The sequence below is a fragment of the Acetobacteroides hydrogenigenes genome, assembly GCF_004340205.1.
GTDB classification, from domain to species: domain Bacteria; phylum Bacteroidota; class Bacteroidia; order Bacteroidales; family ZOR0009; genus Acetobacteroides; species Acetobacteroides hydrogenigenes.
Genome location: NZ_SLWB01000008.1, coordinates 115,344 through 169,007 on the forward strand (window position 1 = coordinate 115,344; position 53,664 = coordinate 169,007).

Annotated in this window: 43 protein-coding genes, 4 tRNA genes and 2 rRNA genes; 29 read left to right on the forward strand and 20 right to left on the reverse strand. The window is 45.0% G+C overall.

The genetic code is table 11. The features are described 5' to 3' along the window. Positions 1 to 222 precede the first annotated feature (222 nt). The 6 genes from CLV25_RS09720 (at position 223) to CLV25_RS09745 (ending at position 7,150) form a co-directional block, all read left to right on the forward strand. Positions 223 to 963: a DUF6261 family protein gene (locus tag CLV25_RS09720; RefSeq protein WP_131839456.1), complete on the forward strand. Its 741-nt coding sequence runs from the start codon at positions 223 to 225 to the stop codon at positions 961 to 963. Between the two features lie 837 nt (positions 964 to 1,800). Next, positions 1,801 to 2,808 carry a hypothetical protein gene (locus tag CLV25_RS09725; RefSeq protein WP_131839457.1) on the forward strand — a complete coding sequence of 336 codons (1,008 nt, stop codon included), beginning with the start codon at positions 1,801 to 1,803 and terminating at the stop codon, positions 2,806 to 2,808. 481 nt (positions 2,809 to 3,289) lie between these two features. Continuing rightward, positions 3,290 to 3,784, forward strand: coding sequence for a CsgE family curli-type amyloid fiber assembly protein (locus tag CLV25_RS09730; protein WP_131839458.1), 495 nt, complete (start codon positions 3,290 to 3,292; stop codon positions 3,782 to 3,784). 11 nt (positions 3,785 to 3,795) lie between these two features. Further along, a complete protein-coding gene (locus CLV25_RS09735) occupies positions 3,796 to 4,215 on the forward strand; it encodes a curli production assembly/transport component CsgF (protein WP_131839459.1) in 420 nt (139 codons plus the stop codon). Between the two features lie 142 nt (positions 4,216 to 4,357). Next, positions 4,358 to 5,611, forward strand: coding sequence for a CsgG/HfaB family protein (locus tag CLV25_RS09740; RefSeq protein WP_165877055.1), 1,254 nt, complete (start codon positions 4,358 to 4,360; stop codon positions 5,609 to 5,611). A gap of 18 nt (positions 5,612 to 5,629) precedes the next feature. Next, positions 5,630 to 7,150, forward strand: a complete 1,521-nt coding sequence (locus CLV25_RS09745) for a carboxypeptidase regulatory-like domain-containing protein (protein WP_131839461.1) — start codon at positions 5,630 to 5,632, stop codon at positions 7,148 to 7,150. 83 nt (positions 7,151 to 7,233) lie between these two features. On the opposite strand, the gene CLV25_RS16000 is transcribed toward CLV25_RS09745, so the two are convergent. Then, positions 7,234 to 8,313 carry a LuxR C-terminal-related transcriptional regulator gene (locus CLV25_RS16000; RefSeq protein WP_207895622.1) on the reverse strand — a complete coding sequence of 360 codons (1,080 nt, stop codon included), beginning with the start codon at positions 8,311 to 8,313 and terminating at the stop codon, positions 7,234 to 7,236. Between the two features lie 290 nt (positions 8,314 to 8,603). On the opposite strand from CLV25_RS16000, the gene CLV25_RS09755 reads away from it, so the two are divergent. Both CLV25_RS09755 and gltA read left to right on the forward strand, forming a co-directional pair. Then, on the forward strand, positions 8,604 to 9,479 hold the full coding sequence (locus CLV25_RS09755) for a sulfide/dihydroorotate dehydrogenase-like FAD/NAD-binding protein (RefSeq protein ID WP_131839462.1): 876 nt from the start codon (positions 8,604 to 8,606) through the stop codon (positions 9,477 to 9,479). Positions 9,480 to 9,491: 12 nt separating this feature from the next. Then, positions 9,492 to 10,886, forward strand: a complete 1,395-nt coding sequence (gltA, locus tag CLV25_RS09760; protein WP_131839463.1) for an NADPH-dependent glutamate synthase — start codon at positions 9,492 to 9,494, stop codon at positions 10,884 to 10,886. Between the two features lie 31 nt (positions 10,887 to 10,917). Here gltA and CLV25_RS09765 read toward each other — a convergent pair whose 3' ends face one another. Together CLV25_RS09765 and CLV25_RS09770 are read right to left on the reverse strand one after the other, a co-directional pair. After that, complete coding sequence (locus CLV25_RS09765) at positions 10,918 to 11,721, reverse strand: CPBP family intramembrane glutamic endopeptidase (RefSeq protein WP_131839464.1); 804 nt, start codon at positions 11,719 to 11,721, stop codon at positions 10,918 to 10,920. 77 nt (positions 11,722 to 11,798) lie between these two features. After that, on the reverse strand, positions 11,799 to 12,995 hold the full coding sequence (locus CLV25_RS09770; RefSeq protein WP_131839465.1) for a uracil-xanthine permease family protein: 1,197 nt from the start codon (positions 12,993 to 12,995) through the stop codon (positions 11,799 to 11,801). A 174-nt stretch (positions 12,996 to 13,169) separates the two neighbouring features. On the opposite strand from CLV25_RS09770, the gene CLV25_RS09775 reads away from it, so the two are divergent. From CLV25_RS09775 to CLV25_RS09785, 3 genes are all read left to right on the forward strand, one after another. After that, positions 13,170 to 14,180, forward strand: coding sequence for a dihydroorotate dehydrogenase-like protein (locus CLV25_RS09775; protein ID WP_131839466.1), 1,011 nt, complete (start codon positions 13,170 to 13,172; stop codon positions 14,178 to 14,180). Between the two features lie 111 nt (positions 14,181 to 14,291). Further along, a complete protein-coding gene (locus CLV25_RS09780; RefSeq protein ID WP_131839467.1) occupies positions 14,292 to 15,035 on the forward strand; it encodes an FKBP-type peptidyl-prolyl cis-trans isomerase in 744 nt (247 codons plus the stop codon). A 180-nt stretch (positions 15,036 to 15,215) separates the two neighbouring features. Then, complete coding sequence (locus CLV25_RS09785) at positions 15,216 to 16,580, forward strand: deoxyribodipyrimidine photo-lyase (protein WP_131839468.1); 1,365 nt, start codon at positions 15,216 to 15,218, stop codon at positions 16,578 to 16,580. A gap of 60 nt (positions 16,581 to 16,640) precedes the next feature. Here CLV25_RS09785 and CLV25_RS15940 read toward each other — a convergent pair whose 3' ends face one another. After that, positions 16,641 to 16,790, reverse strand: coding sequence for a hypothetical protein (locus CLV25_RS15940; protein ID WP_165877056.1), 150 nt, complete (start codon positions 16,788 to 16,790; stop codon positions 16,641 to 16,643). A gap of 720 nt (positions 16,791 to 17,510) precedes the next feature. Here CLV25_RS15940 and CLV25_RS09790 point away from each other — a divergent pair. Continuing rightward, a complete protein-coding gene (locus CLV25_RS09790; protein ID WP_131839469.1) occupies positions 17,511 to 18,302 on the forward strand; it encodes a DUF6261 family protein in 792 nt (263 codons plus the stop codon). A 3-nt stretch (positions 18,303 to 18,305) separates the two neighbouring features. Here CLV25_RS09790 and CLV25_RS09795 read toward each other — a convergent pair whose 3' ends face one another. Further along, positions 18,306 to 19,067, reverse strand: a complete 762-nt coding sequence (locus CLV25_RS09795) for an MBL fold metallo-hydrolase (RefSeq protein ID WP_131839470.1) — start codon at positions 19,065 to 19,067, stop codon at positions 18,306 to 18,308. Positions 19,068 to 19,206: 139 nt separating this feature from the next. On the opposite strand from CLV25_RS09795, the gene CLV25_RS09800 reads away from it, so the two are divergent. Continuing rightward, complete coding sequence (locus CLV25_RS09800; protein ID WP_131839471.1) at positions 19,207 to 19,911, forward strand: SAM-dependent methyltransferase; 705 nt, start codon at positions 19,207 to 19,209, stop codon at positions 19,909 to 19,911. Here CLV25_RS09800 and CLV25_RS09805 read toward each other — a convergent pair. From CLV25_RS09805 to CLV25_RS09820, 4 genes are all read right to left on the reverse strand, one after another. Continuing rightward, positions 19,897 to 20,997 (reverse strand): FKBP-type peptidyl-prolyl cis-trans isomerase, encoded by a 1,101-nt coding sequence (locus tag CLV25_RS09805; RefSeq protein WP_131839472.1) that lies wholly within the window; start codon positions 20,995 to 20,997, stop codon positions 19,897 to 19,899. The two genes, CLV25_RS09800 and CLV25_RS09805, sit on opposite strands and share 15 nt — an antisense overlap. A gap of 33 nt (positions 20,998 to 21,030) precedes the next feature. Continuing rightward, positions 21,031 to 21,573 (reverse strand): FKBP-type peptidyl-prolyl cis-trans isomerase, encoded by a 543-nt coding sequence (locus CLV25_RS09810; RefSeq protein ID WP_207895624.1) that lies wholly within the window; start codon positions 21,571 to 21,573, stop codon positions 21,031 to 21,033. A 142-nt stretch (positions 21,574 to 21,715) separates the two neighbouring features. After that, complete coding sequence (locus tag CLV25_RS09815) at positions 21,716 to 22,210, reverse strand: FKBP-type peptidyl-prolyl cis-trans isomerase (RefSeq protein WP_165877057.1); 495 nt, start codon at positions 22,208 to 22,210, stop codon at positions 21,716 to 21,718. A gap of 10 nt (positions 22,211 to 22,220) precedes the next feature. Then, positions 22,221 to 23,246: a DHH family phosphoesterase gene (locus CLV25_RS09820; protein ID WP_131839475.1), complete on the reverse strand. Its 1,026-nt coding sequence runs from the start codon at positions 23,244 to 23,246 to the stop codon at positions 22,221 to 22,223. Between the two features lie 90 nt (positions 23,247 to 23,336). Between CLV25_RS09820 and ndk the strand changes: the two genes are divergently transcribed. Beyond that, positions 23,337 to 23,759: a nucleoside-diphosphate kinase gene (gene ndk / locus CLV25_RS09825; RefSeq protein WP_131839476.1), complete on the forward strand. Its 423-nt coding sequence runs from the start codon at positions 23,337 to 23,339 to the stop codon at positions 23,757 to 23,759. A gap of 24 nt (positions 23,760 to 23,783) precedes the next feature. Here ndk and CLV25_RS09830 read toward each other — a convergent pair whose 3' ends face one another. Both CLV25_RS09830 and recF read right to left on the reverse strand, forming a co-directional pair. Then, entirely contained in the window at positions 23,784 to 24,074 is a 291-nt protein-coding gene (locus CLV25_RS09830; RefSeq protein WP_131839477.1) for a DUF721 domain-containing protein, read from the reverse strand. Then, positions 24,071 to 25,189, reverse strand: a complete 1,119-nt coding sequence (gene recF, locus CLV25_RS09835) for a DNA replication/repair protein RecF (RefSeq protein WP_317129319.1) — start codon at positions 25,187 to 25,189, stop codon at positions 24,071 to 24,073. Before recF ends, CLV25_RS09830 begins: the two co-directional genes overlap by 4 nt. Positions 25,190 to 25,344: 155 nt before the next feature. On the opposite strand from recF, the gene CLV25_RS09840 reads away from it, so the two are divergent. The 7 genes from CLV25_RS09840 to CLV25_RS09870 all read left to right on the forward strand — a co-directional run bounded on the left by CLV25_RS09840 (position 25,345) and on the right by CLV25_RS09870 (position 28,019). Further along, on the forward strand, positions 25,345 to 26,037 hold the full coding sequence (locus CLV25_RS09840) for a tetratricopeptide repeat protein (protein ID WP_131839479.1): 693 nt from the start codon (positions 25,345 to 25,347) through the stop codon (positions 26,035 to 26,037). An 80-nt stretch (positions 26,038 to 26,117) separates the two neighbouring features. Next, positions 26,118 to 26,630, forward strand: coding sequence for a 6,7-dimethyl-8-ribityllumazine synthase (gene ribH, locus CLV25_RS09845; RefSeq protein WP_131839480.1), 513 nt, complete (start codon positions 26,118 to 26,120; stop codon positions 26,628 to 26,630). A gap of 161 nt (positions 26,631 to 26,791) precedes the next feature. Further along, positions 26,792 to 26,868: transfer RNA gene (locus CLV25_RS09850), tRNA-Thr, on the forward strand. Positions 26,869 to 26,892: 24 nt separating this feature from the next. After that, a tRNA-Tyr gene (locus CLV25_RS09855) sits at positions 26,893 to 26,975 on the forward strand. 13 nt (positions 26,976 to 26,988) lie between these two features. Then, positions 26,989 to 27,061: transfer RNA gene (locus CLV25_RS09860), tRNA-Gly, on the forward strand. Between the two features lie 41 nt (positions 27,062 to 27,102). Further along, positions 27,103 to 27,174: transfer RNA gene (locus CLV25_RS09865), tRNA-Thr, on the forward strand. A gap of 119 nt (positions 27,175 to 27,293) precedes the next feature. After that, positions 27,294 to 28,019 carry a YebC/PmpR family DNA-binding transcriptional regulator gene (locus CLV25_RS09870; protein WP_131839481.1) on the forward strand — a complete coding sequence of 242 codons (726 nt, stop codon included), beginning with the start codon at positions 27,294 to 27,296 and terminating at the stop codon, positions 28,017 to 28,019. Positions 28,020 to 28,093: 74 nt separating this feature from the next. Here CLV25_RS09870 and CLV25_RS09875 read toward each other — a convergent pair whose 3' ends face one another. Then, positions 28,094 to 29,068 carry an L-threonylcarbamoyladenylate synthase gene (locus tag CLV25_RS09875; RefSeq protein ID WP_131839482.1) on the reverse strand — a complete coding sequence of 325 codons (975 nt, stop codon included), beginning with the start codon at positions 29,066 to 29,068 and terminating at the stop codon, positions 28,094 to 28,096. A gap of 237 nt (positions 29,069 to 29,305) precedes the next feature. Between CLV25_RS09875 and CLV25_RS09880 the strand changes: the two genes are divergently transcribed. Then, entirely contained in the window at positions 29,306 to 31,318 is a 2,013-nt protein-coding gene (locus CLV25_RS09880) for a transglycosylase domain-containing protein (RefSeq protein ID WP_131839483.1), read from the forward strand. A 75-nt stretch (positions 31,319 to 31,393) separates the two neighbouring features. Beyond that, entirely contained in the window at positions 31,394 to 32,662 is a 1,269-nt protein-coding gene (locus tag CLV25_RS09885; RefSeq protein WP_131839484.1) for a BaiN/RdsA family NAD(P)/FAD-dependent oxidoreductase, read from the forward strand. A gap of 644 nt (positions 32,663 to 33,306) precedes the next feature. Here CLV25_RS09885 and CLV25_RS09890 read toward each other — a convergent pair. Beyond that, complete coding sequence (locus CLV25_RS09890; protein WP_243649622.1) at positions 33,307 to 35,406, reverse strand: biotin/lipoyl-containing protein; 2,100 nt, start codon at positions 35,404 to 35,406, stop codon at positions 33,307 to 33,309. A 158-nt stretch (positions 35,407 to 35,564) separates the two neighbouring features. Further along, positions 35,565 to 36,209 carry a carbohydrate-binding family 9-like protein gene (locus tag CLV25_RS09895; RefSeq protein ID WP_131839485.1) on the reverse strand — a complete coding sequence of 215 codons (645 nt, stop codon included), beginning with the start codon at positions 36,207 to 36,209 and terminating at the stop codon, positions 35,565 to 35,567. Positions 36,210 to 36,476: 267 nt separating this feature from the next. Between CLV25_RS09895 and CLV25_RS09900 the strand changes: the two genes are divergently transcribed. Then, positions 36,477 to 37,766 carry an MFS transporter gene (locus CLV25_RS09900; RefSeq protein ID WP_131839486.1) on the forward strand — a complete coding sequence of 430 codons (1,290 nt, stop codon included), beginning with the start codon at positions 36,477 to 36,479 and terminating at the stop codon, positions 37,764 to 37,766. Positions 37,767 to 37,892: 126 nt separating this feature from the next. On the opposite strand, the gene CLV25_RS09905 is transcribed toward CLV25_RS09900, so the two are convergent. Further along, entirely contained in the window at positions 37,893 to 39,710 is a 1,818-nt protein-coding gene (locus CLV25_RS09905) for a lysophospholipid acyltransferase family protein (protein WP_131839487.1), read from the reverse strand. 173 nt (positions 39,711 to 39,883) lie between these two features. On the opposite strand from CLV25_RS09905, the gene CLV25_RS09910 reads away from it, so the two are divergent. The 3 genes from CLV25_RS09910 to ettA all read left to right on the forward strand — a co-directional run bounded on the left by CLV25_RS09910 (position 39,884) and on the right by ettA (position 43,465). Then, the gene (locus CLV25_RS09910) at positions 39,884 to 40,732 is read left to right on the forward strand and encodes a hypothetical protein (RefSeq protein ID WP_131839488.1); all 849 of its coding nucleotides are present in this window, start codon (positions 39,884 to 39,886) and stop codon (positions 40,730 to 40,732) included. Positions 40,733 to 40,822: 90 nt separating this feature from the next. Beyond that, on the forward strand, positions 40,823 to 41,659 hold the full coding sequence (locus CLV25_RS09915; protein ID WP_131839489.1) for a hypothetical protein: 837 nt from the start codon (positions 40,823 to 40,825) through the stop codon (positions 41,657 to 41,659). Between the two features lie 123 nt (positions 41,660 to 41,782). Then, entirely contained in the window at positions 41,783 to 43,465 is a 1,683-nt protein-coding gene (gene ettA / locus CLV25_RS09920; RefSeq protein ID WP_131839490.1) for an energy-dependent translational throttle protein EttA, read from the forward strand. A 49-nt stretch (positions 43,466 to 43,514) separates the two neighbouring features. Here ettA and CLV25_RS09925 read toward each other — a convergent pair whose 3' ends face one another. From CLV25_RS09925 to CLV25_RS09935, 3 genes are all read right to left on the reverse strand, one after another. Continuing rightward, positions 43,515 to 45,923 carry a glycoside hydrolase family 3 N-terminal domain-containing protein gene (locus CLV25_RS09925; protein WP_131839491.1) on the reverse strand — a complete coding sequence of 803 codons (2,409 nt, stop codon included), beginning with the start codon at positions 45,921 to 45,923 and terminating at the stop codon, positions 43,515 to 43,517. A 639-nt stretch (positions 45,924 to 46,562) separates the two neighbouring features. Beyond that, positions 46,563 to 47,162 carry a hypothetical protein gene (locus tag CLV25_RS09930; RefSeq protein WP_131839492.1) on the reverse strand — a complete coding sequence of 200 codons (600 nt, stop codon included), beginning with the start codon at positions 47,160 to 47,162 and terminating at the stop codon, positions 46,563 to 46,565. Positions 47,163 to 47,469: 307 nt separating this feature from the next. Continuing rightward, on the reverse strand, positions 47,470 to 48,210 hold the full coding sequence (locus CLV25_RS09935) for a DUF6261 family protein (RefSeq protein WP_131839493.1): 741 nt from the start codon (positions 48,208 to 48,210) through the stop codon (positions 47,470 to 47,472). Positions 48,211 to 48,647: 437 nt separating this feature from the next. Here CLV25_RS09935 and CLV25_RS09940 point away from each other — a divergent pair, with 437 nt between their 5' ends. Both CLV25_RS09940 and CLV25_RS09945 read left to right on the forward strand, forming a co-directional pair. Then, positions 48,648 to 51,338, forward strand: a complete 2,691-nt coding sequence (locus tag CLV25_RS09940; protein WP_131839494.1) for a KAP family P-loop NTPase fold protein — start codon at positions 48,648 to 48,650, stop codon at positions 51,336 to 51,338. A gap of 32 nt (positions 51,339 to 51,370) precedes the next feature. Further along, complete coding sequence (locus CLV25_RS09945) at positions 51,371 to 52,909, forward strand: M28 family metallopeptidase (protein WP_131839495.1); 1,539 nt, start codon at positions 51,371 to 51,373, stop codon at positions 52,907 to 52,909. A gap of 114 nt (positions 52,910 to 53,023) precedes the next feature. Here CLV25_RS09945 and rrf (CLV25_RS09950) read toward each other — a convergent pair. After that, a 5S ribosomal RNA gene (gene rrf, locus CLV25_RS09950) occupies positions 53,024 to 53,135 on the reverse strand. Between the two features lie 220 nt (positions 53,136 to 53,355). Further along, a 5S ribosomal RNA gene (gene rrf / locus CLV25_RS09955) occupies positions 53,356 to 53,467 on the reverse strand. Positions 53,468 to 53,664 lie beyond the last annotated feature (197 nt).

Genomic DNA, 53,664 nt, shown 5'->3' on the forward strand with positions numbered 1-53,664 from the left:
AATAATTTACGCGAGCAGGACTTCTTAAAGGAGACCAGCAGCTGCACAATACCCAAAGGGCTAATCAACCTCCAAACTATGCGATACAGCTTACTGCAACCACTTTATGCCAAAAAAACCAAGCCATGCAGCATTGTTTTATGAATATTTTTTTTGCGTTAGCTGTTGGAATTACCCTGTTTTTTACATTTATTTAACATGTAATAAAAAAAACAAAAACGTATGAAAACAAATTCTGTTTACCTAACCAAGATGCAAGTTGGCGAAGTGTTCAACTTCATTAAGCTGATAATTTTTATCCTTAGCCCGGTTCCCAACCTCAACGCTAGGCTAAAGGAGCTGGTAACGGGCCTTGCAAAGACCATGGCCGACATGGAGGGGGTGATATCGAGCCCAACCTACATCGCCGAAACCAAGAATAAGAAGGCCAAGGATGCAAAGCGCGATAGCGAATACCTCTGCTTTAAGACTTTTATAGAAGCCTTCATTCACAGCTCCAACCCCACCACCTACGAGGCGGCCAACCTCATCTTCAAGGCGCTTAGGGATGCCGGGAACGTACAGAGCATGAAGCTCGACAAGGAAACAACGGCTCTATACGGGCTAAACGACCTATTTACCACCAACGAGCGCTACATAGCGGCCCTGCAAGCGCTTAGCGCCAAGCCAATGTGGGATGCCGTGATGGCCGCTCAGGCCGAGTTCGAAGAGGTGTACCACCTCCTCAGCAACGTAAAGGTTAAGGAATCGGAAGACGTTGCCGCCTACGAGCTGGCAAAGGTAGCCCGCAGGCAAAGCGCTGACATCCTGGAAATGCTCGATGCGCTTAACCTAGTAGATCCGAAACCCGAGTACGACGAGCTAATTGCCAAAATTAACCACGAAATTGACGTTGTAATGCAGCAGCTGCATGCGCGCCAAACGCTGGCAGCCAAGGCAAAAAAGGAGCAAAGCGAGCCTTAAAAAGACTAGAAACGCACACAAAGCAGAGGTAAAGGCCGAACCCATGGGTTCGGCCTTTTTTTTGTCACGGATTTAAGGGATTCCGTAGATTACACGAAAAAACTACTGAACACGTTTAGCAAGCCCTACTAGTGCGTAAAAAGCATCTCCGTGTAATCCTTCAATCCGATATAATCCACGATTCAAACGATGTACGGCTAGCCGCCACTGTCTGGATCACGGATTTGATGGTTTTATCTGATTACACGGGAAAGAATCTATGCGCAACGATTAGCGTAGTCGTTATGCAGAGAACGTCTCCGTGTAATCCTTCAATCCGATCAATCCGGGGTTCTGACGATGTACGGCTTCTTCGGCATTCCCCCACCATCAACAGCTAAAAGCAGCGTTCAAAAGACCCCAAAATCGAAAGGTTACGCTTTACCCCTTCCAATAGCTCAAATAGCCCTAAAAAAAATGCAAGCTTTTACTAAAACCTTACAAAGCATAAAAATCAGGGTTAACGTTTTTACTTAAAAAGTAGGGAATTCCCCCATAGACTTTTAAGGTATCCAAATTTTTAACGGTAAAGTAGCGGCAGTATGCGTTAAGGCTACTACAAGCTCAATAACAAAACAGGAGCTAAACCTTAACGTAACCTGTAAATAGAACTTAAACGAACGCTTAAGAACGTAAAATTAGCTGACCTAAAAGAAAATTAATACCGTGTTATAAAAGAAAATCTAACAAGCGTAAAAGAGTATGGAAAATCCTAATTGAGTCGGCGGAAGGGCGTGGGGTAACTTTGACCTGTCAGTTTGAAAAACTTTTTAAATGTCAAACCAAAAAACTAAAGTCATGAAAAAGTACGCGATTCTTTTAGTACTAGTAGTTATTGCAACAGCTGCAATGGCACAATTCCAAAATGCGACCTTAGGTCAATACGGAAACATGAACGCTGCCAAAATCGAACAAATTGGATTCTTTAACGGAGCTGATGTACTCCAAGTAGGCTTCTACAACGGAGCAAAAGTTGAGCAAAAAGGCGCTTTTGAATTTGCAAAAGTTGAACAATTTGGTTCTCTTAACTACGCTAGCCTTAAGCAAAATGGCATGTTTATATATGGAACCATTGGGCAGTACGGCTTCCACAACCTAGCAAAGGTTAAACAAGCATCTTTCAGCTATGCTAACGTACTACAAGCTGGTAGCTTCAACATTGCAGCAGAAGTTAACAACGTAAAATTCTCCTGCTGGCAGCCTGCCTACGTTAACTGGTGCTTCAACCGTTGCGACCTTACCCTTAAGGGAAGACCATACTACAATTCAATTAATCTTGGCGAAGGTACCTTCTTCACGCTTAAGCAAATTGGCGATGGCAACCGCTTATTCACAGATGGAACACTACATGGAGTACAAACTATTGCTCAACATGGATACTGGAATTTCATCTATCTACAACAAAAGAATGGGGTAAGCGACCTAAGACAAAAGGGTATCGGAAACATGATTTGGCTAAAAATGGGTATAAATGCAGACTATGCAAAGGTTTCTCAGTATGGCTATGCTAACCGTGTTGCCCTCGACCAACAAGACGGAAAATCGTGGATCTACCAACGTGGCGCATTCAACTCTGTTGCCTACTACGGACATGGCATCTGCGACAACTGCCCAACCGAACTTGCAAAATTTGAAGGTGATGATCTAAAGGTTGTTCAAATAGGCGTTAACAACAGATTGAGCCTAAAGAGCGAATCATTCGGAAGCAACGTAACTGTAACCCAATGGGGTAACAGCAACTACGGCACTGTAATTCAAGCAAACTATGGTTCAAACAACAATGGTCCTTGCAACGGTTGCCACTAATCTAATTAAATAACACTACATCATCCATTAATGGTTAGATGAAGTCAAACTGAGCCCTGGCCGTAACAGTACGGCCGGGGTTTCTAAGAGAATAAAGCAGATACCATAATTATATGTATAGCTATAAAACAACCACAAAGGCTTAGGCGGAGTAGTAAAAATATTTTTGCAGCAGAACAAACGGATCTCATATGATCTTTTAAACTAGAAAAATGGACATAGGGATACTGGTGCTTTAAATTTGCAGGAGAAGGCATAATGGCATCTCCGAAAATTATAGAACACCATAGAAGAAGCTAATACTACATCCCCTTAATAGGACTAATCATTGTCTTATTTCAGAATTGAGCCCTGGTTGTAGCGACTACTACCAGGGTTTTTTAGGTTCAAAAGCTATGATTTTGTTAAAACAGAGCTCATTTTAAACCTAATCGTTTAACCTGAGGTTAGTAAAAAGAAACATTTAAAAGACCATTAGCATATGAAGGGTATAGCATTCACGGTATTTCTGTTTCTGTCGGTGTTGAGCACCCCTCTACTTGCTCAAACCGATACTACCAAAAAAGATGCTAAGACACAAGCCATACTCGAAGAGCTAGTAAGTAAAATTGAAAATGGCAAAAAGAACAGTAAAACCTCATTCGAGGAGATAGCCGGAGGGATAGTTCTTGATCAAACAAAAACACGAGCAGGCAAAGACTTCTACGACTTGTTTATCCAAAACCTTGTACTACCCGACAATGTCATGGATTACACCATAGTTATCGACGAAACGCCTGGTCTTGGAACATCAACCATAGTAAAGGTAACGATTAACAATTTCGAGATATTTGGCAACTACCTACAGCCCAAACGCGATTTGATAGAAGAAACAGCCAATGAGGCTGTAGAGCTTGCCGCCGAGTTTATTGTAAACTACAACCAAATACAGCTGGAGTTGAGCAATAAGGAACAAACCGGAACCGGAATATTTTAAATTGACCAGATATGAAAGCACTAAGAGTTGTATTGCTACTTGTTTTTATTTCTTGGACAGGTAGCGCATTGTCCCAACAGCTGACGTTTTCGTTCGTCAATCCTTCTTTTGGAGGAAGCCCTCTAAATGCCAGCTGGCTTATGCAGTCTGCACAAGTTCAATCGGACTATAAGCAAAAAGAAACATCAGCACAAGAGAAATCACAGTCAGATCTTGATGATTTTGCCAGCAATCTCAACAACCAGATCCTCTACTCTCTATCCAACGCCATTATTCAAAAACAATTTGGAACTGAAGGCAAGCTAAAAGAAGGCGTGTATAACATAGGTAAGTACCGCATCAACATCGGCTCTGGAGCCGGAGGCGTTACGGTAACAATCTACGATAATTCTAATGGGAACCAAACTCAAGTAACAGTCCCTAATTACTAACTATCATCGAAAGATAATGCAAACCACAACAAAAATTAGGCTATTAGCAGGAGTTGCTGCCTTAGCATTTATAGCTAGCTGTGCCAACTACACGAGCCAGCCCTATAAGCCTGAGCGTGCTAGGTTAGGGCCCGAAACACCAATGAAAAAAACGCTAACCCAGCTACCTATACCAAAAGAGAAGGTAGTTGCAGCAGTATATAAATTTAGAGACCAAACAGGGCAGTACAAAATGTCGGAATCAGGAGGATCATGGTCTACTGCCGTAACGCAAGGGGCTACAACTATACTTATCCGTGCGTTAGAGCAGTCGGGCTGGTTCATCCCTATCGAGCGAGAAAACATCAACAATCTGCTAAACGAGCGCAAGATAATCCGGTCTAGTAGAGCTCAATTCGAAGGCAAAGAAACAGACCTTCCTCCTCTTTTATTTGCAGGAATCCTGCTAGAAGGCGGCATTATATCCTACGAAACCAACTTGCTTACGGGTGGTTTAGGGGTTCGCTATTTCGGCATTGGGGGTAACACCCAGTATCGAATGGACCGAGTAACCATTTACCTAAGAGCTGTATCCACCTCAAGTGGAGCCGTATTAAAAACGGTTTACACCTCTAAGACTATCTTGTCGCAGGAAATAAAGGCGAACGTTTACCGCTATGTAAGCCTAACTAAGCTGCTAGAAGCAGAAACTGGTTTTACCTACAACGAGCCCTCGGAACTATGTATTACCGAAGCCATAGAAAAGGCTGTACAGTCGCTTGTCATCGAAGGTGTCAAAGAAAAGTACTGGCAACTTCAAAATGCGAAGGATACGCTAAGTTCCCCAATAGTGAACTATGCAAAAGAAAGCTCCATGAATGACGACATAGATGTCTTTGGAAACACAACAGCCAATCCTCAGCAAGTTGCAGGACAGGTCAGTGTTGGAGCATCGTCTGGAGTAGAGCAGTACAACGGAGACTTTGCCTACAGTAACTATCAGCCATTTGCATTCATAAATACAGATATTACTTTGTCGAAGGTTCTTTCTTTTGGACAGAATCTTGGTTACCGCTACTCTTATAAAAAGAACTACTTTTCGCACCAATTCCTCGATGCATCTGTAGACTTAAAGTTCTCTATGTTCCCGTACCATAAAGGAACTCCAATTTTTGTACTAAAGGGTGGAACTTGCATTACAGTCAAATCTAAAGATGTCCGTAGCAACACCAACGTTTACCCCTATATTGGAGCAGAACTGGGCTTTAAGTATCGCCTCAACAAGAACTTCAGCCTTAACCTCACCGGGATGTACAGCTACATGCTTACCGATGAAATAGATGGAATTAAGAATGGAGATATGAACGACAAGTACTGGGGTGCAAAGTTGGGCTTTTTCTACCACATAAATTTTTAACCACTTAAGTAAAAGAACATGAGAACAAAGAACAAGATATTATCAGCAATACTACTGTTATCCTTCGCCGTTGCAGTGGCAATATCATGCGAAAAGGATCCATTTCCAGTAAGCGAATATGGACGCATTACAGGAATCGTTACAGATGGTAAAACACAAACACCGCTAAAAGGAGTAACGGTGTCAACTAACCCTGGGAGTTCTACTGCTGTTACCAACGATAATGGCGAGTATACGCTTAGCAACGTAAAAATAGGAACAGTAACAGTAAACGCTGAAAAGGCCAACTATACAACCTACTCAGCTCAAATTGAAATTCGCAAAAATGTAACTACCACGGCAAACATTTCAATGCAGCAATCTGCCAAAACTATTGGGGCTGTAACCCTAACTGGATCTATCCCCGACAGTAATGCCGTAGACATTAAGCCCAAAATAACCATATCGTGGAAAGTTAAACGCGAAGAACCTCTCGATGCTATATCCTACAAAGTAACGCTTAAGGAGATAGGAAGCAATATCGAAAAGGTATTCAACAACATCTCCGATACCGCCCTTGTAGTACAAGGGCTCAAGTTCTCCACCAAATATGCATGGAAAGTAGCGGCGGTGTACAACAACGCAGTTGTAGACACTAGCACAACTTGGACATTTAAAACAATGACAAGGCCCAACATGTCAGTTTTTTTTTCGAGGAGCTCGTCTAACGGGCTCTATCAAATTATTGCAACCGACCCTGACATGAGCTATGAGGAGGTTGTTACTGAGAAGTACGAAAAAACAGCATTTGCCCCCGTTGCTTACAAGAATCAAAACCTAATACTTTTTACCTCCTACCACGAAAACCTTCCATACGTATTTGGAATTTTTCGAGACGGAACCGGAGTTATGAAAATATCTCCGTTCCCAAACATGTCAGCATACTCTGTTGGCAATGGATACTCATTCTACAACCATGGGAATAGTATCCTTTACACCTACATGGATCGCCTATACGCCATAAATACAGATGGGACCAACAATAGACAAATTGCAACAGCTCCAACAAATCGTCAGTTCACCAATGTAGACTGGTGTCCTGAAACCGGGAAGATTGTGGTTCGCACAGTTGGCCCTATGCCATACGAGTCTGAATTCTACACGATGGATAACGACGGGTCTAACATGCAACTACTTATTGGGGGTGTTACAGGAATGCTTGAATCTCCATCATTCTCTCCAAACGGGAAATATCTAGTATATAGCCAAGATGTTAGCGGAGTCATCGACATTTCGGGTCAAAAAATTCAATCGCACATATTTCTAAAGAATCTAACCGACGACTCTGCACCTGTAGATCTCACATCGAATGGAGAAGGCAACACCTCGAATGGCACCAACGATCTATATCCACGGTTTGCACCCGATAACCGACAAATTATTTTCGTTAATAGACCAAACTTAGGCACTGCAATTGGCGACATATATAAAACTGATATTTATAATGGAGGTAGAACGTCAGTGGTTACTAATGGAACCTTCCCGTTTTGGTCGTTCTAAAGAACCTAGCAATTATGAGACATACAAAAAGGGCAGATTTGAAAAATGACCTCTCAAATCTGCCCTTTTTTATATACAATAGACTACACCTGAACAAATTTATTTTTAATAGCAAATAGCACCAATTCAATAATATTCTTGGATCCTGTTTTTTCCATTAAGCTAGCGCGATATTTTTCTACAGTTTTCTCTGATATACACAACTTATCTGCAATCTGTTTCATAGGCAACCCTAGTATCGACAGTTCCAAAACTTCGAGTTGTCGTTTAGTAAAAATCAATTCGTTAGCGCCACCAACACCTCCTCTATAGCATATCCCATCAGAAGTATATTTTTGTCCCAATAAAAATGAGCCCCGATTCAAAACAGCGTTTTTTAATTCGGGATCGTTTGACATATCGATCAAATTCGGTATGTCTATATTACCCAAAAGACCAGAAACATTAGTTTTTTGAAAGACAATAAGAGCAGAACGCTTTGCAAAAAGCGTGTTTAGCGAAGAAAACACCAAGTTGTATTCCTCATAAGAACCACATCTCTTTACCCGAAGGCTAAGCTCTTCGCGACTTTCGTTACCAGCAAAAATCTTGTAGGAAAGCCGTTGCAAAATAGACCTATCGACTCCCACCACATCCCAAACAAAGCATTTACCATCTATATTAAAAATATTACGAAATGAATTATTCGCATTTACGATATAAAAATCGGTATCGTAAATGACAATAGGAAAAGAAACTTGATCAAAAGATTTTAGGAAAATTCGCTCCGACTCCCTTTTCATCCTAACATACTTTTTCACTCTAACATCTATAATTCTCTGCAGATCACAAAGACGTAGAGGCTTATCAAAGACACCATCAACTCCCATTTCTAAAGCAAACTGTATATTCTCCAGATCGACATCTTCCGATATTACAACAAAAGGAATATCAAAAGTTAGCCAGCTCTCCTTTACTATATTAAAGAAAGCAAATGACTTAAAGCAATTAGGACACGCATGATATATAATAAGGTCAGGCGAACATTCAAATGCCTTTTGAATCCCATCGGTACTTGAATTTGCAGCATAGCAGTCATACCCAAACTGAAGTACGGATTCTTTTAGCGTTGCCAAATAGCTGTCATCTTCGCCTACAATAAGAATAACCTCCTTATCTTTCATACGAACATCATTAAAGAGTGCCTTCCAATCCATTCGTTGGTAATAACCGACATTCTTATGTAATATGCATTTTACTTACAATCGTAATTCTAATATATAAAGGCTTCGACCCCTCAAAAAGTTTCATTTGCCTACTACTTTGTAACCAAATATTTTTGACGTTACTCTCCGTTTTCCTTGTATTTCTAGATACTCAATCAAGGAAGATCGAATTCTCAGGAAAAAGAAAAAGAAATTGATCAGAAAAATTAACTTTGCCAAACCTATATGAATTAACCGACAGGCTAACAATGTTCAGAATAACAAAAAAAACGCTTTTAGCGCCCAACATCTACCTAATGGATGTTTACGCGCCAAGAATCGCAAAAGCGGCAAAACCAGGCCAATTCCTTATAGTAAGAGTACATGAAAAAGGGGAACGTATACCTCTAACCATTTGCGATTACAATGTAGAAGAAGGAACCGTAACCATAGTAACACAAACTGTTGGAGCATCAACCAACCTAATTTGCGCTAAAGAAGAAGGAGATGCATTCCTCGATGTTGTTGGCCCTTTAGGAAGGCCAAGCGAGTTTGTTGAAGAAACCCTAGATGATCTAAAATCAAAGAAAATACTGTTTGTTGCAGGAGGAGTTGGTACGGCTCCAGTATACCCTCAGGTAAAATGGCTACATCAACAAGGAGTTGATGTTGATGTAATTATTGGAGCAAAAAGTAAAGAACACATCATACTTAACGAGCAAATGAGCGCTATAGCCAAAAACGTTTATATTGCAACCGACGATGGCTCGTTAGGGACAAAAGGCCTTGTCACTACTGTTCTTACAGATCTAATCGAAAATAAGGGGAAAGCCTACGACGTTGTTGTGGCTATCGGCCCAATGATTATGATGAAGTTTGTATCGCTCACCACTAAAAAATACAACATCAAAACTATAGTATCGCTAAATACTCTTATGGTTGATGGAACAGGTATGTGCGGAGCATGCCGCGTATCTGTAGGTGAAAAGATCCTATTTACCTGCGTTGATGGACCTGAATTTGACGGACACCTCGTTAATTTCGATGAAGCAATGCGCCGTCAGATTATGTATAAATCGGCAGAAGGACAAAAGTTGCGCAAGCAAGAAAAGGAATCGGACGAAAGCTGCCAATGCGAAAAATAGAGGAATACTAATATGGCAAATAAAATACCACGAATACCTGTTCGCGAACAAGACCCGAACATCAGAAGAACCAACTTCGAGGAAGTATCGTATGGCTATAACAGCGAGGAGGCAATGCTCGAAGCCACACGCTGCCTTAACTGCAAAAAGCCTAAATGCGTTACAGCATGCCCAGTATCAATCAACATACCTGCATTTATTCAGGAAATAGCCAAAGGAAACTTTGTTGATGCCGCAAAAGTTATAGCAGCAGACAGCAGTCTTCCTGCCGTTTGTGGTAGAGTTTGCCCTCAAGAGTCGCAATGCGAAGGCGATTGCATTCTTGGCGTAAAATCGGAGCCTGTTGCAATTGGCAAACTTGAGCGCTTTATTGGAGACTATGCCAATGAGAACCAACTAAATCTAGCCGAAGTTGCTGCTCCAAATGGATTCAAGGTTGCCATCATAGGTAGTGGTCCTGCAGGATTAGCCTGTGCTACAGACCTTGCCAAAATAGGCTACGAAGTCAAAATTTTTGAAGCGCTCCATAAAGCTGGAGGGGTACTAGAATATGGCATTCCTGAGTTTCGCTTGCCTAAAGAAAAGGTTGTAAAGGCCGAGATCGATAACGTTAGAAGGCTTGGCGTTAAAATTGAAACGGACGTTGTCATAGGTCGAACTGTTACTATTGATGAACTAATAAACGAAGAAGGGTACCATGCCGTATTTGTAGGTTCAGGGGCTGGTCTTCCAAAGTTTATGGATATTCCAGGAGAAAATCTAAACGGAGTTGTATCCGCCAACGAATTTCTTACCAGAACCAACCTAATGAAGGCTTACGATGAATCATACGACACCCCCATTTTTGTTGGAAGCAACGTAGTTGTAGTTGGTGGAGGTAATGTTGCAATGGATGCAGCACGCACAGCAGCACGTTTAGGTGCTAATGTTACAGTCGTTTATCGCCGCTCAAAGACAGAACTACCTGCACGTGTAGAGGAAGTTCACCATGCCGAGGAAGAGGGCATCGTTTTCAAGTTGCTCACAAATCCAACAGAGATTATTGGCGACGAAAAAGGATGGGTAAAAGCAATAAAATGCATTAAAATGGATCTGGGAGAGCCAGACGCATCTGGACGTAGACGCCCCATTGAAGTTCCAAACTCTGAGTTTGAAGTCAAAACTGACGTCGTAATCATGTCGCTTGGCACATCACCCAACCCGCTAATTTCGACGACTACCCCTGGCCTTAACCTCAACAAGTGGCAGTGCATCATTGCTGATGAAAAAGGACAAACGACCCGAGAAGGTGTATTTGCTGGCGGCGATGCTGTTACCGGAGCTGCAACCGTGATTTTGGCTATGGGAGCAGGAAGAGTTGCTGCAAAATCGATAGATGAGTATATCAAAGATAAATATCAGAACTAAAAAGAAAGGCAGCCAAGGCTGCCTTTCTTTTTTATACCAACTCCTCTTTTACTGCTAAAATCTTACGAATCCTATAAACACTAAACACGGCCAGAAGCACCCCTAGCACGGCTAATGCCAAATTTGTCTGCCAAGGAAGCAGCTTATTATAGGTAAAGTCGACTCCCACAATACCCGCAGTTATATATGCGATTACGTTATTTAAAAAGTGAACTACGATTGATGGCAACAACGATTTTGTTTTGTAGAAAAGCCACCCCATAAAGTATCCCACAACAAAAGCAGGAATTGCCTGCCAAGGGTTCATATGCAAAACTGCAAAGATTATTGCCGACCATACAATTGCTTTTTTAGACGAATAGTTTTCCAAAAAAGAGCGCAGAAATATTCCTCTACACAGGATTTCCTCCAGCAAAGGAGCTGCGACACAAACCAAAAGGAAACCCAACACGCTAAAAGAAAGCATCTCTTCAAAAATCTTCTTCATAAACTCCGGCATAGGAAACAAGCTCATTATAAAATCGCTTGCATACCCAAAACCCAAGACAAAGAGCAACAAAAACGGAATAATCTGAAGATCAAACTTTCTGAAAAGGGTTGTAAACTTTGCATCAAACTCATGCTTCTGGAACATCAAAACAACAGCACAAACAACTCCTAATGGAATTGTATAGCCTAAAAATTCCCGCAGATCTTTATAGCCACCATTAATCAGCAACGCCAAAGCACCGGCAACCGCAATTGTAACCACAAAAAATATTAGCGTGATATACCATGCCTGAGTAATGGTTGGAAATTTAGGTTTTGGCTTAATAATTTGTTCCGAGCTATCCATATTCGTTTCTTTTTAGTTTGAAAAGCAAAAAAGGCCACCAAGTGGCAGCCCTAATTTTTATACTGAGAAAATCTCACCTAATCTCTGTCGGGCAAAATCAAATTTAGCACAATTCCAACGATTGCCGCTAAGCCAATGCCAGAAAGTTCAAATTCTCCAATTTTCATCGCCACACCACCAATTCCTACGGTAAGAATCAGTGCTACAATTATCTGATTACGCGACTTCGAGAGGTTGAGCTTATCTACAATCATCGTCTTTATGCCTATTGTGGCAATAATTCCAAAAAGAATTAGCATAATACCTCCTAGAACGGCTTCGGGGATCGATTTAAGGAAACCGTTTATCTTTCCAAGAAAGGCAAACGCGATAGCGGTTATTCCAGAAATTTGCAAAACGCGAGGGTCGAAAACCTTGGTAAGAGCAATCGCACCCGTAACCTCTGCATATGTAGTAGCAGGAGGCCCTCCTACAAATCCGGCAACTGTACATGCGACACCATCGCCAAGCATGGTACGATGCAGACCAGGATCTTTCACAAAATCCTTTCCTGTTACTGCACTAATGGCATACACATCGCCAACGTGCTCTACAATTGGCGCCAAAGCAACCGGGATAAGGTAAAGAATTGCCTCCCACGAAAATTCGGGAGTTACAAACTTGGGGATAGAAATCCACGGAGCATTAACAATTACCGAGAAATCTACATTACCCGTAAAAATTGAAACGACATACCCTACGATGATACCAATAAATACAGGAATAAGCTTAAGAATCCCCTTACCGTACATCAGCGCGACAATTGCGCCCACTAACGATATACAGGCGATAGGCCAATTCGACGAAGCCATCTTTACCCCAACAGGTGCAAGCGATACCCCAATGAGAATAATTACGGGACCATACACAGAAGAGGGGAAAAGACGCTTAACTAGGCCTATTCCCCTCCACTTTATCAACGCCGACACAATACCGTAAACAATGCCAACTGCTGCCATCCCGCTTAAGGTTCCTGCCAACCCATAAAGCGCCGTTGCCTTTTGTATGGGAGCAATAAAGGCGAAAGAGCTGCCCAAAAAAATAGGAACTTTACCTTTCGTAATCAGCTGAAAGATCAAAGTTCCTAAGCCTGCTGTAAATAGCGCTACCGAGGGATCGAGCCCAACTAGCAACGGCACCAGTACCGTTGCCCCAAAAGCCACAAAAAGAAACTGTACGCCTACTACAACTCTTCGTTGCGGTGTCAAAGCGTACTCAGAATGCTTATTAATCATTAGGGAAACAAATTAGAACTGTAGAAGTATATTCGAAACCTAGGCCCAAAAAATCTCGCAAATGTAGCTTAAGAGCCTCAATTTCCGAACAAGACAAGCATTAAATACGTTTAAGAAATGGTTTATCCAAGCATAGCCAGTAGATATCGTGAGCAAACTATAATAAGGACAGCTATGGCAAACTTAAGCACAAGCTACATGGGCTTATCCCTAAAAAGCCCATTCGTTATTGGAGCAAGCAACTTGAGCGATAACGTAGACCGACTAAAAAAGCTAGAAGACGCAGGTGCAGGCGCGGTTGTTTACAAAACTCTATTCGAAGAGCAAATTGAACTCGAAAGCCTTGAACTAGATAATGACCTCGAGGCCTACAACGAGCGCCATCCGGAGATGGTTCGCATATTTCCGGAACTCCACCACGCAGGTCCTAGAGGTCACTTGCATAAGCTGAAAAAAGCAAAGAGCGCCCTCAGCATCCCTGTAATAGGAAGCCTCAACTGCATTACCCCTTCAACTTGGGGAGACTGGGCCATACGCATGCAGGACACCGGCATCGATGGGCTCGAGCTAAACTTCTACTCCTCCCCTTCCAAGTTCGAAGTTACAGGAGCCGAAATCATCAACACCCAATTGGAGGTGCTAAGAGAAGTTACAAGCAAGGTTACAATTCCCATTGCTGTAAAGTTGAGCCCATTCTACGGCAACCCCCTAGAGGTTATATCGCGAATGGATAAGATTGGCGTAAAGGCGTTCGTCCTATTCAACCGAATGTACCAGCCAGACATTGACATCGATGCCGAAACCATGAAGCAGTCGTACGTATTTAGCCGTTCCGACGACTCGCGTCTTGCCCTTCGCTACTGCGGATTACTATACAGCCGCATTAACGCTCAGCTATCGGCTGCTACCGGCATTGTAACCGCCGAGGAGGCCATAAAGATGCTTCTTTCTGGAGCAAACACCCTTCAGGTGGTGAGCGCCGTGTACAAAAATGGGCCAGACTATGTTAAAAGCATGATTAGCGAAGTAGATGCCTGGATGAAGATGAAAGGCTACGAAAGCATCGACGAATTTAGAGGTAAGCTGTCGTTCGTCAACCTAAAAGATCCTTTTGCATACACCCGCGCCCAGTACATCGATATACTTATGCGCTCCAGCGAGTGGATTAACCCTTGGTTCATCTAAGGAAAGAAGAGAAGCAGCTCTCTAAACGAATCTTTTCAGCTTATTTAAAACTTTTTACCCACTGGATGGTTAGAATAACGATCGATGGTAGTAACACTTTAATCAACTCCCATGAAGAATATTGCAACCACTTTAATAGCCATTTTGCTTTCTTCAAGTTTAGGCTTTTCCCAAACAGCAATTAACAGCAGTCCTGCAACCCAACAAGCAAAATTCAACAGCTTTCTCGACAGTGCTTCCTATGCCTATGGCGTTGTTTTAGCCAGAAGTATGGAGGGGTTAAAGGTAGATTTTAACCACGAGCTCATCCAGCAAGCGTTTAAAGACGTAAGAGATAAGATTAACCTATACAACGACACCACCATCAACTCCTTGCTCACAAGGCTTCAAACTCAAATACAAACGAGAGAAATGGCAAGGATTGAGGTTCTAACAAAAGAAAATGCGATAAAGACAAAGGCCTTTTTTGAGGAAAATGGGAAAAAGCCAAATATAAAAACAACAGCCAGCGGCCTACAATACGAAACAATCGTTAGTGGCCCATCAGATGGTATTCCCCCATCTATCAACGACACCGTAGTGGTTAACTTCGAGGCCAAATTTATCGATGGAAAACCCCTGGAATCTTCCTATGAAAGTGGAAAGCCCGTACATATGCCACTCAACCAAATCATCCCAGGACTACAGGAAGGTTTGCTCCTAATGAAGCCCAAGGACACCTTTATCCTTTACATCCCAAGCGAGCTAGCGTATGGAGATAAGGGTGCTCCAGCAATAGAACCCAACCAAGGTTTAATTTTTAAAATTGATCTAATTGATATTATAAAAGGAGCCGTTCCGCTTCCTAAGTATTAGGCTTGCACACCAAGCACTTCTCAACGTCTAAATTGCCACTCTGTCAAAATAGCCAACTCTTTCATTAAGAGGTTGGCTATTTTCATTTTTCAAGTATAGATAAGGAGGACCAATCCAAACTTTTATTCATGTATATTAGATACAGAAAAGCATACATGCCTTTTAGTAAATTAGAGGCCTATGAAAGTAGATCTACGAAGAGTTATTACGCACAAGACCACCGAATCCCCCATCCGTAGGGTGGTTTACCGCATGAGCCGCGACCAACGGGTTAACGACAACTGGGCGCTGATATTTGCGCAAGAGCAGGCGCTGCTGCACGGCTGCCCACTAGAGGTTGTGCTTACCCTTACGCCCTCCTACCCAATGGCCAACCAACGCCACTACAGCTTCATGCTGCAAGGACTAGTAGAGCTAGAACGGGGACTATCGGAACTCAACATCCCATTTCGGGTTATACTTAACGAAGATCCAACCTCAGCATTTGAACAATACGTTAGAAGCAACGGCATCAACCTTATCGTTTCCGATTTCGATCCGCTCCGCATAAAAAGAAGATGGATTAGCGCCATCAACCAGATGGAGGACATAGCCCACTACGAGGTTGATGCCCATAACATAGTACCCTGCCACTGGGTTTCTCAAAAGGTGGAGTTTGGAGCCTACACCATTCGCCCAAAGGTTAGGCGGGCGCTTGAGGAGTTCCTCACCGAATTTCCTCCACTAAAAAAGCAGAGTTGCTTTGACAGGCTAGGTCTGCAGCCAACCAGCTGGCAAGAGGTGGAGGCGGGTATTCTTGCCGATCCATCTGTAAAACCAATTGAATGGCTAGCACCGGGCGAGGCCAGCGCTAGGCAGCGGCTAAGCCAATTCGTTGAGCAAAAGCTGAAGGGCTACAGCGAAAGGAGGAACAACCCAACGCTTGATGCCCAATCGAACCTGTCGCCATACCTCCACTTCGGGCAGCTATCGGCGCAGCGAGTAGCCATTGAGGTAGCACGCGGGGCAGCGGCATCGCCCGATAGCGAAGCCTTTTTGGAGGAGCTAATCGTACGGCGCGAGCTATCCGACAACTTCTGCTACTATAATCCCCGCTACGACAGCGTCGAGGGCTTCGCCGACTGGGCAAAAAAGGACATCGAGCTGCACCGCGACGATCCCAGAGAATTCATCTACACCCGCGAAGATCTCGAGCAGGCACAAACGCACGATCCGCTTTGGAATGCTGCCCAAACGGAGATGGCTACCCGCGGGAAAATGCACGGATACCTGCGCATGTACTGGGCCAAAAAAATTTTAGAATGGAGTCCTACGGTAGAGGAGGCTTTAGCCACCGCCATATACCTAAACGATAAGTACTCGCTAGACGGTCGCGACCCCAACGGCTATGCGGGCATCGCCTGGAGCATTGGCGGAGTGCACGACAGGGCTTGGTTTCCCCGTCCCATTTTTGGAAAGATACGCTACATGAGCTACAACGGGTGCCTTTCGAAGTTCGACGTAAAGGCGTACATAGCAATGGTAACGGCAGGAAAGACAAGGTAGCACACAAAAAAACGAACCACGCATGCATGGCTCGTTCCACGTGCTTTCTCCTAAGCCACTTTAGAAGTAGCGAGCAACAAGAAGGTACACCAGCGCAGCGGCCAGCCCTACTCCCAAAAGAATAATAAAAAGACGAGCAAGCTGCTCTGTAGTGTCTAGCGGCTTCTTTTCTACTTTTTTACCATGATGATAGCGTTGCTTTGTTACCATAGGGCATTACTGTTTAGGAAAGTATCATTAATCGTTTAAGAACTCTTGCTCTAAGATAGAATTTTTTATAATACAGCTAAACAATCCTACAAAATTTAATTATCACCCTTTCAAAACTCCTAAAAATAGGCCTTCCCCTTTCTTTCAAAAGGCGGAAACCAAGCAGCAATTCCCTTTTGCCGCCATCGAGAAGGCTAAAATATCACCAAATCATCCTTATTACATCGTACGGAAAGGGAAAACACAGCTCAAAACCCATTATGCAATCAGTGGGATACTCAATATAAATGGATTGGGAATTCTTCGAAATGTTGCAATATTTGTTCACTTTTTGTTTCTATTTTTGCATCTGCATTTTATCATATTCATTATGAAATTCTAATTATTCAATTGCATTTCATGAAATACATTATAGCTATATAATTATACATATGTACTATACTTTCAAAATATTGAATACAATAATATTCATATGCATTTTTCAAGGAACATATAGTAAACTATAAAATACATGTGTATTTTTTATATATTTATCAGAGTTAAGCATGCAACATTAAGAAGCAGGTCCAACGAGTAAGGCTAGAAGCTTCCGCTAGCAGTAGAAGCCGGCATCTAACCTAAAAAGGCCTTCTTCAGGTCGGCAGTAAAGCCACAGCATGCCAAAAAGGGCTTCCGAATGGTTTTGTAGCATCAGCTTAAAACGCTTTTAATCTACGAACGATGAAAAAAACCGCACTACTACCCCGCTTGAGCATCAACAGCATCATTGGCTATACCGAAGAGATGCTCTACTACGTCAACCTATACGTAGATCCTTCGCAGCTCGATTCGGAACGCTACCCTGCCGTGGTTGAGGCCAAGCAGCGGTTCGAGAAGGGCTTCAACATGAGCCGCAAAAGCAACATCAACCTAAAGAATGCCGATGCCAACCGCGACCGGGCTTTCCTGCACCTAAAGCACCTGGTGCTGGCGGGCTACTACTCTGCCAAGGAAGATATCCAGCAGGAGGGCGAAAAGGTGAAGCAGCTGATGGAACGCCTAGGCTTTACCCTTTACCGCAAGCGCTATACCACCGAGACGGCCGACATTAACAAGTTGGTATCGCAAATTAGCGACGAGTACTACCAACAAGCCATACACCTACTTAACCTGCAGGATGCCATCGACAGCCTAGCTAAAGCCAACGAAGAATTCTTCGACTGCGACTTTAAGGCCGGGATAGAGCGAACCGAGAGGAAAAAGATTACCCCACCAAGCCGGGTAAGGCGATCATTCGAGCAGGCCATCAGGGGTCTTTGGGAGTATATTGATGCGCAGGCCATCATCAACCCACAATCGGGCTGGCTTCAAACAAAAAAAGCCGTAGAGCTCCTCAACGCCAAGTACAGCGCCGAGCTAAAGCGCCACTACACCATCATCCGAAAGCGAAAGACGAAGCAGGAAGGGAATGCGGATGAGCAGGGCCAGCAGCAGGATGGCAGCACCCAGCTGGCAGATGGCGCTAATGAATAGGAACTAGAGCCTCAGCGTTAGCCCATCGTAGGCCAGGCATACGTTTTCGGGGAGCTCGCGTTGCACGTCGGCGTACTTTCCCATCTGGTGCGAGATGTGGGTAAGGTAGGCCACCTCGGGCTTTACCTCGTCAACCAGCTCCAGCGCCTGGGTAAGGGTGAAATGCGAGATGTGATCTTCGCGCCTCAGCGCGTTTACCACCAGCACGCGCGTTCCAGACAGCTTCTGCTTCTCCTCTTCGGAGATGTAGTTGGCATCGGTGATGTAGGTAAAATCCTTAATTCGGTAGGCCGATACGGGAAGACGGAAGTGCCGTACCGAGATGGGCGTTACCTCTACATCCTTCACCATAAAAGGCTCGGGGCCGATGGGGTGAAGCGCCATCTGCGGCACCCCAGGATAGGGTTTCTCGCTAAACACATACGAAAACTCCACCTTCAGATGCCCCAGCACCCGCTCTAAGGCGTAAATATCCATAGGCCGATTAAGCACGTAGTTAAAGGCACGAACATCGTCTAACCCTCCAACATGATCCTTATGCTCGTGGGTAAGCAGAATGGCGTCCAGATCTTTTACCCTCTCGCGGAGCATCTGCTGCCGAAAGTCGGGTCCAGCATCAATCAGAATGCGAACGCCATCAACCTCAACCAGCACCGACGAGCGCAGGCGCTTATCGTGCAGGTCGTCCGATTGGCAAACAGGGCAGCTGCAGGCTATTATAGGCACCCCTTGCGAGGTGCCGGTGCCTAGAAATGTAACCTTCAACGTATATCCTCCTAAATTCGAATAGTACCCGCAAAAATAGCACATAAACCGAGAAAGTATTCCCAAATAACGGTCTAGAACAGCTGGCAATCCTTCATATCAGAAGAATTGGATTACCTTTGCCGAAAAAAAAGAGACCATGTCGGCAGTAGTTTACCTGATTCCAACCACGCTAGGCGATACCCCAATCGAGAATGTTATTCCGCAACATGTAAAGGATGTAGTACAGAACACCCGGTTCTTTATTGTTGAGGAGCTCCGCACCGCCCGCAGGTTTATTAGCAAGCTGAAGCTGGGAATTCAGATAGACACGCTTACCTTTTACGAGCTCAACGAGCACACCAACCCTACGGAGGTACGAAAGATGCTGCAGCCTGCTTTAGATGGAAATGACATCGGCATTATCTCGGAGGCTGGCGTACCAGGTGTTGCCGATCCCGGTGCCGATGCGGTTGCAGAAGCACACCGATTAGGGATTAAGGTGGTTCCATTGGTTGGTCCCTCGTCCATACTGATGTCGCTAATGGCATCGGGGCTCAATGGGCAAAACTTTGCCTTTGTGGGCTACCTCCCCGTAAAGCCTGCAGAGAGGGTTAAGGCCATCAAGACACTAGAGCAGCGCTCGAACCGCGAGCGCCAAACGCAAATCTTTATAGAAACTCCCTACCGCAACAACCATATGCTAGCAGCCCTGCTGGAGACCTGTCATCCCGATACCCGACTATGCATCGCCGCCGACATTACCACCGAAACCGAATTCATTGTGACAAAAAAAATCGGAGACTGGCGTAAGCAAGTCCCCGACCTTCATAAAAGACCAACCGTCTTTTTAGTACTTTCGTAGCAACTTCGGAGGAAGTATTGCAGCAGCAGTTGTTGTTGTTGTTGTCGATACAGGATTTTCCACCTTGTCTACTACAATATAGAATCTCAGAGGAGCATAAGGAGCAATTGATGGCTTGCTGGAGCTGCTAGACTGCCCGGTAATCCCGTAACCGTTGGTTGAGGTAAATACAACCTCGGCCTTCGCCCCCTTAGTCATTTTACGTAAGGCAAGTTCGAAACCCTTAACAACACCGCTACTAGTAGCCGACATGCTTACCACCAAGGTATCCCCATCGGCAGAAGTAGAACTAGCACTACCATAAGGAGCATAAGGTGCAAACGTATCCGATATAGCTTTTATATTGGTATCAAAGCAGTAGTTATCTAAGAAATAGCCTGCATAGTGAACATACACCTTCGATCCATTACCAATGGTATCACTAGCTGCTGCACTACCCTTTTCAATCTCCCTAAAGTACACTGCCTTATCCTTAATATTGACAAAGCCAGAATTCTTACTAACGTAAGAATCAACCAGCAACGAGTCGTATTCGCGTGGCTTAGAGATAACCTTAACCAGTTCCATCTGATACGTTACCGGACGATTAGCCTGTACGTAGGCATCAGGAAGAAGCGGCATTTGTCCAAACTTAACAGCACCATACGAGCCAAAGCCCAAGTAGGAAGGAATAAGCAAATCAACCTTTCCCCCCTCCTTCATTTTTAAAAGAGCCTCTCTAAAACCTTGAGGCATTGCACCTGCCATATACAAAAAGTCGGGTACAATGTGGAAGTAGTTTACATGATAGTCTAGATGGTTGAATACAGCGGTATCCGTAGTATGGAAGTAATCTCCCTCAAGGGTTTTTCCGGTAAACTTAACCATAACCCAATCGGTTATAGTAGGGGTAACACCAGTCCCTTCCTTAAGGACGTTTAAGTAAAGACCCGTTTCGGTTTTATTTTTCCATATAGGATTTTGATTAACATACGCACCTATAATGCGATCTTCAATTGTTCTCGAAGAGACATCCTCTTCCTGAGCGCATGAGAAAAGCCCTACTGCTAAGGCTGCTAAAGCCAATACTTTAATATAGCTGTGCATAGAATAACTATTATTGCAACTTTTTATTCGTTCTTATCTTTCAACTTTTAGAATGTAAATCCTTACCCCTACAGCCGAGTTGGCAGGTACTGCACCTATTGCGCTACCTCCGTACGCATAGGAAGAAGGGAAAAGAAGCTGAGCCGCATCGCCATCGAACAGCGAGAGAAGCCCTTGATCGAAGCCTTTAGGAAGGCCGCTTTTCCCTACGACTACCGTAATAGGATCGTATTTGGCAAAGGGATTGTCGAGTGAATTCGCCTTCGCAACCGACTCGATGCTGGTATTAAAAGGTCTAAGGGTTGTCGAGTTTTCTACAACGGAAAGAACATAGTGTAGCGTCACCTTATTGCCTACCTGAATTGCAGAACCTGCTCCCTTTTTAAATCGGTTAAACCATATATCTCCACTCTTTTGGACGCTATCGGTAAGCTTCGTTATTTTTATAAAAGACGCTATAAGGGCATTCTGCGCCTCTATGCTGTTGGTTTGGGTTTCCTCCTTGCCACACGACGAAAGAGCACCAACAACGCAAGCAAACGTAGCGGCTAAAGCTGTATACCTAAAAAATCTCATCACCTTTTTAAATTGCATTTGCTAATTGCTTTGCATTTAGGCTTCCAAATGTAGGAATATTCTTTAAATATCGCGGCTACAAAGGTTGCAGTCGCCCAATTTTACCTAATATAAACAGCAATATAGCCCAGTTTATTGTGCGCTACTGCACACTTTTTATTCGGATATCGTAAACAAGCGTTGCTCTCGAAGGAATTTTCTCGCCATCGCCCAATAAACCATAGGCCAAATGGGGCGTAAAAATAAGTTGAGCACTATCTCCTTCGGAAAAAAGCTTCAACCCTTCGTGCAACCCTGCAATACCTCCCGATTTATCAACAATAATTTGAGCAAGTTCAGTACCAGACGAATCAAGAGGGGTTCCGTCAATCAAATGTATCTTATAGGCATAAAGTACAACCGATCCTTCTTTTATTTTCGGACCACCTCCCTTTTCTACACACCTGTAGTAGAATCCATAATCAGAAAGAGCCATCCTTACCCCATGCCTTTCAATATAACCTTCAACAACTAGCATATCCTTTTTATTGAGGTAGCGATTAGCCCGAAGCATTTTTCCTTCTTCAACACGATTGGTGGTATGATGATTTACATAGCCTTCCTCCGTCCCATTACTACAAGCTACTAGAATCAGCATCCATAGAATGCTAGATGCTTTTAACAATTTTATCGGCATTTTCTCTCACACAAATTTCGAAATACTTGATAACCTCTGGCAGCTTCATTTGGATACGACCTCCGGCTGCATTTTTGTGCCCGCCTCCATAAAAGTACTTTCTTGAAAATTCATTTACAGAAAAGTCGCCCTTCGATCTCAGCGAAAGCTTTACATAGCCATCGGTCTGTTCCGTAAAAAGCACTGAAAAGTTAACATCCTTAATAGACAAGGGCAGGTTCACAAGCCCTTCGGTATCGCCAGATCGATGCTTAAACCTGTTGAGTTCCTTAATCGTTAAGGCTATGAATGCCGTTTTATGCTCTCTAAAAACCACCATCTTCTCGTTTAAGCAATACCCCATAAGGCGCATTCTTTCTTCAGAAAATGTATTGTACACAACCTGATGAACCTTATCCTTATCGATGTTCATCTCTAGCAAATCGGCAACAACATGAAAGGTAGCAGGATTCGAGCTAGAGTAGCTAAAAGAGCCTGTATCCGTCATTATTCCGGCATACAAAGCTTCCGCAGCCCCAATGCTTAGCATAGGCAATAGGTCAAGCCCCTTTGCAATGTGGTATACCAGTTCGCAGGTTGAGCTAACCCATAGCTCTGAGAATTGTAGTATAAAATCATCTTCGGGATATAGGTGATGATCGATAAGCACCTTAGGTGCCAAAGCCTCCTTTACCACCTCTCCCATGCCGTTTAGTCTCGACAAAGAATTAAAATCGAGACAGATTATAAGATTGCTTTTGCCTAAAGCATTTATTACCTCTTGCGGATTTTTCTCGAAATTCAAGAACTTATCAGCCTCCTCCATCCACGCCAAGAAGTCTGGGAACGAGTTCGGCACTATAGCATAAACCTCCTTTCCCAAGTTCTTCAAAATTTGGCACATGCCTACCGAAGAACCAACCGCATCTCCATCGGGATTTGGGTGCGTAACTATTGAGATGCACTCCGCATCGTTCAGTAGTTTTTTTAAGCTTTCTAACTTACTGTTATCTATCACTTCCTAATTTTTACGGGCTAAAGATACCAATTCTTTTTGTTGGTTAGAATAATTTACTACTTTGCCCCTCACAAAATAAGGCTTAATAAGATGAGCGGAAATATCACATTTACAATTATCAAACCCGACGCAGTAAGTAAAAATTACACTGAAGCCATTTTTGAAAAGATCGAAAAGGCCGGTTTTGAAGTTTTGAAGAGAAAAGATGTTTGCCTAACCAAAGAGTTGGCGGAGAATTTTTATGAAATCCACAAAGGGCAACCTTTCTTTGCAGGATTGGTAGAGTTTATGACCTCTGGTCCAATTGTAGTAGCAGCCCTAAAAAAGGGAAATGCAGTGGAGGATTTTAGGGCAACTATTGGAAAAACAAATCCGCTTGAAGCCGCAGAGGGTACAATTCGAAAAGTATATGGCGAAATGGTCTCGCGTAATGCTATTCACGGCTCTGATTCCGACGAAAATGCACAAAGAGAAATTCGCTTTTTCTTTACCCCAGAAGAGGTAGAATTCTAGAAATAAGCAGCCATTGCCGATCGATTATCGAACAATCAAATCGGTGATGGCATCTTCCCCCATCCTCCGATTTATAACTTTTACTAGTTCGTTGCTAATTAGCTTCAATTCACTCCGGATAATAGACGACTTTACCTCCACAAAAAGCACCCGCTCTTTTACCCACATACCTCCTGTTGCAGAAGCAACTTTTACCCCCACAATTTCAGGCCATTCGCGCTTTATCTGAGCGGAAAGCAGTCCTTCTTCAAACTTTTTATCCTTAAAGATGCTCTTTAAGATGTCGGATACCGAATAAGTTTTTCCTGGTTTCATGGCAATATATCCTTTCTTTCTACAGCACCATCAGCAACAGAAAAAAGGTAGGCATCATTTAAAAGTACACCTAAAGCCTCTTCAAGCCTATGCTTGTTGCTATCGGTTATAAATATCTGTCCGAATAAATCATTTCCAACTAGCTCTATCATCTTCGACACCCTCCTAGGATCAAGTTTATCAAAGATATCGTCGAGCAGTAGTATCGGCTTTATTCCTGAGGACTGTCGAATCAGCTCAAATTGCGCAAGTTTAAGAGCAATCAGCAGCGTTTTCTGCTGACCTTGCGACCCCATTTTCTTTGCCGAATAACCGTCAAGCAAAAGATCCAAATCATCTCGATGTACACCTACGGAAGTGTGTTGTAGAACACAATCCTTTTCGTAGTTTTTTAGAAGTAACGCTTTCATATCATCATTGATAAGATGGCTAATATAGCTGATCCCGGCAACCTCTCTCGATTCTGAAATCGTGGCATAGTAACGTTCAAATATAGGCTGAAGATCCGCTACAAATTTCTTTCGAAACCTATATATGTAAGAACCAACTTCCACCATCTGAACGTCAATTACCTCAAGCACCTCGTAAGATGAACCATTGGTAAAATTAGATTTAAGCAGCTTGTTTCGATGGGCCAATAATCGATTGTACTTCTGAAGAGCAACTAAATAGCTTCGATCAATTTGAGAAAGCACCAAATTCATGAACCGACGTCGCTCCTCTCCAGACTCCTGAACTAAATTATTATCAGCAGGCGAAATCTGGACTAAAGGGTACGAACCAATGTGATCAGCGATTCTATCATACTCCTTCCCATTCTTCTTTATAACCTTCCCACTCCCCAGTTTAAAACCACAATAAATTTTATCGTCCCCCTCATTCCTTCGATATATGCCATCCACTACAAAAAACGGTTCTCCATGCTTTACGCATTGGCTGTCGGCCATAAGCCATCCGCTTTTACACATCGACAGGAAGTAAATAGCATCCAGCATATTAGTTTTACCAACGCCATTATCCCCCACAAAGCAGTTGATTTTGGGACAAAACTCTACCTCAACGCTAGCAAAATTCTTGAAATTTACAAGGTTCAATCTACTTAAAAACATAGGCATATGCTCATCCCAAGCCGGATGCTGCTGATCATTGTGTTATTATGCTAGCAAATGTACTACAAACGCTCAGATGACAAAAGCCGTATAAAAATTTCCATATTATTTAAAAAGAATTACTTTTGCTTTCCTATTTTTGACAAAAACAGATTAACAATATGTCGCACGAAAAGAAAACGCATCAAGAAGAAAACCTTCAGGCAATTGAGGGTGCTCTAACCAAATCTGAGCAGTTTATTGAAAAATACCAGAAACTATTAATCTATGGCTTTTCTGCCATAGTAGTAATTATAGGCTTATTCTTCGGATACAAGAAACTGATAGCCGAGCCAAGGGAGGAAAAAGCACTTGCCCAAATGGCTTCAGCACAGAACTACTTTGAGCAAGGAAACTACAAGTCCGCACTCGAAGGAAATGCAACAGGTGCTGGTTTTGCTAAAATCGCCGACGAATACAGTTCTACAGCAGCTGGTAATATTGCCAACTTCTACGCAGGCATTTGCGAGTTAAACCTAGGTCAATTCCAAAAAGCGCTAGATCACCTTAACAGTTACTCTAGCGACAACATGATATTTGCACCACTTGCCGAAGGAGCAAAGGGCGATGCTTACGTAGAGTTAAAGCAACTAGACAAAGCTGCTAGCGCATATATGAAGGCTGCTACTTTAAGCGACAACAACTTTACGGCTCCTCAGTTCCTATTTAAGGCTGCTGCTGTTTACGAAGAGCAAGGAAACTGGAAAGATGCGCTTAGCAACTACGAAAACGTTAAGGAGAACTATCCACAAAGCGTAGAGGCTACTGATGTTGACAAGTATATCACCCGCGCAAAGTTGAACATCAACAAGTAACGAATATCTCTCACAATACGAAAAAGTATCAATTGTAAGATTGATACTTTTTTTTTATCTTTTGAACAAAAATTTTAGACATGGCTACTAATCTACAAAACCTCTCAACCGAAAAGGGGGAAATTCCATCTGCAAAAAACATGAAGTTTGGTATCGTTGTAGCAGAATGGAACGATAATATTACCGACAAACTCTTAGAAGGCTGTTACAACACCCTCATTAAGCACGGCGCGGTAGAAAAGCACATCATCGTGAAGCGTGTCCCCGGAACCTTTGAACTAACAATAGGAGCCCAATTTATGGCCGAATACACCGAGGTTGACGCCATTATTGCACTCGGATGCGTTATTCAAGGAGAAACCCGTCATTTCGATTTTATATGTCAAGGCGTAACCCAAGGCATTACCCAAGTAAACACTAGCTACAATATTCCGGTAATTTTTGGTGTGCTAACCACCGACAACCTCCAGCAAGCACAGGATCGTGCAGGCGGCAAACACGGCAACAAAGGAGATGAAGCCGCCCTTACAGCCATAAAAATGGTAGCACTGCAAAATGACATGGAAAATCATGAAAAAATTTTCAACTTTTAACCAGTTGAAACTCAAAAATCAAAACAAAAGTCTGGAATTTATTTCAGACTTTTTTCTTTTCACCCCTTGCAGATTCAAGAATTAGCCATATCTTTGCATCGCTTTTGAAAGGAAACGCTCCTGATAAAAAACAAAAGCAACGCTCTTTAAAATAGCAAATTGCCGGTGTAGCTCAGTTGGCCAGAGCAGCTGATTTGTAATCAGCTGGTCGGGGGTTCGAATCCCTCCACCGGCTCCAAAAAGTTCTTAAAGTATTATAGTTGGGGAGATACCAAAGCGGCCAACTGGGGCAGACTGTAAATCTGCTGACTTATGTCTTCGTAGGTTCGAATCCTGCTCTCCCCACATACCAACAATTGCGGAAGTAGCTCAGTTGGTAGAGCATCAGCCTTCCAAGCTGAGGGTCGCGAGTTCGAATCTCGTCTTCCGCTCAAAGCCTTCGATAATACCGAGGGTATTTTTTTGTCAAAACGCCAATGTAGCTCAGTGGTAGAGTACTTCCTTGGTAAGGAAGGGGTCGCGAGTTCAATTCTCGCCATCGGCTCTAAAAAGCTCCGAAAATATTCGGGGCTTTTTTAGTTTTATATTTTTGCCAAAAAACTTTTATAATTCGCAAAGCAGCAATACATTTGCAGCTCGGAAAAACATCCAAAGAAAAATACAATGGGAAGAGCATTTGAGTATCGCAAAGCACGTAAGCTGAAACGCTGGGGCACCATGGCTCGCACTTTTACCAAGTTAGGCAAAGAAATCATCATGGCGGTAAAATCGGGAGGTCCTGATCCTGTTTCGAATTCGCGCCTCAGGGTGCTGATTCAAAACGCCAAGGCTGCCAACATGCCCAAGGAAAATGTTGAACGTGCAATCAAAAAAGCAACAACTAAAGAACAAGAAGACTATAAGGAAATAGCCTACGAAGGGTATGGACCGCACGGTATCGCGATTATCGTAGATACTGCCACCGACAACCCAACACGTACGGTAGCAAACGTAAGAAGCTACTTTAACAAGTGTAACGGTTCGCTAGGTACATCAGGTAGCGTTTCTTTCATGTTCGAGCACAAATGCCACTTTAAGGTAAAAGAGAAAGAGGGTATTGACATGGAAGAACTCGAACTTGAGATGATCGACTTTGGTGTTGACGAAATTTTTGCCGATGCTGAAGAAGGTAATATCGAAATCTATGGAACTTTTGAAAACTTTGGAAACATACAAAAGTACCTTGAGCAAAACGAATTCGAAATCGTGAGCGCTGAATTCGAAAGAATCCCCACCGACACCAAGGAGGTTACCGCAGAGCAGCAAGCCGACATTGAAAAGCTACTTGCTAAATTTGAAGAAGACGATGACGTCACCAACGTTTTCCACAACATGAAGGAAGCAGAGTAATTTCTGAACAATACAGCAACAAAAAAGGAGGGCAATGCCCTCCTTTTTTGTTGCTGCTCATGCCGAAGACCGGCTTACTCTGTTTTATACTTAAATGCGGCCTTTTTTAGCCTATCCATAATGGCGATTCCTATGCCCTCTTCCTTTATGGGCTCTGCCACGATGAAGTCGACATCGGATTCTTCCATGTCGTGCAAGGCTCCAAACAGGTTGGTTGCCGCCTCTGCATAGTTTCCCCTTTTCGAAAGCACCCTAACAACAGCAGGACCTTCCACGGCACCATCACCAGAGAAAGCAATATAGCCAAACCTCTCCCCCGCAAACTGACCAATACTGTTCGTAATGTAAAGGGGCTTTTTAGGGCTGTAATGGCTATCCAGCAACCCCGGCGAAGGCAAATGATCTTCTACAGGCTTAGTAAAGTCTACAACCTCGATCTCGGGCAAAACGGCTCTAATATCGGCAGCTGTAACAGCACCTGGACGAAGGATCTGAATCCGCCCCTCCTCTACCGACACTACCGACGATTCGATCCCAACCGAAGTATAACCGCCCTGTATTACATAGTCGACTCCTTTTAGCTGCTTGGTTACATGCCTATGGTGCGTTGGGCTTAGCTGCCCAAACTTATTGGCGCTTGGTGCCGCTATCACTGTTCCCGACAACGAAATAAGCTGTAGCGCAATCGGATGGTTGGGCATGCGTACAGCAACCGTATCAAGCCCAGATGTTACAATATCGTGAACCTCGGGCTGCTTTGGTAGCACCATAGTAAGCGGTCCCGGCCAAAAGTGCTCTGCCAGCCTCAAAACCACGGAAGAAACAGAACGGGACAACTTATAGAGCTGCGCAATATCCGAAATATGAACAATTAGCGGATCAAAAGAAGGGCGTTCCTTTTCCTGAAAGATTCGTGCGACAGCTTCTGGATTAAACGCATCCGCTCCCAAACCATAAACGGTTTCGGTAGGAAACGACACCAACTTTCCCTCGCGTATTGCCTCTGCAGCAATCTTCATCGACTCTATATCGACGCCTAAATATGCCATAAACGTAAGCGATTCATTAATTCGTCAAATTTAATGCTAATAATCTGCGCATCACCCTATATAGCCGAATTCAAGAAAGAAATTAAGCTAATTTACTGTGAGCAAATGTTCTATACCCTCAGTCCCTTTTCAAATACGTGAAAAGATTTAACAAGTAGTAAACTCATAAAAAACAACCGAATTAATCGTTCCCAATTATTCAATTTTATTATAGCTTTACGCGCTAAATTGACAAACATGGATTTTAGGAATTTACCTTGGAAAAAGATTCGAATAGTTGCCTTATGCGTAGTAGCAGGGCTAGTTGTCATTTCCATCATCCTCTTTACATTTCGCTCGTCAATACTCAACCACCTTGTAACGAAAAAGGTTACATCGTTCAACGAGTCACACAAGGCAGATGTACAAGTCATCAACCCTCATTTTACTGGAATCTTTACCGTAAACTTCGACAAAATCGTTGTTAAGCCTATTGATAACGACACGCTAATCAACATCGACAACCTCAAGATAAAGATAAACCCGCTAAGGCTCCTTATGACCCGCCTTAGCATCACCAAGCTAAACGCAGACAATATCAATATTAGCGTACTAAGAGACTCGACAGGAAACAACTATACCTTCCTGTACAAAACTGTCAGAAAGGATGAACCGGAAACCACTTCAAACGTGAGCTACTCCCGAAGGGTTGAGCGACTTCTGGATCTCTTCTTCGACATTCTCCCAAGCGACATACACATCAAAAAATTCAACGCCAGCATCAGCTCGTACGGCCATAAGGTTACGGCTACCGTTCCTAGGTTCGACATCAGCAGCGGAGAGGTTGATTTACGTGCACACATCACCGAGAACGACTCTACCACCATTTTTAGGTTTGTTGGCGACATCAACACATGGATTAACACCGCATCCATAAAGGTTTACGCAACCAACACCTTGAGGGCTACGGTACCATTTATCACCTATAAGTACCATGCCAAGGTTGCCTTTGATACGCTCGCCTTTGGCATCGATGGCTCAGGCTCGCACAGGGGCGGATTTCAGGTTACCGGTAAAGCAATGTTTAACAACCTCTACATCGATCACCGAAAAATTGCCCAAAAGGAGGTTGTGCTAGAAAAAGGTGATGTAGACTACGTTGTAAATTTTGGTAAAGATTTCGTAGAGCTCGATAGCGCTACGGTGGTAAACTTTAACCGGCTAACGTTTAACCCATACGCCAAGTACCGATCGAAGCCAAACCGATTTGTAGCGCTCTCCATCAACAAGGACTTCTTCCCAGCACAAGACCTTTTCAGCTCGCTTCCCGATGGTATATTTTCGACAGTAAAGGGGTTGGAGGTAAACGGAGAGCTATCCTATCACCTAAAATTCGAGGCCGACTGGAATAACCTTAAAGATCTTGTATTTGAGTCCGATCTTCAATCGCGCGATTTCGGCATCCGCAAGTACGGCGAAGTTGTTTACCCATACATTAACGCACCATTCCAGTACACCTTCTACGACAACGGAGTACCCACCCGCACCTTCTCGGTTGGACAGGACAACCCAAACTTTAGAAGCCTCGATCAAATACCCAAGGTGCTGCAGTATGCGGTAATGTTCTCGGAAGACGGCAACTTTTTTGGACACCGCGGCTTCCTGATCGACGCCTTCCGATCGTCACTAATCCGCAATATCCAAGCAGGCCGATTCGTACGGGGCGGAAGCACCATCTCCATGCAGCTGGTTAAGAACATCTACCTGTCAAGGAATAAAACAATAGCACGAAAGCTGGAAGAAGCCCTGATTACCTGGCTCATCGAACGGCAGCATTTGGTTTCGAAAAATCGAATGCTGGAAATATACCTCAACATAATCGAATGGGGCCCCGGAATTTTTGGAGCCAACGAGGCAGCCCAATTCTACTTCGGCAAGGACGTTAGCCAGGTTACCCCCAACGAGGCTATCTTTATGGCCAGCATAATCCCCCGCCCCAAGCGGTTCTACTACAGCTTTAGCGACAGCGGAAGCCTGCGCAGCCACTACACCGGCTACTACAAGCTAATCGCCAGCAAGCTGCTCCGCAGCGGCGCCATCACCCAGGAACAGTTTGATGGAATCTACCCGCACGTAAACCTCAGTGGCCTTGCCAGCATGTACCTGCGACAGCCAATTGAAGATCCTACAGATACGCTCCTAATCGGGAATGATATTCCGAATGATGCTGAAGTTCCATCGCCACTACAAGAAGAATCTGAAAACAACTAATAAAAAACGCATTGCCCAACAGGGTAATGCGTTTTATCTTTAGATGTGGCTATCTTTGCACAATAATTCAAGCGAATGAAAGATTACGATTTGGCCATCGTTGGAGGTGGTGCAGCAGGTTTGGTTGCAGCTTGGGCAGCAGCCAAAGAGGGGGCACGCGTGGTGGTGCTCGAAAAGATGGAGAAAACCGCCCGGAAGGTCCGCATCAGCGGAAAAGGGCGCTGCAACATAACCAACGAATGCCGCTACGACGAGTTTCTATCGAAGGTAAACACCAATCCGGCATTCTTCCGATGGGCCTTTAGCAGCTTTCCGCAGCAGGCAATAGTAGATTTGCTCGAGAGCTACGGCGTAAAAACCGTGCTAGAGCGAGGTAGCCGCGTCTTCCCCGAAAGCGGCAGAGCTTGGGACGTTGCCACCGCCCTGCACGATGCCGCCATTGATGCCGGGGCCGATATCCACATCTTTAAAGAAGTGGTAAATATAGGGGTAACCAACGGTAAGGTAACCACCATCGAATTCCGCGACTCCGAAAAAGGCCACGCTGCCGTTATAAGCGTTAAGGCCATCATCCTAGCCACCGGAGGCAAATCGTACCCCCGAACCGGATCTACCGGCGATGGCTACGCATTTCTCGAAAAACTGGGGCACCATATCGTAACGCCGCTCCCATCGCTGGTGCCGCTAAAGGTTAAGCAAGCCGAGTTTTCGAAGATCGTAGGGCTGCAGCTCCGCAACGTTGAAGTTTCGCTCGAAGTTGAAGGCACAACCGTAGCCAACGAGTTTGGCGAGGTCGAGTTCTTTGACAACGGGCTTGGAGGATCGGCCATCATCCGGTTGAGCCGACAGGCCGTGCTTGCCCTCGAAAAGGGGCAAAACGTGGGGCTAACGCTCGACCTCAAGTCGGCGCTCGCCAACGAGCAGCTCGTCCAGCGCATCCGCCGCGATGTGAAATCAGGCGAGTTCGCAACCACCGAAGAGCTGCTGATGGGCCTTCTCCCCAAGAAACTCGTAAAGCCATTCGCCGCATTCCACAAGATTGGGCTCAAGAAACCGATGGCCGACTTAACCGATGCCGACATCAGCAAGCTTGCCCGCACGCTTAAGTCGACCCGCATCAACGTGGGCGAAACCGCCGGGTTCGATGGTGCGATTGTTACCATGGGCGGCGTTTCCCTGAAGAATATCGACCCCAAAACCATGCAATCGAAGCTGGTTAAGGGCCTCTACGTTGCCGGCGAGCTGCTCGACCTCGACGGGCCAACCGGCGGATACAACCTCCAAATCGCCTTCTCGACCGGATACCTTGCCGGAAAAAGCGCCGCGAAGGGTTTGAACGAGTAACCGGAGAGCTTCTTATACTCTATCCGATAGAAACACCCCATATAATGCCTGTTTTATGCATTATATGGGGTGTTCTGCCAGTATACAGGTAATGCTGAACTTCCAAAACAGGTAGCCAGACTCCCAGAGCAGTCCGCTGGACAATCAGACGGGGTGGTTAGCATTTCAGCAATTGCCGCTGGAGGATAAGCAGTGGCAGAAAGAATATCAGTAGTGGCCGCTAATGAATGGGTAGTGGCAGAAGCTATATCAGTAGTGGCCGCTGGAGGATAAGCAGTGGCAGAAAGAATATCAGTAGTGGCCGCTGGAGGATAAGAAGCGGCAGAAACAACATCAGTAGTGGCCGCTGGAGGATAAGTAGCGGCAGAAATAATATCAGTAGTGGCCGTTGAAGAATGAGTAGTGGCAGAAACCATTTCAGCAGTGGCCGCTAGAGGATAAGTAGTGGCAGAAACCATTTCAGCAGTGGCCGCTAGAGGATAAGTAGTGGCAGAAACCATTTCAGTAATGACCGCCAGAGAATAAGACGGGACAGAAACTATTTCGACAACGGAAGCAGAAGGATAAGAGCAGTGCAATTCCAAAGCCGACAACAAAAAAGGCCAACCGAAATCGGTTGGCCTTACATTTATCTGAAGTATCTACTAGATAACATCGATCAAGTTGGTGTCGGCAGCAACAGTTTGACCTTCTTCTACGAAGATTCTGTTAACCAAACCAGCAAAAGTTGATGGGATGCTATTCTCCATCTTCATAGCTTCGAGAACAACGATGGTTTGTCCTACGGCTACGGTTTCGCCTGGCTTAACGAGCACCTGAAGGATTTTTCCGGGCATTGGAGACTGAACTGGCTTACCATTCTTAACCTCAGCGGCAGCAGCAGGAGCAGCAGCAGCGGCAGGAGCCTTAACGATATCAAGGATGGCGGTATCAGCGGCAACTACATCGCCTTCGGCAACCAAAAGGGTATTTACGTATCCGTCGATTGGGCAGGTAATGCTGTTTTCCATCTTCATAGCCTCAAGCACTGCGATTTGCTGACCAGCAGAAACCTTATCGCCTGGCTTCACGTTGAACACAAGGATCTTTCCTGGCATTGGAACGGTAACGTTTTCGCCCTTAACGGTAGGAGCAGCGGCAGCAACCTCTACCTTTTCTACCTTAGGAGCGTTCTTGTACAATTCCTTTTTGGTGGCAGTTAGGTAATCCTTAGCAACAAGAGGGAAGAGCTCAAGAAGAAGAATTTCCTTCTCGTTCTCAGCAAGCTTAACGCCACACTCTAGGGTTGGGTTTGGCTGCATTTGGTGCTTCGAAGTATCGTAGTCGGTTTCTTCGCGGGTACCGCAAATCTTAAAGCGGAACTCAGGATCTACCGGAATTGGAGTTTTACCATACTCACCCTTAACCAAGTTACGGAACTGGTTCGATACGTTGGTGTACATCTCCTTACCGTTCATGATGTCCAATGCGCAGTTTACCGCCTGAGCACCTACGATTTGGCTAGTTGGGGTAACCAATGGAGGTAGACCAGAGTCTAGGCGAACCTGAGGGATAAGCTCCATTGCCTTTGGAAGGATGTGCTCCGACTTAAGCGCCTTAAGCTGGGCAACCATGTTGGTGTACATACCTCCAGGGATCTCTGCCTTCTTAACCAATTCGTCTGGTTTTGGGAAGTTGAAGTAAGCCTCGATCTTGTGGCAAGCCGCAAGAAGAGCCTCTTCGTCGTTCTTTTGAGCAGCAGCAACCGCCTTATCGAATTCCTTATCGATATCAGCAGGTAGCGTATCGGTAAGCGGGTTGAATGGTTTTGGGAAGATCTTCACCGCATCAACAGCCTCAAGCTCCTTGCGGATACCTACAAGCTCTGCGTTGATTTTAGCAACAGCCTCCATGTTTACGTCAAGCTCTACACCCATCTTCTTGCAGAAAATGTAGATAAGCTCGATAGCAGGAGCAGCAGGACCACCAGCAAAGTTCCAGATGTTGGTGTCAACAACGTCAACACCGCTAGCAATAGCGGCAACAACAGCACCTAAACCGTAACCTGGGGTACAGTGGGTGTGGAAGTCGATTGGAACGTTGATGTGCTTCTTGAAAAGGGTGATAAGCGCAGCGATACGTGATGGTGGAATAAGACCACTCATGTCCTTAATGGTAATCATATCGGCGCCTAGAGCTGCCATTTCCTTTGCCTTACCAAGGAAGTACTCATCGGTAAATACAGGCTTTGGAAGCGACTTACCAGCCAGCTTCATCTTCATTCTTTCGGTGAACGAAAGCTCTGGTTGGTGAGGATCGATGGTGTAGCAAACCGCGCAGTCGGCAATACCACCATACTTCTTAACGTACTTAATGGTAGCCTTAACGTTGTTCACGTCGTTTAGGGCATCGAAGATACGCATGATACCAAGACCCGACTCGATAGAGTTGCGGCAGAAACCGTCAATAATCTCTTCGGTGTAAGGAGCATAGCCAAAAAGGTTACGTCCACGAGAAAGAGCTGTAAGCTTAGAAACATTTCCAACAGCAGCCTTAATCGATTCCAAACGAGTCCAAGGGTTCTCGTTAAGGTAACGCATCACTGAATCAGGAACTGCACCTCCCCAAACTTCCATTGCATAGAAGTTGGCATCTTTGTAGAAAGGTAACAGTCTTTCAACTTGTGCCTGAGTCATTCTTGTTGCAAATAGAGACTGCTGACCATCACGCATGGTCAAGTCCCTAATCAAAAGTTTTCTTCCCATAACTATAAATAAAGATGTTTATGCCTTAGTAATTGTGCCCCAAAACTATTAATTTTTCACTGTTATTCTGCTAACAAAATCGTATTATATAACATTGATAATGATGTTTAACAACATCTATTCACGAAGCCGTTAGCATCCGGCGTTAGACCATGGGCTTATTCGAACTCTAACTCGCTAAAGAACTGAGGAAGGTGGAAGTTTGGCTTTTCGAAATCAATCTTTTTCCACGATAGGAAATGAGGAACGGTAAGCTTATCGCCACACTTATAGAAGTTGCCAGTAATCTTATCGCCAGACACTGGCGCAAAACGATCTTTCCAAAATGCTTTAAAGGGAATTGCAACGGTAATATTCCACTCTGTTTCGCCATGCTTTTCGGGGAAAGGCTTATTTCCGAGCGACGAAAGCACGCGAATGCTAGAGAGCACGCTCTTATCTGCGCGAACGGCCTCTTCGCCAACTTTATGGTAGCCTAAAAGGCGCTTGCCGATGCACGACAGCTCTAGGTTGTAGTAATCCATACTGCCCTGCAACGAAACGAACATCTCCACGCAGCTATCTTCCCATACATTGCCATCGTTCTCAGCAACAGCGGCCCTCACCGATTGCTCGCGCACCTTGTACTTTAAGAAGAGTTCCTTTTCGTTATAACCAATCCTAAGAGTAACACGTGGCTTATAGGGAAAGGCTTCCCAATTAACCTGCTCAATTTTAAACGATGAAATTTCCCAATCCAACGTTTGCGAAACCAGTTCTAGGTCTGGCATTTCAATCTTCTCTAGTACTTTTGCAATTGTCATTTTGATTTTTTGTTACTCAACGGTTTAGACAAAAAGGAAAAAAACAAAAGATGAAATTAGGTTGCTCTCTTCACGCTTCTCTTTTCCTTAAAAATGGGACGAAAAATACAAAATAAAACAATTGAGAACAGCCTCTGCGCACAATTTTCAATTCATTACCATACAATGCATTTCTCTTTTCATTCAAAATGAAAATTACGGTGTGTTATCAAAGCCAAAAAAAAGTATATTCGCAGACAAACAAAATAACCTTTAAAAACATCAATAATGCCAGCAACCACAAAGAAAGTCGGCAGCAACATTGTACCGTTCACGGTCGTGGCCATGCTTTTTGCCGTTTTTGGATTTGTCACCTTTGCGACAGGAGGACTAAACGGAATTCTTGAAAACACCTTTAACCTTCCAAAGGGAGGATGGCAGTCGCAAATGGTTTTTTTCGCCTTCTTTATTGCAACCCTTGCATCAGCTAACGCATCGGCTTGGGTCGTTACCAAGGTTGGATATAAGCGCGGAATGTCGGTAGGATTATTCTTCATTGCATTGGGGTCGTTCCTATTTATTCCTGCGGCAACTTACAGATCATTTTTCTTCTTCCTTGGAGCTCTATTCGTAACTGGAGTTGGGAATACGATGACACAGGCTGCTGTTAACCCCTACATCACCATTCTTGGCCCTATTGAAAGCGCAGCTCGTCGCATTAGCTTCATGGGGATCATGAATAAGTTTGCGGGTGGACTTGCCCCTATCATTCTTGCTTCGGCAATTACCTTTGCACCAACAGCAACTCAAGATGATAAGCTTTCGCAGATCAGCTCAACTTACGTATGGATTACCATCGTATTTGTAGCAACTGCAGTAGTTCTTCTTTTCGTTAAGATGCCAGAAATTGAGAACACCAGCGGTTCTGCTTCAAACAAAGAGGATGAAAAGGCCGAAGGTAAGCTTACCGACTACCCATACCTTATCCTTGGCGTTCTAACGCTATTCCTTTACGTAGGTATCGAAACCATGGTAATGGGACAAAGCAAGGCTATGGGCGAAGCGTTCAACATGGCAGAGATTCACACCAAATTCTACAATGCGCTTGCCTCGTATGGCTTGATTATTGGCTACATCTGCGGTATTATACTTATTCCTAAGTACCTTTCACAGTCGAAGGCATTAGCAATGTGTGCTGGTTCTGGTATTGTTCTTTCGATTGTAGGACTACTTGTCCCTGCTGACATTACCGTAACGTTCCCATTCATCAACCTTGTTGGACTAGAGCAAACTACCCTGATTGTTCCTGTCAAGATTCTCATATTTGCCGCAATGGGCTTCTCTTGCTCACTAGTTTGGCCTGCTGTATGGCCTCTTGCAATGGATGGTCTTGGTTCGTTCACAAAGAAAGCTGGCGGATGGATGATGCTTGCTGTTGTTGGTGGTGCAGTATACCCTGTAGTTTGGGGTGTCTTCAACCAAAATGGCATGCCTAATGCAGCATTCTTCCTAAGCATCATCTCTTTTGTAGCAATATTCTACTACGGAGTTGCAGGACATAAAGTTGGAAAGAAGTAACGATTATTTTCGATTATAAGGAAAGCGGATTGCCAGCACTGGCAATCCGCTTTTTTATAGCCATAAACAGAGCGTAAAAAAGGCGATCCTATGATCGCCTTTTTTACTAATGGTAGAGTAGCCATGCTACTCATCAAAAGTATAGTCTGTTTGATTAAACCTATCGAGGATGCTCTTGTCGTTAATCTCCTTAGATAAGGATGTAATAACATCGAATGGCACATTGAAGAGATCGAGCACAAGCAAGCCATCGAGGCAATCGTTAAAAAGAGGATCGACATTTAAGCTGATAATCCTACCGCCAAGCTTTATGTACTTTTTCAGAAGTACCGGCATTCGGTAGTCTTCAGGCTCCACATCGCTAATAAACTTATCGATCTTATTAATATCGGCCTTTGCCTGCTGAATAATAATCTCAGAATCTATATTATCAAACTTTGCTTTATAGCGATTTCGAGGAGTAACAAACTTCGCCATATCGTAGTCGTAGTGGTTTTCCTTAAGGAAGTTCACTATAAGCTTCTTCGAGAACGACGAATAACGGTTGCTCACGCTAACAGGACCTATCAGGTACCTATATTCCGGATGCTTAAGCAAGAAGTAGAGAATTCCCTTCCAAAGCAGGAATAGAGGTAGAGGCTTCCGCTGGTACTCCGACACAATAAACGAGCGCCCCAACTCTATACTTTGAGTCAGCACAGGACCAAAATCATCGCTAATTTTAAAGAGCGACTGGATGTAAAAGCCCTTCTTTCCGTAGCGATCCATAATCTCTTGGCCCTTACCAACACGATAAGCTCCAACTATGGCATTTGCATCATCATCCCAAATAAAGAGCTGGTTGTAGTACAAATCAAACTCATCGATATCGATCTTTTGGTTGGTTCCTTCGCCTACCTGGCGAAAGGTAACCTCGCGCAAGCGACCAATTTCATTGATAATATTGGGCATCTCAACAGATGGAGCACAAATCACCGAATAGTTCTTGCTAGTAAACAGCAGGTACTCGCTTTTCAGCGCAGCAACTTCGGCCTGCACTATGGCTGGATCAACAGGCGCTACGATCTCCTCTACAGCCGTTTTTTTAACAATACGAGGCTTAAAGAACTTCTTCACTTCGCTATCGTTAATAGGAGCGCTGAGCGCATACGTTTTTGCTCTCAAGTAGCGAGTGTAACGCGAAATGTCTCCACTCTTAAACTCTCGCTGCTCCTCAACAGATATTGGGTTTCCGATCCGTATCTTTATTGTCTTATTCTTCTTATTTAGCAGCTCCGATGGTAGCTTAACGGTACGAAGCATGGGGTGTACCAGTCCAAGAAGATGGAATAGGTTGGAGTTGCTGCCATGAAAGTAAATTGGAACAACAGGAACCTCTGCGCTTTTAATAAGCTTCATTATGGAGTCGTTCCACTGCTTATCGGCTACATTAAAAAGGTTTTGGTTAAAAGCCGAAACCTCTCCGGCAGGAAAGATCCCCAAACCATGCCCTTCTTTTACATGCTTAATGGCACTCTTGATACCTGCTAGGCTTGAGTTTATCGATTTCTTATTCTCAAACGGGTTAACAGGAAGACAAAAATCTTCAATCGGCTTAATCTTCTGGAGAAGAAAATTAACCATAACCTTAAAATCTGGACGCTGCTGTAATATCAGCAGCATCAGCAAAATGCCATCGATACCTCCAAACGGATGGTTCGATACGGTGATAAATCCCCCTTGAGGGATTCTTTTAAGCTCTTCTGGATTGATGTCGTATTTGATATCTAGCTCTTCGAGCAGGCTATTTATAAAGTCAAGGCCACTATTATTCCCTATTTTTGAGTAAATATCATTTACCTTATTAAAGCCCAAGATAAACATCAAAAGTTTAGCAATCCCCTCTCCTCCTAAGCCTTGGAGATTGGCCGCCTTCATTAAATCTTCTTCTTTTACAAGTTTCATATTTTCCCAGAATTAAGGTTTCGAAAATAACAGATTTTTCTAATTATCACGACTCTCTTGTGCTAATTAAGCACCACCGCATGGATGAAGGCATCCTACTTTTGGCATTTTTTATTTTTAAAGATAGCCGCTAAATCTTAAATTTGGCAGCGTATAATTTAAAAGGGAATTTTATGAAAAGGATATTACTGGCTGTTTTGTTGGGAGCATTGAGCACATCGCTCTTTGCGGGGAGGTATAAACCCACTGTTGATGATGTGAATACCTTCTTAAAGAATACTACTTACGTAGTTCTTGAGTCGAATCCGATAAGCTCGTACAACCTAAAGATTAAGGAGGCTATGAGCACCAACTGGACCCTTACCAAGTTCGAATTTATTACATCGGCCCAGTTTGAACAGATGCGTAAGGAGCGTGACAAGTCGTTCTTAGTTTTAGTTGACTTCAAATACCCAGAGGAAAATATTTCGGTTAGCTACACCCACCTTTGCGCCATGAACGGCTCGGCAACCAGCAAGGTTACCGATATGCCAGAGGTTATCAGCATACCGGCTGGCTATACAAAAAATGGAGATGCATCCTACTACTACAAGCTAGAGGCATTCCTACGCTTTTTCCAGCAGCACATCCTTGCGCTCAAGGCCGATCCAAAGCTGCTAAAGGCTGACATGCTTGACGACTACAACGATAACGCTCCTAAGGTAAAGATGAAAGAGCTTTGGGTTGTAGAGAAAGATCTTGAGAAGGACATGCGCGACATCACCAAGCAGCGCAAGGCTTACCCCTACCCTGTAAAGGTTGTTAACCCCGAAGATATCGAAGATGCTATTGCCAAAAAAGATGAGAATGTAATGTTTATCCACAAGGTTGGTCCCGATGGACAAAGAATGCAAGAGCGTGTGTACAAGATGGTATTTAGTGCATCTGATGGCCTACTGTACTACTTCGACATGCACCGCATGTCAGGATCTAAGCCTGATGGAATGCTGGAGTCGGACCTAAAGAAGCTATCAAAAAAGTAGGAGACTGCATATTCGCTTAATTAAGCTGAAGAAGGCTTGCTATTGCAGCAAGCCTTCTTACTTTTGCTTAAGCAACCAACTCAAATGAAAATGAAGAAAATAGGATTAATTGCATTTACCTTAACGCTTTCGCTAGCAGCACTAGCTCAAGGCAAAAAGGCGACATCTGCAGATGTTGAGCGCTTTTTCAAATCAACAACGTCTGTCTTAATCTTCAACGAGAATAAGATGGTAGACCTCTCGCTTAAAGACAACCTCACCAAGCACTGGAAGGTTACCCCTTTAAAATATGTAGACTCAACTGAATTTGAGAACCTAAGAACGGATGCAAAAAACTCGTTCCTAGGCATTACAGAAGTTCGCTACAGCAACGATAAGCGTGAGAATCCTTACTACTTTCTGGCCCTTTCGGTAGGAGGCAACGCTGCAAACTATGCAGATATGCCCGACCTTGGATTTATCCCGTTTGGAACAACGCTCGACGAGGCTCTCGATAACATGTACATGCTCCCAACGCTGCTAGATTTTCTTCAGATGCACGTTCAAAACCTGAAGATGATCCCTGGTATTTTAGAGGAAAGCCTACGTTTCTACAATAAAAACGTAGAAGAGCTTGCCAATAAAACAATTCTAATCTGCAAGGATGATGTAACATCGGGTGTTAGCCCAGAACGAATGGACAAAAAGAATAAGAACGAAATTCGCTTTGTATCACGCGAAGAAATCGTAAAGGCGGTAGAAGAGCGTCGTCCAAATACCGTTGTTTCGTTTCTTGTTTGCCCTAAAGGCGAGGTTACAGCACGTTGCTATAAAATGCTGTTTGGTACTGACGATGCTAAGCTGTACTTTTACGGCTACCATAAAACCAACAAGCTGCAAAAGAATGGTTTTACCCGCTGGGATATCGAGCGAATTGCCAGATACTAGATAAGAGATTTTAGACGCAAGATGTTAGACATGAGAAATGCACAAAGGCTCACTTACCCTTATCTAACATCTACTATCTAACGTCTAATATCTAAAACAAAAGTTTAATATCTAACTTAACATATGTCCGACGACAAAAAAATTATCTTCTCGATGGTTGGGGTGAGCAAAGTGCTCCCAAACAACAACAAAAAGATTCTGAACAACATCTACCTGTCGTTCTTCTACGGTGCCAAGATCGGCATCATCGGTTTGAACGGTTCGGGTAAGTCTACGTTGCTACGCATTATCGCCGGATTAGACAAATCCATACAGGGCGATGTAGTTTTCTCGCCCGGATACAGCGTTGGCTACCTCGAGCAGGAACCTAAGCTCGACGATAGCAAAACGGTGAAGGAAATCGTTATGGAGGGTGTTCAGCCCGTTGTCGATTTGCTAGCAGAGTACGAGGAGGTAAACGCCAAGTTCATGGAGCCCATGAGCGACGACGAGATGAACAAGCTCATCGAGCGCCAGGGCGAACTTACCGAGCAGATCGACCACGTGAACGGCTGGGAGCTCGACAGCATGCTCGAGCGCGCCATGGATGCACTTCGCTGCCCAGAGCCCGACCAGCTGGTTGGCGTGCTATCGGGAGGTGAACGCCGCCGCGTAGCCCTCTGCCGCCTGCTGCTTCAGCAACCCGACGTGCTGCTGCTCGACGAGCCTACCAACCACCTCGATGCCGAGAGCATCCAGTGGCTGGAAATGCACCTTCAGCAGTACAAGGGAACGGTTATTGCCGTTACCCACGACCGCTACTTCCTCGACAACGCTGCCGGATGGATCCTCGAGCTCGACCGTGGTGAGGGTATTCCTTGGAAGGGCAACTACAGCAGCTGGCTCGACCAAAAGAGCAAGCGCCTAGCTCAGGAAGAAAAGACCGAAAGCAAGCGCCGTAAGACCCTAGAGCGCGAGCTCGAGTGGGTGCGCATGGCCCCAAAGGCCCGTCAGGCAAAGAGCAAGGCACGTCTATCGGCCTACGACAAGCTGCTTAACGAGGATAGCAAGGAGAAGGAAGAAAAGCTCGAAATATTTATCCCCAACGGTCCACGCTTGGGCAACCACGTTATCGACGTGCAGGGCGTAAGCAAGGCGTATGGCGACAAGGTGCTATTCGAAGACCTCACCTTCTCGCTTCCACCTGCAGGTATCGTAGGGGTTATCGGTCCTAATGGTGTGGGTAAAACCACGCTCTTTAAGCTTATCATGGGCCAGGAAACGCCCGATAGCGGAACCTTCTCGGTGGGCGAAACCGTAAAGGTTGGCTACGCCGACCAGATGCACAAGAACATCGATCCCGAAAAGAGCGTTTACAACGTGATCTCGGAGGGTAACGAGCTGATGATGCTCGGAGGACGTTCGGTGAACGCCCGCGCCTACGTATCGCGCTTCAACTTCTCGGGTGCCGATCAGGAGAAACTCGTAAAGAACCTTTCGGGTGGCGAGCGCAACCGCCTACACCTAGCGCTAACGCTTAAGGAAGAGGCCAACGTGCTGCTACTCGACGAGCCTACCAACGATATCGACGTTAACACGCTCCGTGCGCTGGAGGAAGGCTTGGAAGAGTTTGCCGGCTGCGCCGTGGTAATCTCGCACGACCGCTGGTTCCTCGACCGTATCGCTACGCACATTCTTGCCTTCGAGGGCGACTCGCAGGTGGTATTCTTCGAGGGTGGCTACACCGACTACGAGGAGAACAAGAAGAAGCGCCTCGGCGATGTGACTCCACACCGCGTGAAGTACAAAAAGCTGATTAAGGAGTAATCGAAATAAAAAATCCCCATCTGACTTTCGGATGGGGATTTTTGTATGGCTATAGTTCAATGCTCTGCTCTAGTATCGTATTGGCAGAAGAGCCTCCCACCATCAGCATAAACTTACCCGGCTCTATGGCCCATTTGCCACCTCCCTGGTAAAGTTCAAACGATTTTGCGGGAAGCGTAAAGGTGATGCTCACCTCCTCGCCTGCCTTTACGGGGGTACGCCTAAAGGCAACCAATCGCTTATTAGGAGTGGTATGGCTAGCCACCAGCTGCTTAAGGTAAAGCTGCACCACCTCATCGCCATCACGCTTGCCGGTGTTAGCAACCCTTACCGTTACCTTAACTAGAGAGTCTTTGCGTCCCTGCAGCTTTTCGGCGCTGATACCCCTATACTCGAACTGCGTATAGCTAAGCCCGTAGCCAAAGGGGTAAAGCGGTGTTCCCTTTTCATCGGTATAGTCGCTGCGATTGGCGGCTCGCTTGGTATTGTAGAAAACCGGCAGCTGCCCTACCGAGCGAGGTACAGACATGGTAAGCCTTCCAGCTGGGTTATAGTCGCCAAAAAGAACATCGCCAATGGCGTTTCCGCCCTCCATGCCCGGATACCAAGCATCTACAATGGCAGGAATATTATCGTTAGCCCAATTAATGCTAAGCGGACGCCCCTTTACTAGCACAAGAACCACAGGCTTACCCAATGCGGCAATCTGCTGCATTAGCTTCTCCTGCTTACCCATCAGGTTTAGCGTTGCCCTATCGACACCCTCGCCGCACTCCATATCGTTCTTCATATCCTCGGTAACCTTAACGGCTCCTGTAACCTCGTACTTCGATGAGAAGTCGCGGGCGCTAGAGCCACCCATCACCATAACCACCACATCCGATTGGCGTGCGGCCGACAGAGCCTCGGCAAACCCATCCTCCGACTCGGAACGAATGGAGCATCCCTTGGCGTAGCGCACCGTTGTCTGCGGCCCTAAATGGTTCTTTATTCCCTGAAGCACGGTGATAACGCTGCCATCGCGCTGCGGTGCGGTGTAGTCGCCCAGCATGTTGTAAACGTTGTCGGCATTGGGGCCTATTACGGCAATCGATTTAACCTCGCGGCTTAGCGGCAAGGTCGATTTTTCATTTTTAAGAAGAACAATGGACTCACGCGCCACCCTACGGGCAAGCGCACGATGCTCCTGTATTACCGATGATGACAGCACCTCCTTTTCGTCAACAAAAGGGTTGTCGAAGAGCCCGAGGTCGAACTTGGCAGCCAGCACACGAGCCACCGATCTATCTAGGATGGCAACATCAATCTTACCCTCGGCTACCAGCTGCTCAAGGTTTTTATGGTAGCAGTTCGAGCCCAAATCGGCATCAACCCCGGCGGTAAACGCCTTAAAGGTTGCCTCCTTGTAGTCGGCAGCAACGCCGTGCCCCTTAAGCAACTCCAATCCGCCCAAATCGGAGAACACGAAGCCATCGAACTTCCACCCATCGCGCAGCACATCTGTAAGCATTTGACGGTTGGAGTGGCAGGGAATGCCATCAACCTCGTTGTACGAGGCCATTACGGTGCGAGCGCCTGCCTCGACAGCGGCCTTAAAGGGCGGATAAACGTACTCGTTCATCTCGTACTCGCCGATGTGCGAGCTTCCGCCGTTATGCCCCCCTTCGGGCATTCCGTAGGCGGCAAAGTGCTTTAGGGTGGATATGACGTTACGCCCGCTCTTGAGGTTGCTGCCCTGCAATCCACGAACGTAGCCTACCCCAAACTCCGAGATCAGGTAGGGATCTTCGCCAAACGACTCCTCGGTTCGCGACCAGCGCGGATCGCGCAGCAGGTCGAGCACCGGGCCGTAGGCAACATGCCCACCCTGCTTGCGCACCTCGAGCGCTACAGCCTGAGCCATCTCGCCTACAAGCGCAGGATTCCAGGTTGACGATAGCCCCACCGATGTTGGGAACACCGTGGCGCCAATGGCCATGTGCCCATGGGGCGCCTCCTCGGCCAAGAGTATAGGGATTCCCAAACGGCTATTCTCTATTACGTAGCGCTGCAGCTGGTTGGTAGCCTTAGCCGCCAGCTGCGGATTTAGTCCGGATACCAGCGTGCGCTCGGTCCACGGATCGGCACGCATAAACGCCCAAAGCATTCCGATATGCCGATTTCGAACCTCCTCCTTCAGCTTACTGGTAAGCAGAATCTCGTTGCCCTTCCGCTCGTACATGGGCCATCCGAGCGGAGCGAGCAGCTGGCCCACCTTCTCCTCGACGGTCATTTTCGACACCAAATCCTTTACACGCTCGGGAGTGGAGAGCGTTGTATTCTCGTAGGGGTCTTTTACCCCATTCTTGTTGAAATCGATCCAGTTCTTTTTAAATGGGCTGCCTTGAGCCGGCGCAGCCAGCCCTGCTGCGGAAAAGATAGCGATGCATAGGCACGCTTTATACATTCTGTTGAGCATCGTAAAAAGTTTTTGTACCGTAGTATTCGGTTACCCGTAAATACGATGCGGAAGTTACAAAAACGGCAAGAGATCTTCACCCATTTGCCCAATAGTAAGCTAACCCCTACGCGCTTGTCAGCATCCGAAGGGGCAAAAAGATGAAGCGCCACCTCAAATATTTCGCTAAAAAGAATTAGGCCATTCTATTTCGAAGGTTATCGCCCCTAGCGGAGGCCAATATCTTTTAACTTAAGGAAACCGACTTTATTCTTGTCATCCCGGCAAAGGCCGTGATCCATAGATGTCAAGTTAAGGCTGAATTTAAAAGGACATACGCCCAATAGCAGCACGTTATTCTCCCGCTTGGGCGGGAGGATAAACAGTTTTCAATTATATGCTGGTACTTAATATTTATCCTGTTATTTTAATAAATGTAATTCTATGCATCGGCTTAACTTGACGGCTAGGGCCGGTATCTCCTCATAAAAGGCTCTTTTATATTTTATATGGAGATCCCGTGACAAGCACGGGATGATACTCCGAGGGAAAGATATTCCTTAAGCTAACGGCATTGCCACGCTACGCTGCATCCGAAGATCCATAAAAAAAGGGGAAGCCGTTTAGGCCCCCCCCGCAGAAGCGCTCCAACAAAGGGCGCTACTCTGTTTCCTTTTTAATCAGCTTTATTGGACATCGGAGCTCCGTAATGTCGGCTCGCATCTTCTCCAGAACCGATTTTACAGCATCCGAGGTAGCCCCCGGTGGCTGCTGCTGTTTAAGCAGCTGCGCGTAGTGCTCTATATAGGCATCCTCGTCGAAGTTAAGGATAAACGAAGCACCCTCGCCCTTTTCGAGCAGCCCGTATATGGATAGCCTTTCGGTTGGCGAGTTTAGCGTCGCATTTAGGCGGCCGCCGCAAACGAGGTACACGCCCTGGTAGCGGACCTTAGGATCGCTTACGCTACTCTCGCCCGAGCAGTACATGCTGCCATCGAAGGTAACATCGAGCCTTAGGTATAGGGGAATTCGCTCGTTCATCATGGAAATAAGCTGGGCCTTTACCATATCGGTAAGCTCGGCAGTCGTGCCCTTAACTACTATATTTTCGGCCGTAGGAGGCTCAAAGGTCCAAGTGCCTGCAATATCCTTGGCCAATACCCCCGAGTTGTTTCTCGAAATTGTCGGCACGCTTTCGTCCTTTGCGCACGATACAGCAACAGAGGCAGCCAGCAGCAGGAGGTATAAGTATCGTCTCATAGCTATTTTGTTAAATTTAATGTATTCGAGCTAATTGCCCAAAGGTAGCGATTTCTTGTACAGTTCCTAGCGCCACTGCAAATTTTGCAGGCATGCTGCGCCCGGCACCTTCGCCGTGCAAGCCCTCGCAAAGGACTTCCACACAAAAAAGGAAGCTGCAACAGGTGCAGCTTCCCCCCACTAACTATTAATGTCTGACCAATACTACCCTCACGGTAGAAGTTTTGAACTGACAACCGGGGTGCTAAGCTCACCCCCTACTTTAACATAAACCTAATTAAAACGAGCAATACCTCACGGCTATATTCTACTTCGCACCCTCATTTTTCTCCTTTTCCTGATCGCGGAGCGTTTGGCGAAGCTTAATTTTCTTATTGTAGTCTACTATGATTTCGTTAAGCCCATTGGCAAGAGCGGTAAGCTCAGGTGTTGGCTCAAAATCAATCTTTAGGTTGATGTAGTCAATCAGCTTTTCCAAGTTTGCGGCCAAAGGCTTTGCGGCCACGAAGGACGATGGTAAGCTGTTGACAAAGCCGCCTGCTCTACGCTGCTCAACGGCATCCTTTACAATTTTCTGCCCATCGCGGATATCCTGAAGCCAAGCATCGGACTGGATGGTGGTAATTGCCGCCCTAAGCACAGGGTTGCGATCGATCTCGGCCAGCAGATTGTCAATGCTGGTTGTTTCCTGTTCCAACGGAAGGGTGGCCATGCCATCACCAAAGTCGTGGAATATCCGCAGTATAAGCTTACCTGCTTCAACCCATGCGGGATCTTTACGGTTTACGCTTCGAGCAGCATTACTTTTAAGACCATTAATACCCCCATCGCGGAGGTTGTCGCCCTCTACTACCTTTTCGGTAAGCTCAGGATGGCTTAGCTCTTCGGTGGTTTTTACGAAAAGGTCGAAGTTGCCTTTTACGCGATCGATGTAAGGTATAAAGCTGGGGTTTTTACCGAGCAGCTTCTCCACAGGAGGTAGAAATGCGCTAACGAAACCCTGCTTTTCCGTTAGGTTCATTAGCCTAAAATTGGTGGTTTCAATCATGATTTGTTTACAATTTGGTTTTAACAGGGGCTAATTTAGTAAACTTATGTTATGTTGTACTATTTTGTATTTATTTTTTATCAAAAAATTTATCCATCCTCGGTTTTCCTAGATTTTTAGAAGAAAAACTCTCCGTGTTTTGCTCCACCAGACTTTTTTGGAACAAAAACTCTCCGTGTTTTGCTCCGCCAGACTTTTTTGGAACAAAAACTCTCCGTGTTTTGCCCCGCCAGACTTTTTTGGAACAAAAACTCTCCGTGTTTTGCCCCACCAGACTTTTTTGGACGAAAAACTCTCCGTGTTTTGCTCCGCCAGACTTTTTTGGACGAAAAACTCTCCGTGTTTTGCTTTGTCAGACTTTTTTGGGACGATTCACGTGCAGGTAAGCACAACCAGCCCGCTTTTTAGCGATATTTAGGACGAAAAATATACCAACTATGATACTGTATCGGATAATTAAGGGTTTCTGGGGGCGGTACGTCTTTTACCTCTCGGTTTTTGTGGCGGTTTACTTTTTGATGAGAGAGAAGCTGGATAGCATCATCTTTGGAATAGGGAATAATTGTTTTACGGAAGGAGAACACCCCGACATAGTTCTCTATTTCTTTATTATTTCAACTCTATATCCTCTATATAGGATTCAAAAGAAAGACTTTAAATCAACAATTGAACCAGCGTATGTTGCTTATTGTCTTGTCCCTATTTCGAGTTGGTACTTGATTCAACTCATATTTGGATTTTCAAAATCTACCTACTGGTTGAACACCGACTTTTTTAATACAGCACTATTCTTCACCATTTTTTACTCCATTCTTCTACTTATACATAGAAATGACAATCCAAAAGTTTACGATAGGTTACCATCTCTTTTACAAAAAGACGAACCAATTGAAGTCTTCGACACTGATAAGTTGGGCTTTTCACTATATGCCGATTCCATCTCAACCAACATCCGCAATATTGTAGATAATAAGCATGCATTTGTTTTTGGGATAGAGGGAAACTGGGGCTCGGGCAAGACCTCCTTTATAAACTTGGTAAAGGCCAACCTCAAAAAGGACGAGGCCATACGCATCCTCGACTTTAACCCTTGGATGAGCAGCAAGGTACAACAAATAACCACCGACTTCTTTAGCCTTATGGCCGAAAATACTCCCGAGATACGGCTACGAATGAAGTTCCGCCAGTATGGCAAGGTGCTGGCTGCTGCCGATGGTACGGGAATCGTCGGAAAGGTTGTAGAAAGCATTTGCCCCAGCCAAGATTTAGGCGCAATACTCGAAACAATAAACAGCTGCATAAAAAGACAAGACCTCCGCTTTGTCGTATTTATTGACGACACCGACCGCCTCGATAAGGAGGAGCTGCTGGCCATGTTTAAGCTGGTGCGCAACACAGCCAGCTTTAGCAATACCATTTTTGTGCTTACCTACGATAGGAATTATGTAGAAACAGTGCTAAGCAAATACTTCGAAGACGAACGCATTGCCCAAACCTATCCCGATAAGATTATAAATTTCCAGTTTGAGCTTCCATCTTCGGCAAAGGATTACTACGAAATTCTAAAAGAGCAGATAAACAGCTCTGCCTTTTTTAAGGCCCACCCCGAGATTGCATTGAAAAATGGTGACCTCAAAAAAGAATTTACCTGCTTATTCGACAACCTCCGCAAGGTTAAGCGCGTTTTCAACGCGCTTGTTGTAGAAAGCGGGCTACCCCATTTTGAAATAGTCCCCGTGAAATATACGCTAGTTTTCACTTACATTTCCTACTACCAACCAGAGGAGTTTGCTCTCATTCGGGATACTTTCAATAGTTTAAAAAGTACTTTACCAAAAGAAGGAAGAGGCAAGCATCTGCTAAGGCTAATTCAGGAATCGAAAGGTATTTATGGTCCAGATACTAGTTATTATGGGGTTAACGAGAAAACGCAAGAAAGAGAAAGAGAAAAAGAAAAGGAAAAAAGAAAAAAAGAGCAGGACGATTTTAACAGCAAACACCCTTTGCTGTACTTTCTACTACTAAACGAAAATGGAGATAATCTTTTTGTTAAGTATTTAGAATACTTTCTTCGGAGTAACTCCATTCACTATACGGAATATATAGATAGGTATAGAAAGTATGGGGTTTACGGTTTTAAAGGAATTGATATTAACCTTTCCAACGCGGCTGATATACTCAACCGGCTTATAGTAATCCGAGAGAACTTTAACGACTCCTTTTATAGAAAATGTGCTGATGATACTTTTACTGCATTTACTAATGGCGAAATAAGTATAGGATCGAATGATCTGGAAGCGCATTTTGAGTTACTGCTAGCGTTAGCGTTAAGCACCAGTAATCCCTCAAACAGTTTGGAACAGGCATTATTTTTAACAAATAAATATTTTGAAAGACATAAAAACCGCAATGTAAACTTACTTGCTATACTTGAAAAGCTAGATGAAACCGACAAGGATTCTCCCGACCCATATATTCAGCACTACACTAAGTTTGATCTTGAACCTAGAATTTACATAAAATCTAATGCTTATAGAGAAATCATTCACCAACCACGTGAATACACCCTCTTCGATGAAAGTAAGGTCGTTCAATCGGCAATAAAACATTTAAGAAAAGTAATCGAAAGAAATATTTCTTACGACATAACTGAAGTTGCTTTTTTTGCTTGTGGAGGGATAGTACTAGAACCTGAAAAACGTATTAAGAGCAGTACTAAAATTGATGAAAATGCATGTAAACTATTCAAGAAGTACATCGAGCAGAATCCTGATGAATTTGTGAAAAACTGTATAAAAGATTACATACAATGGGAAGATGTCAAAAAAGTTTCTTTTCACCCATTATTAATGCAGATATTCAATAACAGCAAGGATGAAGTAAGGAACTATTTTAAAAATGTTGACTGCAAAACGAAAAAAGGCCAAATCAGGCTTCTCATGATTCAAAAGTATCTCGAAGACTACTTAAGCGATGAAATACAGAAAAGCGATTATAGGGCTTTCGAAATAGAACAAGCCGACTACAACAGAATCTTTAGCGACTCTGAAGAAAAAGAGGAAGCAGAAGAGCAAGCAGCGCATCTAGAGCCTAACTTACAAGTTACACCAACCGAAGTTTCAAAATAAAACGAGCACATAGCTTCACAAAACCGATACCAATGAAAAAGTACCTAACGCTAACCCTACTTCTACACCTTGCCTACATCGGCAGCGCGCAGGAGAACGTTCCAGCAGCCAACGCACAGGTCAAGAACCTAAAGAAGCACCTCTACTACCTGGCCTCCGACGAGCTTAACGGCCGCAGGGCGGGCAGCGAAGGACAAAAAAGGGCGGCCGCCTACATCGCCCAGCAGCTTAGTAAAAGCGGGGTGGCACCAATAGGCACCAAAGGGGCATCGCCCTACTACCAAAGCTTCGCGCTGCACCTTGCACCAGTTCAAGACCACTTTGCCGTAACGGCAACCATAAAAAGCACCTCGCAAAGGGTGTACATGCTCAACGATATGGTTGTGTTGTCGGCCAGAGGATTTGGCGACACCGAGGTTACCCCCTACATGGGCCCTACGGATGCGGCAAAGGGCAAAAGAAGCTATGTGCCGGTTGTAGAGGCCCAATCGATCGACGAGGGATTGGCCAAAATAGAGGAGGCCACCAAGGGCAAGGCAAAGGGGACCTTTATGCTGCTCCTGCCCAGCAAGAAGCTGATCGAGTTCAGGAAAAGCCGATTTGCCCTATCCAACCTGCTCCTACAATCGACCAACGACGCGGGCGACACCGTCTTCACCTCGCCCTTTACGCGATCGTTCAAGGCCAAAGAAAACGAGTACTACAGCCGAGCGCTCCCCTTTCTCGAGCGGCATCCGGCGCTCAACATCCTCCTAATCGACGAGATCTTTCTTAGGAAGCTATTCAAGAATAAGGAGCAGGAGGCCGACAGCCCCAACGCGGGGCTACGCCTAGGCGAAACCATCGAGTTCATTGGGCGCACGCCAGCCGATAAGCTAACAACGATTGGCACCGAAAACGTGGTGGGCCTTATAGAAGGAACCGACAAAAAGGACGAAGCGGTAATCCTCTGCGCCCACTACGACCACATCTACCAAAAATCGCTAAGGAAGACCGCTGATACCGATACCATTTACAACGGCGCCGACGATAACGCATCGGGCACCTCAGCCATTATGGAGGTTGCTCGCATGCTGGCACAGGCAAAAAAGAATGGGTACTCGCCCAAAAGAACCATTGTTGTAGCGGCATTTACGGCCGAAGAGATGGGGCTAATCGGATCGAGCTACATGGCCGAAAACCCCATCATTCCCCTAAGCAAAACAAGGATGGTGGTAAACCTCGACATGGTTGGCCGCACCAACCAAAGCCACACCGATACCAGCATGTACGTCTATCCCCTTGTACTTGGCAGCACCGACAGCACCTTTACGCACAAACTTAACCAAAACGCGAAGCGGGCAGGCATCGACATCAGCGGCAAGCTGGCCGATAGCGACAGGATGTCGTGGACCCATGGTTCCGATCATGCATCGTTCGTAAAAAAGAGCATCCCGGCAATCTCACTCACCACCGGTAAGCATCCCGACTACCACAAACCCTCCGACGAAGCAGATAAAATAAGCTATCCCCGATTGGAACGCATCACCAACTTTGCCTTCTACACCGTTTGGCAGCTGGCAAATGAGTAGAAGAGATACACGATTTGAGACACAAGAGGCAAGATATAGCTGAAAGATCTTGCCTCTTTTTATCATGAGTCTTAACAAAAAAAGGCCCCGAGATTTCTCTCGAGGCCTCTGTAAGATTGGCGACCACCTACTCTCCCGCTTGGTGTAGCAGTACCATCGGCGCTGGCGGGCTTAACGGCCCTGTTCGGAATGGGAAGGGGTGGAACCCCGCCGCCTAGTCACCTAAGTATTTTTCCAGATGTTAGACTTTAGATATTAGATGCTAGACTTCTTCGCCTAACCTCTTATCATCCGATCTAATGTCTAGTATCTGTTTTCATTCGGTTATAGTGCTAGATGCTTGTAGTGATGTTGACTACTTCTGGCGTAAGCCATCTAACATCTAACGTCTCAGATCTAATGTCCTTTTATAAAAAAGCCCCGATCAACAGATCGAGGCTCTATAGGTTTGGCGGCCACCTACTCTCCCGCTTGGTGTAGCAGTACCATCGGCGCTGGCGGGCTTAACGGCCCTGTTCGGAATGGGAAGGGGTGGAGCCCCGCCGCCTAGCCACCTAAGTCTTATTTTTAGACTTTAGTATTTAGTACCTAGACTTTAGACTTCACGGCATATGCCATTCGGTCTTCGTCTAACGTCTAAAATCTTGTATCTTTAGATTCTTGACATTCTTCGGACGAAGCGGCGTCTGCCCGCTAAGGGCGCGGCCCTCTCGGAGCTCTACTGGGCAATTAGTACCGCTCGGCTGAGCGCCTTA

What these genes read in the sequence shown, in the direction of transcription:
- CLV25_RS09805 (WP_131839472.1), bottom strand. Translation starts at nt 20,997, where the DNA reads ATGCACAGCTATATTAAAGTATTGGCTTTAGCAGCCTTAGCAGTAGGG.
- CLV25_RS09880 (WP_131839483.1), top strand. Translation starts at nt 29,306, where the DNA reads ATGGATTTTAGGAATTTACCTTGGAAAAAGATTCGAATAGTTGCCTTA.
- CLV25_RS09755 (WP_131839462.1), top strand. Translation starts at nt 8,604, where the DNA reads ATGTTCAGAATAACAAAAAAAACGCTTTTAGCGCCCAACATCTACCTA.
- CLV25_RS09785 (WP_131839468.1), top strand. Translation starts at nt 15,216, where the DNA reads ATGAAAGTAGATCTACGAAGAGTTATTACGCACAAGACCACCGAATCC.
- CLV25_RS09910 (WP_131839488.1), top strand. Translation starts at nt 39,884, where the DNA reads ATGAAAAGGATATTACTGGCTGTTTTGTTGGGAGCATTGAGCACATCG.
- CLV25_RS09935 (WP_131839493.1), bottom strand. Translation starts at nt 48,210, where the DNA reads ATGATTGAAACCACCAATTTTAGGCTAATGAACCTAACGGAAAAGCAG.
- CLV25_RS09900 (WP_131839486.1), top strand. Translation starts at nt 36,477, where the DNA reads ATGCCAGCAACCACAAAGAAAGTCGGCAGCAACATTGTACCGTTCACG.
- CLV25_RS09830 (WP_131839477.1), bottom strand. Translation starts at nt 24,074, where the DNA reads ATGAAACCAGGAAAAACTTATTCGGTATCCGACATCTTAAAGAGCATC.
- CLV25_RS09885 (WP_131839484.1), top strand. Translation starts at nt 31,394, where the DNA reads ATGAAAGATTACGATTTGGCCATCGTTGGAGGTGGTGCAGCAGGTTTG.
- CLV25_RS16000 (WP_207895622.1), bottom strand. Translation starts at nt 8,313, where the DNA reads ATGAAAGATAAGGAGGTTATTCTTATTGTAGGCGAAGATGACAGCTAT.
- CLV25_RS09800 (WP_131839471.1), top strand. Translation starts at nt 19,207, where the DNA reads ATGTCGGCAGTAGTTTACCTGATTCCAACCACGCTAGGCGATACCCCA.
- CLV25_RS09905 (WP_131839487.1), bottom strand. Translation starts at nt 39,710, where the DNA reads ATGAAACTTGTAAAAGAAGAAGATTTAATGAAGGCGGCCAATCTCCAA.
- CLV25_RS09740 (WP_165877055.1), top strand. Translation starts at nt 4,358, where the DNA reads ATGAAAAAAACGCTAACCCAGCTACCTATACCAAAAGAGAAGGTAGTT.
- CLV25_RS15940 (WP_165877056.1), bottom strand. Translation starts at nt 16,790, where the DNA reads ATGGTAACAAAGCAACGCTATCATCATGGTAAAAAAGTAGAAAAGAAG.
- CLV25_RS09945 (WP_131839495.1), top strand. Translation starts at nt 51,371, where the DNA reads ATGAAAAAGTACCTAACGCTAACCCTACTTCTACACCTTGCCTACATC.
- CLV25_RS09870 (WP_131839481.1), top strand. Translation starts at nt 27,294, where the DNA reads ATGGGAAGAGCATTTGAGTATCGCAAAGCACGTAAGCTGAAACGCTGG.
- CLV25_RS09790 (WP_131839469.1), top strand. Translation starts at nt 17,511, where the DNA reads ATGAAAAAAACCGCACTACTACCCCGCTTGAGCATCAACAGCATCATT.
- gltA (WP_131839463.1), top strand. Translation starts at nt 9,492, where the DNA reads ATGGCAAATAAAATACCACGAATACCTGTTCGCGAACAAGACCCGAAC.
- CLV25_RS09720 (WP_131839456.1), top strand. Translation starts at nt 223, where the DNA reads ATGAAAACAAATTCTGTTTACCTAACCAAGATGCAAGTTGGCGAAGTG.
- CLV25_RS09775 (WP_131839466.1), top strand. Translation starts at nt 13,170, where the DNA reads ATGGCAAACTTAAGCACAAGCTACATGGGCTTATCCCTAAAAAGCCCA.
- CLV25_RS09925 (WP_131839491.1), bottom strand. Translation starts at nt 45,923, where the DNA reads ATGCTCAACAGAATGTATAAAGCGTGCCTATGCATCGCTATCTTTTCC.
- CLV25_RS09930 (WP_131839492.1), bottom strand. Translation starts at nt 47,162, where the DNA reads ATGAGACGATACTTATACCTCCTGCTGCTGGCTGCCTCTGTTGCTGTA.
- CLV25_RS09780 (WP_131839467.1), top strand. Translation starts at nt 14,292, where the DNA reads ATGAAGAATATTGCAACCACTTTAATAGCCATTTTGCTTTCTTCAAGT.
- CLV25_RS09940 (WP_131839494.1), top strand. Translation starts at nt 48,648, where the DNA reads ATGATACTGTATCGGATAATTAAGGGTTTCTGGGGGCGGTACGTCTTT.
- ribH (WP_131839480.1), top strand. Translation starts at nt 26,118, where the DNA reads ATGGCTACTAATCTACAAAACCTCTCAACCGAAAAGGGGGAAATTCCA.
- CLV25_RS09815 (WP_165877057.1), bottom strand. Translation starts at nt 22,210, where the DNA reads ATGCTGATTCTAGTAGCTTGTAGTAATGGGACGGAGGAAGGCTATGTA.
- ndk (WP_131839476.1), top strand. Translation starts at nt 23,337, where the DNA reads ATGAGCGGAAATATCACATTTACAATTATCAAACCCGACGCAGTAAGT.
- CLV25_RS09810 (WP_207895624.1), bottom strand. Translation starts at nt 21,573, where the DNA reads ATGAGATTTTTTAGGTATACAGCTTTAGCCGCTACGTTTGCTTGCGTT.
- CLV25_RS09725 (WP_131839457.1), top strand. Translation starts at nt 1,801, where the DNA reads ATGAAAAAGTACGCGATTCTTTTAGTACTAGTAGTTATTGCAACAGCT.
- recF (WP_317129319.1), bottom strand. Translation starts at nt 25,189, where the DNA reads ATGCCTATGTTTTTAAGTAGATTGAACCTTGTAAATTTCAAGAATTTT.
- CLV25_RS09895 (WP_131839485.1), bottom strand. Translation starts at nt 36,209, where the DNA reads ATGACAATTGCAAAAGTACTAGAGAAGATTGAAATGCCAGACCTAGAA.
- CLV25_RS09735 (WP_131839459.1), top strand. Translation starts at nt 3,796, where the DNA reads ATGAAAGCACTAAGAGTTGTATTGCTACTTGTTTTTATTTCTTGGACA.
- CLV25_RS09730 (WP_131839458.1), top strand. Translation starts at nt 3,290, where the DNA reads ATGAAGGGTATAGCATTCACGGTATTTCTGTTTCTGTCGGTGTTGAGC.
- CLV25_RS09745 (WP_131839461.1), top strand. Translation starts at nt 5,630, where the DNA reads ATGAGAACAAAGAACAAGATATTATCAGCAATACTACTGTTATCCTTC.
- CLV25_RS09875 (WP_131839482.1), bottom strand. Translation starts at nt 29,068, where the DNA reads ATGGCATATTTAGGCGTCGATATAGAGTCGATGAAGATTGCTGCAGAG.
- CLV25_RS09840 (WP_131839479.1), top strand. Translation starts at nt 25,345, where the DNA reads ATGTCGCACGAAAAGAAAACGCATCAAGAAGAAAACCTTCAGGCAATT.
- CLV25_RS09770 (WP_131839465.1), bottom strand. Translation starts at nt 12,995, where the DNA reads ATGATTAATAAGCATTCTGAGTACGCTTTGACACCGCAACGAAGAGTT.
- CLV25_RS09890 (WP_243649622.1), bottom strand. Translation starts at nt 35,406, where the DNA reads ATGGGAAGAAAACTTTTGATTAGGGACTTGACCATGCGTGATGGTCAG.
- ettA (WP_131839490.1), top strand. Translation starts at nt 41,783, where the DNA reads ATGTCCGACGACAAAAAAATTATCTTCTCGATGGTTGGGGTGAGCAAA.
- CLV25_RS09915 (WP_131839489.1), top strand. Translation starts at nt 40,823, where the DNA reads ATGAAGAAAATAGGATTAATTGCATTTACCTTAACGCTTTCGCTAGCA.
- CLV25_RS09765 (WP_131839464.1), bottom strand. Translation starts at nt 11,721, where the DNA reads ATGGATAGCTCGGAACAAATTATTAAGCCAAAACCTAAATTTCCAACC.